Source organism: Pseudomonas neustonica (assembly GCF_003797945.1).
In the GTDB taxonomy this organism is placed as follows: Bacteria; Pseudomonadota; Gammaproteobacteria; order Pseudomonadales; family Pseudomonadaceae; genus Halopseudomonas; species Halopseudomonas neustonica.
The window spans coordinates 1-56,950 of record NZ_RKKU01000016.1 but is presented as its reverse complement, the minus strand read 5'-3'; the positions used below and the strand labels follow the sequence as shown (position 1 = coordinate 56,950).

The 56,950-nt window shown below is 56.7% G+C and carries 53 protein-coding genes, 2 tRNA genes and 3 rRNA genes; 29 read left to right on the top strand and 29 right to left on the bottom strand.

Annotation, left to right across the window (positions count from 1 at the left end):
• Positions 1-101: 101 nt before the first annotated feature.
• From EF096_RS12895 to EF096_RS12880, 4 genes are all read right to left on the bottom strand, one after another.
• Positions 102-818 (bottom strand): SPOR domain-containing protein, encoded by a 717-nt coding sequence (locus EF096_RS12895; RefSeq protein WP_123890104.1) that lies wholly within the window; start codon positions 816-818, stop codon positions 102-104.
• Positions 818-1,567 (bottom strand): type III pantothenate kinase, encoded by a 750-nt coding sequence (locus tag EF096_RS12890; protein WP_123890101.1) that lies wholly within the window; start codon positions 1,565-1,567, stop codon positions 818-820. The genes EF096_RS12895 and EF096_RS12890 overlap by 1 nt, the downstream gene beginning before the upstream one ends.
• A complete protein-coding gene (gene birA / locus EF096_RS12885; RefSeq protein ID WP_123890169.1) occupies positions 1,551-2,525 on the bottom strand; it encodes a bifunctional biotin--[acetyl-CoA-carboxylase] ligase/biotin operon repressor BirA in 975 nt (324 codons plus the stop codon). The genes EF096_RS12890 and birA overlap by 17 nt, the downstream gene beginning before the upstream one ends.
• A 67-nt stretch (positions 2,526-2,592) precedes the next feature.
• Complete coding sequence (locus EF096_RS12880) at positions 2,593-2,826, bottom strand: DUF1127 domain-containing protein (RefSeq protein WP_123890099.1); 234 nt, start codon at positions 2,824-2,826, stop codon at positions 2,593-2,595.
• Positions 2,827-2,921: 95 nt separating this feature from the next.
• On the opposite strand from EF096_RS12880, the gene EF096_RS12875 reads away from it, so the two are divergent.
• Positions 2,922-3,776, top strand: a complete 855-nt coding sequence (locus EF096_RS12875) for a LysR family transcriptional regulator (protein WP_123890097.1) — start codon at positions 2,922-2,924, stop codon at positions 3,774-3,776.
• On the opposite strand, the gene EF096_RS12870 is transcribed toward EF096_RS12875, so the two are convergent.
• The 5 genes from EF096_RS12870 to cysP are packed head-to-tail and all read right to left on the bottom strand — an operon-like array spanning position 3,766 to position 8,298.
• Complete coding sequence (locus EF096_RS12870; protein ID WP_123890095.1) at positions 3,766-4,383, bottom strand: class I SAM-dependent methyltransferase; 618 nt, start codon at positions 4,381-4,383, stop codon at positions 3,766-3,768. The two genes, EF096_RS12875 and EF096_RS12870, sit on opposite strands and share 11 nt — an antisense overlap.
• 34 nt (positions 4,384-4,417) lie before the next feature.
• Positions 4,418-5,518 carry a sulfate/molybdate ABC transporter ATP-binding protein gene (locus tag EF096_RS12865; RefSeq protein WP_123890093.1) on the bottom strand — a complete coding sequence of 367 codons (1,101 nt, stop codon included), beginning with the start codon at positions 5,516-5,518 and terminating at the stop codon, positions 4,418-4,420.
• Positions 5,518-6,384, bottom strand: a complete 867-nt coding sequence (gene cysW / locus EF096_RS12860; protein WP_123890091.1) for a sulfate ABC transporter permease subunit CysW — start codon at positions 6,382-6,384, stop codon at positions 5,518-5,520. Before cysW ends, EF096_RS12865 begins: the two co-directional genes overlap by 1 nt.
• 6 nt (positions 6,385-6,390) lie before the next feature.
• The gene (cysT, locus tag EF096_RS12855; RefSeq protein ID WP_123890089.1) at positions 6,391-7,257 is read right to left on the bottom strand and encodes a sulfate/thiosulfate ABC transporter permease CysT; all 867 of its coding nucleotides are present in this window, start codon (positions 7,255-7,257) and stop codon (positions 6,391-6,393) included.
• 12 nt (positions 7,258-7,269) lie between these two features.
• The gene (cysP, locus tag EF096_RS12850) at positions 7,270-8,298 is read right to left on the bottom strand and encodes a thiosulfate ABC transporter substrate-binding protein CysP (protein ID WP_123890087.1); all 1,029 of its coding nucleotides are present in this window, start codon (positions 8,296-8,298) and stop codon (positions 7,270-7,272) included.
• 268 nt (positions 8,299-8,566) lie between these two features.
• Here cysP and EF096_RS20310 point away from each other — a divergent pair, with 268 nt between their 5' ends.
• A complete protein-coding gene (locus EF096_RS20310; protein ID WP_158611279.1) occupies positions 8,567-8,719 on the top strand; it encodes a hypothetical protein in 153 nt (50 codons plus the stop codon).
• Between the two features lie 197 nt (positions 8,720-8,916).
• Here the strand turns inward: EF096_RS20310 and rrf are convergent.
• The 10 genes from rrf to urtA form a co-directional block, all read right to left on the bottom strand.
• Positions 8,917-9,032, bottom strand: a 5S ribosomal RNA gene (gene rrf, locus EF096_RS12845).
• Positions 9,033-9,168: 136 nt separating this feature from the next.
• Positions 9,169-12,058: ribosomal RNA gene (locus EF096_RS12840) — 23S ribosomal RNA — on the bottom strand.
• A gap of 298 nt (positions 12,059-12,356) precedes the next feature.
• A tRNA-Ala gene (locus EF096_RS12835) sits at positions 12,357-12,432 on the bottom strand.
• Positions 12,433-12,457: 25 nt separating this feature from the next.
• Positions 12,458-12,534, bottom strand: a tRNA-Ile gene (locus tag EF096_RS12830).
• A 67-nt stretch (positions 12,535-12,601) separates the two neighbouring features.
• Positions 12,602-14,138, bottom strand: a 16S ribosomal RNA gene (locus EF096_RS12825).
• The 16S, 23S and 5S rRNA genes sit together here with 2 tRNA genes alongside, the layout of an rRNA operon.
• Positions 14,139-14,751: 613 nt before the next feature.
• Entirely contained in the window at positions 14,752-15,441 is a 690-nt protein-coding gene (gene urtE / locus EF096_RS12820; protein WP_123890085.1) for an urea ABC transporter ATP-binding subunit UrtE, read from the bottom strand.
• 18 nt (positions 15,442-15,459) lie between these two features.
• On the bottom strand, positions 15,460-16,200 hold the full coding sequence (gene urtD / locus EF096_RS12815; RefSeq protein ID WP_123890083.1) for an urea ABC transporter ATP-binding protein UrtD: 741 nt from the start codon (positions 16,198-16,200) through the stop codon (positions 15,460-15,462).
• Positions 16,197-17,339: an urea ABC transporter permease subunit UrtC gene (urtC, locus tag EF096_RS12810; protein WP_123890081.1), complete on the bottom strand. Its 1,143-nt coding sequence runs from the start codon at positions 17,337-17,339 to the stop codon at positions 16,197-16,199. Before urtC ends, urtD begins: the two co-directional genes overlap by 4 nt.
• A 27-nt stretch (positions 17,340-17,366) precedes the next feature.
• Entirely contained in the window at positions 17,367-18,290 is a 924-nt protein-coding gene (urtB, locus tag EF096_RS12805; RefSeq protein ID WP_123890079.1) for an urea ABC transporter permease subunit UrtB, read from the bottom strand.
• A gap of 72 nt (positions 18,291-18,362) precedes the next feature.
• The gene (gene urtA / locus EF096_RS12800; protein ID WP_123890077.1) at positions 18,363-19,592 is read right to left on the bottom strand and encodes an urea ABC transporter substrate-binding protein; all 1,230 of its coding nucleotides are present in this window, start codon (positions 19,590-19,592) and stop codon (positions 18,363-18,365) included.
• Positions 19,593-20,041: 449 nt separating this feature from the next.
• Here urtA and fmdA point away from each other — a divergent pair, with 449 nt between their 5' ends.
• The 5 genes from fmdA to EF096_RS12775 all read left to right on the top strand — a co-directional run bounded on the left by fmdA (position 20,042) and on the right by EF096_RS12775 (position 25,568).
• Positions 20,042-21,271 (top strand): formamidase, encoded by a 1,230-nt coding sequence (gene fmdA, locus EF096_RS12795; protein ID WP_123890075.1) that lies wholly within the window; start codon positions 20,042-20,044, stop codon positions 21,269-21,271.
• Between the two features lie 71 nt (positions 21,272-21,342).
• Positions 21,343-21,666 carry an FmdB family zinc ribbon protein gene (locus EF096_RS12790; protein ID WP_123890073.1) on the top strand — a complete coding sequence of 108 codons (324 nt, stop codon included), beginning with the start codon at positions 21,343-21,345 and terminating at the stop codon, positions 21,664-21,666.
• Between the two features lie 131 nt (positions 21,667-21,797).
• Complete coding sequence (locus tag EF096_RS12785) at positions 21,798-23,399, top strand: sigma-54-dependent Fis family transcriptional regulator (protein WP_123890071.1); 1,602 nt, start codon at positions 21,798-21,800, stop codon at positions 23,397-23,399.
• Positions 23,400-23,430: 31 nt separating this feature from the next.
• Positions 23,431-24,477, top strand: coding sequence for an aliphatic amidase (locus EF096_RS12780; protein ID WP_123890070.1), 1,047 nt, complete (start codon positions 23,431-23,433; stop codon positions 24,475-24,477).
• 53 nt (positions 24,478-24,530) lie between these two features.
• Positions 24,531-25,568: an AAA family ATPase gene (locus EF096_RS12775; protein ID WP_123890068.1), complete on the top strand. Its 1,038-nt coding sequence runs from the start codon at positions 24,531-24,533 to the stop codon at positions 25,566-25,568.
• Positions 25,569-25,630: 62 nt separating this feature from the next.
• Here EF096_RS12775 and EF096_RS12770 read toward each other — a convergent pair whose 3' ends face one another.
• The 3 genes from EF096_RS12770 to rpmE all read right to left on the bottom strand — a co-directional run bounded on the left by EF096_RS12770 (position 25,631) and on the right by rpmE (position 28,094).
• Positions 25,631-26,893: a malic enzyme-like NAD(P)-binding protein gene (locus EF096_RS12770; RefSeq protein ID WP_123890066.1), complete on the bottom strand. Its 1,263-nt coding sequence runs from the start codon at positions 26,891-26,893 to the stop codon at positions 25,631-25,633.
• A gap of 165 nt (positions 26,894-27,058) precedes the next feature.
• Entirely contained in the window at positions 27,059-27,856 is a 798-nt protein-coding gene (locus EF096_RS12765; RefSeq protein ID WP_123890064.1) for a thermonuclease family protein, read from the bottom strand.
• 25 nt (positions 27,857-27,881) lie between these two features.
• Positions 27,882-28,094: a 50S ribosomal protein L31 gene (gene rpmE, locus EF096_RS12760; protein WP_092287436.1), complete on the bottom strand. Its 213-nt coding sequence runs from the start codon at positions 28,092-28,094 to the stop codon at positions 27,882-27,884.
• 215 nt (positions 28,095-28,309) lie between these two features.
• Between rpmE and EF096_RS12755 the strand changes: the two genes are divergently transcribed.
• The 10 genes from EF096_RS12755 to EF096_RS12710 all read left to right on the top strand — a co-directional run bounded on the left by EF096_RS12755 (position 28,310) and on the right by EF096_RS12710 (position 40,689).
• Positions 28,310-30,526, top strand: a complete 2,217-nt coding sequence (locus EF096_RS12755) for a primosomal protein N' (RefSeq protein WP_123890062.1) — start codon at positions 28,310-28,312, stop codon at positions 30,524-30,526.
• A gap of 77 nt (positions 30,527-30,603) precedes the next feature.
• Positions 30,604-32,349 carry an arginine--tRNA ligase gene (gene argS / locus EF096_RS12750; RefSeq protein WP_123890060.1) on the top strand — a complete coding sequence of 582 codons (1,746 nt, stop codon included), beginning with the start codon at positions 30,604-30,606 and terminating at the stop codon, positions 32,347-32,349.
• Between the two features lie 5 nt (positions 32,350-32,354).
• Positions 32,355-32,942 carry an SPOR domain-containing protein gene (locus tag EF096_RS12745; RefSeq protein ID WP_123890058.1) on the top strand — a complete coding sequence of 196 codons (588 nt, stop codon included), beginning with the start codon at positions 32,355-32,357 and terminating at the stop codon, positions 32,940-32,942.
• Positions 32,943-33,094: 152 nt separating this feature from the next.
• A complete protein-coding gene (gene hslV / locus EF096_RS12740; protein WP_123890056.1) occupies positions 33,095-33,625 on the top strand; it encodes an ATP-dependent protease subunit HslV in 531 nt (176 codons plus the stop codon).
• Positions 33,626-33,644: 19 nt separating this feature from the next.
• The gene (hslU, locus tag EF096_RS12735; protein WP_123890054.1) at positions 33,645-34,985 is read left to right on the top strand and encodes an HslU--HslV peptidase ATPase subunit; all 1,341 of its coding nucleotides are present in this window, start codon (positions 33,645-33,647) and stop codon (positions 34,983-34,985) included.
• A gap of 103 nt (positions 34,986-35,088) precedes the next feature.
• A complete protein-coding gene (locus EF096_RS12730) occupies positions 35,089-35,469 on the top strand; it encodes a gamma-butyrobetaine hydroxylase-like domain-containing protein (protein WP_123890052.1) in 381 nt (126 codons plus the stop codon).
• A 291-nt stretch (positions 35,470-35,760) separates the two neighbouring features.
• Complete coding sequence (gene phaC / locus EF096_RS12725; protein ID WP_123890050.1) at positions 35,761-37,440, top strand: class II poly(R)-hydroxyalkanoic acid synthase; 1,680 nt, start codon at positions 35,761-35,763, stop codon at positions 37,438-37,440.
• Between the two features lie 24 nt (positions 37,441-37,464).
• Entirely contained in the window at positions 37,465-38,322 is an 858-nt protein-coding gene (gene phaZ, locus EF096_RS12720) for a poly(3-hydroxyalkanoate) depolymerase (protein ID WP_123890048.1), read from the top strand.
• A gap of 151 nt (positions 38,323-38,473) precedes the next feature.
• Positions 38,474-40,066 carry a PHA/PHB synthase family protein gene (locus EF096_RS12715; protein ID WP_158611278.1) on the top strand — a complete coding sequence of 531 codons (1,593 nt, stop codon included), beginning with the start codon at positions 38,474-38,476 and terminating at the stop codon, positions 40,064-40,066.
• Between the two features lie 8 nt (positions 40,067-40,074).
• Positions 40,075-40,689 (top strand): TetR/AcrR family transcriptional regulator, encoded by a 615-nt coding sequence (locus EF096_RS12710; RefSeq protein ID WP_123890044.1) that lies wholly within the window; start codon positions 40,075-40,077, stop codon positions 40,687-40,689.
• 548 nt (positions 40,690-41,237) lie between these two features.
• Here the strand turns inward: EF096_RS12710 and EF096_RS12705 are convergent.
• The 3 genes from EF096_RS12705 to EF096_RS12695 form a co-directional block, all read right to left on the bottom strand.
• Positions 41,238-42,020, bottom strand: coding sequence for a phasin family protein (locus EF096_RS12705; protein ID WP_123890042.1), 783 nt, complete (start codon positions 42,018-42,020; stop codon positions 41,238-41,240).
• A gap of 21 nt (positions 42,021-42,041) precedes the next feature.
• On the bottom strand, positions 42,042-42,455 hold the full coding sequence (locus EF096_RS12700; protein ID WP_123890040.1) for a phasin family protein: 414 nt from the start codon (positions 42,453-42,455) through the stop codon (positions 42,042-42,044).
• 114 nt (positions 42,456-42,569) lie between these two features.
• Positions 42,570-42,845, bottom strand: coding sequence for a polyhydroxyalkanoic acid system family protein (locus EF096_RS12695; RefSeq protein ID WP_123890038.1), 276 nt, complete (start codon positions 42,843-42,845; stop codon positions 42,570-42,572).
• A gap of 248 nt (positions 42,846-43,093) precedes the next feature.
• On the opposite strand from EF096_RS12695, the gene ubiE reads away from it, so the two are divergent.
• The 9 genes from ubiE (at position 43,094) to EF096_RS12650 (ending at position 49,019) form a co-directional block, all read left to right on the top strand.
• Positions 43,094-43,855, top strand: a complete 762-nt coding sequence (gene ubiE / locus EF096_RS12690) for a bifunctional demethylmenaquinone methyltransferase/2-methoxy-6-polyprenyl-1,4-benzoquinol methylase UbiE (RefSeq protein ID WP_123890036.1) — start codon at positions 43,094-43,096, stop codon at positions 43,853-43,855.
• Entirely contained in the window at positions 43,855-44,478 is a 624-nt protein-coding gene (locus EF096_RS12685) for a ubiquinone biosynthesis accessory factor UbiJ (protein ID WP_123890034.1), read from the top strand. The genes ubiE and EF096_RS12685 overlap by 1 nt, the downstream gene beginning before the upstream one ends.
• Positions 44,475-46,073, top strand: coding sequence for a ubiquinone biosynthesis regulatory protein kinase UbiB (gene ubiB / locus EF096_RS12680; RefSeq protein ID WP_123890032.1), 1,599 nt, complete (start codon positions 44,475-44,477; stop codon positions 46,071-46,073). The genes EF096_RS12685 and ubiB overlap by 4 nt, the downstream gene beginning before the upstream one ends.
• A gap of 64 nt (positions 46,074-46,137) precedes the next feature.
• Positions 46,138-46,551 (top strand): phosphoribosyl-AMP cyclohydrolase, encoded by a 414-nt coding sequence (gene hisI / locus EF096_RS12675; protein ID WP_123890030.1) that lies wholly within the window; start codon positions 46,138-46,140, stop codon positions 46,549-46,551.
• Between the two features lie 6 nt (positions 46,552-46,557).
• Positions 46,558-46,887, top strand: a complete 330-nt coding sequence (locus tag EF096_RS12670) for a phosphoribosyl-ATP diphosphatase (RefSeq protein WP_123890029.1) — start codon at positions 46,558-46,560, stop codon at positions 46,885-46,887.
• Between the two features lie 25 nt (positions 46,888-46,912).
• A complete protein-coding gene (gene tatA / locus EF096_RS12665) occupies positions 46,913-47,143 on the top strand; it encodes a twin-arginine translocase TatA/TatE family subunit (RefSeq protein ID WP_123890027.1) in 231 nt (76 codons plus the stop codon).
• A 19-nt stretch (positions 47,144-47,162) separates the two neighbouring features.
• Positions 47,163-47,543 (top strand): Sec-independent protein translocase protein TatB, encoded by a 381-nt coding sequence (gene tatB / locus EF096_RS12660; protein ID WP_123890025.1) that lies wholly within the window; start codon positions 47,163-47,165, stop codon positions 47,541-47,543.
• Positions 47,509-48,315, top strand: coding sequence for a twin-arginine translocase subunit TatC (gene tatC / locus EF096_RS12655; RefSeq protein WP_235869733.1), 807 nt, complete (start codon positions 47,509-47,511; stop codon positions 48,313-48,315). Before tatB ends, tatC begins: the two co-directional genes overlap by 35 nt.
• Positions 48,312-49,019 carry a 16S rRNA (uracil(1498)-N(3))-methyltransferase gene (locus EF096_RS12650; RefSeq protein WP_123890023.1) on the top strand — a complete coding sequence of 236 codons (708 nt, stop codon included), beginning with the start codon at positions 48,312-48,314 and terminating at the stop codon, positions 49,017-49,019. The genes tatC and EF096_RS12650 overlap by 4 nt, the downstream gene beginning before the upstream one ends.
• Before the next feature lie 40 nt (positions 49,020-49,059).
• On the opposite strand, the gene EF096_RS12645 is transcribed toward EF096_RS12650, so the two are convergent.
• Positions 49,060-50,844: an ABC transporter transmembrane domain-containing protein gene (locus EF096_RS12645; RefSeq protein ID WP_123890021.1), complete on the bottom strand. Its 1,785-nt coding sequence runs from the start codon at positions 50,842-50,844 to the stop codon at positions 49,060-49,062.
• A 651-nt stretch (positions 50,845-51,495) separates the two neighbouring features.
• On the opposite strand from EF096_RS12645, the gene EF096_RS12640 reads away from it, so the two are divergent.
• Both EF096_RS12640 and EF096_RS12635 read left to right on the top strand, forming a co-directional pair.
• Positions 51,496-52,050, top strand: a complete 555-nt coding sequence (locus tag EF096_RS12640; RefSeq protein WP_123890020.1) for a hypothetical protein — start codon at positions 51,496-51,498, stop codon at positions 52,048-52,050.
• 72 nt (positions 52,051-52,122) lie between these two features.
• A complete protein-coding gene (locus EF096_RS12635) occupies positions 52,123-52,770 on the top strand; it encodes a DUF2569 family protein (protein ID WP_158611277.1) in 648 nt (215 codons plus the stop codon).
• Between the two features lie 263 nt (positions 52,771-53,033).
• Here EF096_RS12635 and EF096_RS12630 read toward each other — a convergent pair whose 3' ends face one another.
• From EF096_RS12630 to EF096_RS12620, 3 genes are read right to left on the bottom strand one after another with little or no spacing between them, the layout of a single operon-like run.
• Entirely contained in the window at positions 53,034-53,327 is a 294-nt protein-coding gene (locus EF096_RS12630; RefSeq protein ID WP_123890016.1) for a hypothetical protein, read from the bottom strand.
• A 15-nt stretch (positions 53,328-53,342) separates the two neighbouring features.
• Positions 53,343-54,434, bottom strand: coding sequence for a DMT family transporter (locus EF096_RS12625; RefSeq protein WP_123890014.1), 1,092 nt, complete (start codon positions 54,432-54,434; stop codon positions 53,343-53,345).
• Positions 54,431-55,801: a flavin-containing monooxygenase gene (locus EF096_RS12620; protein WP_123890012.1), complete on the bottom strand. Its 1,371-nt coding sequence runs from the start codon at positions 55,799-55,801 to the stop codon at positions 54,431-54,433. The genes EF096_RS12625 and EF096_RS12620 overlap by 4 nt, the downstream gene beginning before the upstream one ends.
• 407 nt (positions 55,802-56,208) lie before the next feature.
• Between EF096_RS12620 and EF096_RS12615 the strand changes: the two genes are divergently transcribed.
• Complete coding sequence (locus EF096_RS12615; RefSeq protein WP_123890010.1) at positions 56,209-56,415, top strand: cysteine-rich CWC family protein; 207 nt, start codon at positions 56,209-56,211, stop codon at positions 56,413-56,415.
• Positions 56,416-56,950: the final 535 nt, after the last annotated feature.

Here is a 56,950-nt window from a genome sequence, read left to right as displayed (position 1 = left end):
ACCCTGTCAACACTTTTATTAGCAAAAACACCCACTTGAGGGGAGCCCAAGGCAGATAAAAGCGCTCGCGAACACTATCATCCGCTTGAGCGGGCGCCATTCTAGGGTATGTCGCTACCTTTAGCAACGCCATCACATGCCTGATACTGATGCTGCATGGAAGGAAAGTCGGCGCGCAAACGGGTTAACATCGCCTGATCGAGCAGACGCCTCGACCGCGGAGGCACCTGCAAAAGATACTGCTCACGGGTCTTTTCAACCGCCTTAATTTCAACCTGATAGCCCTCGGTCGCTAGCTGAGCCTGGCGCGCCGCAGCATAGTCCTGCTGACTGAATACCCCAAGCGACAGGTTACCCGCCAAATCCCCACGAGTGATAAGAAAGCTATCGACCCCCCTTTCCTGCAGAGCTGACAGCCTGGCCAACGCACCCTTACTACCGCCGCTCACAGCCATCACCAACCAGTAGTCGGTGGTGGTTACCTCCTCACGCGCAACCAGCTCGGCAGCAACATCAAGGGCAAGCAGGCGCTGCCTGAGCTGGTCAGCCTCAGCCCTATTGGCGAAGGTGCCGAGCATAACGCACAGCGCCGGCGTCGACTCGACCGGAGTGACAAACTCTGTTGCCGGCTGCAAACCTGAACGCGCCTCATCGCGCTGAATAAGCGGTGCAGCATCCGACACCGTGGAATCTGTAACCCTAAACGGCTGCTCCAACACTGGCCCCGCCGTCGCCGGCACTTGCCAGCCACCAACCTGCCACTGCCATAGCGCGTAAAGCACGTTCAACAACAGCAGGAAGAGGAACAGCGAGCGCATTAATCAATCTCCACAGGACACGCCAGCGCCAGGCCGTCGAACACCAGATCATTCAGCGTATGACAGGTCTCCGGCAGCGCGTCCGCCATACGCTCGGCATCCCCCCCGGTGAGAATCACAACCATCTCGTCGCCCAGGATCTGCCGGGCCACCTTCAACTGCTCGCGAACAAAGCCGACCAGCATAAGATCGCATCCAAACTCTACCGCCTCAGCGGTACTCGTGCCCGGATCAGGTTGCAACAGGTCCCCGCGCAATGATTCATCATATCGAATAAGTCGAGTATGTCGCTGCAGGCTGGTTCTGAGGAGCTTGCTACCCGGCGCTATGTATCCCCCCAGATGCTGGCCGGAGGCATCAACGAAGTCGACCGTTACCGCGGTACCCAGATCGATGACCACGCAGGCCCGTCGACAGTGATTATAACCAGCCACCAACGCGAGCCAGCGATCCATACCCAACTTGCCGTGATCTACATAGCCATTGCGCACACCGGATAGCTCAGCACGACTCTTTGCCAGTACCGGATGCAGCTTGAGCCAACTGGTTAGCTGATCCATAACGACCTGGGTTTCGGCAGGCGACCTGACACTAACCAGGCGACAACCCATAATCTCTCGCTCCTGACCACCCAGCAAGCACTGAAGCTCAACCAGATCTGGCGCCATATCGCGATCACGGACTCGCCCCTGCCGATCTAGAAGCCGCCATTTGATCAGCGTATTACCGCAATCAAGCTCCAGTAGCATGATCCAACCTCAAGCTGACTTCACCACCGCTGACGTCCATCTCACCATCCTCAGTGAGCAGGCGAAGCGCGCCCCGTTGATTCACTCCCAGGTTGCGCCCGGCCATTACATTGCTGCCGGAAATCACCTTAACATCAGCACCCAGCCACGCATCATAGCCTTGCCACTGCTGCTGAAATGCAGCAAAGCCGGAACGGGAAAATAAGGCCAAAGCATCAGCCAAACCGCTAGCGAAAGTGGCGACGATCCGGTTGCGATCGAGTTCGCCCCTCTGCCCCGAACGGCGCAACGAGGTCCAGCTTTGATCTATGCTGTCATCAGACTCCATCAGGACATTCACTCCCACCCCGATAATCACCACCGTATCAGCGGTCAGGTCGCCCGAGATTTCCAGCAATACTCCAGCCAGCTTAGCGCCATCAAGCAGTACGTCATTTGGCCACTTCAAGCGACAACCCTGGTAGCCGCATGCCTCCAGAGTTTGCACCAGGGTCAAACCGACTACCAGACTCAAGCCCTCCAAGCCCTGAGCCCCGCCGCTGACCGGCTCAACAAAAGACACATATAGATTTTGCCCGAATGGACTAACCCAGGACCGCCCACGCCGTCCGCGACCGGCTGCTTGCTGCTCGGCGACCACTACCAGAGGCCTCACACCCGTCGCGGCAATCAAGCGCTGCGCCTCGGCATTGGTTGAGTCTATCTGCTGGTAAAGATGCCAATCCCAGCGATCGCGGCATTGCGCAGACAGCTGCTGCTGAATGGCGTCGCCGTCAAGAAGCACCGCACCAACCGGAATACGATAGCCCTTGCCACGGACACGATGAATCGGAAAGCCTTGCAGCTCTAACGGCTGCAGCGCCTTCCATATGGCCGCACGACTGACACCAAGATGCGCCCCAAGCTTTTCGCCCGAGTGAAATTGGCCATCAGCCAGCAGAGCTAGAATCTCGTGCAACATGAGTCAGCGGCATCCAGATGAATAAGCCGCACATCATACCGGTGCGGCGGCGATGCCGCTATCCTCAGGCCTTATCGTCCCAAAATGGCCGCGCAGCCTCGTTCATAGCCTCCGCCCGCGAAACACCAATATCCTTCATTTGCGCATCAGACATGGTCAGCAGCAGGCGGCGCTCATAGCTTACCTGTTGCCAGCGTCGAAGCTTGAGCCACGCCTTAAAGGCAAGGGCCTGCAAACGATTACGCACAATCTTTAGCGGTAGCGCTCTAACACGGATAGATATCGAGCTGGCTTTCATAGCAACTTCCTCCATGACGGTAGAGGAAGTTTGGAACTTGAATTAATATCAATCCAACGAATGTTTCTTATGAAAAACATCTCAGGAATTGATCAATGGCCGAATATCCCACGATTGACAGTGAACTCCTGCGCACCTTCGTCGCCATAGCTGACCAGGGCGGCTTCACCCGTGCCGCCGAGGCACTGAATCGCACCCAGTCGGCGGTCAGCATGCAGATGAAAAGACTGGAGGAAGACGTCGTAAAGCGCAGCCTGTTTCAACGTGTCGGCCGTCAACTGGAGTTAACCCCCGAGGGCCAGGTATTACTCAGCTACGCACGTCGAATTCTCAAACTGCAAGGCGAAATCATTAGTACGCTGCGCGAACCGCATATGGTCGGTTCTATCAAGGTTGGCACACCAGACGATTATGTAATGCGCTTTTTACCCAGTATTCTCGCCCGCTTCGCGCAAAGCTATCCGATGATACAGGTTGAGCTGCACTGCGAGCCCTCTTACCAGTTGCTTCAGCGCAAAGATCTCGACCTGACCATCGTCACCCGTAAACCGGGGACTGAGATAGGACAGCTGCTACGTCAGGAGAAATTGGTTTGGGCACAAGCCAAGGGGTTTGCTCTACACGAACAGCCAAGCCTACCTTTGGCCATGTTCAACAGTGACTGCTTTTGCAGGGAGTGGGCATGCAACGCATTGGAGACCATGGGACGCGATTACCGACTGGCTTACACCAGCCCAAGCCTATCCGCGATTATGGCTGTAGTGGGCGCAGGACTGGCAGTGACCGCGCAACTGGAGAGCCTGATTCCAGCAGGAATGGAGATTATCGGCAGCGAGCTGGGCCTACCGCTAATGCCCTCAGCCAGCATTGTGCTGCTGCGTAACAATCTGGCACAGACGCCCATAACCGAGTGTCTTGCCGAGTATATTGCAGACGGGTTTAGTCTTTGACCGCGACGCCCTGATACAAGTACGTCATTGGGCGCGGCCCGGGGATGTATTCAGCACTCAGCTCCGGCAACACAAAGCCCGCCTGGGTCAAAAGCTCTGGAATATTCCGGTTAAGATGACAACCACCAGCGATTGGCTTCCACCAGGGAGTTAATCGGTGCTGCCAGCGCTGCACCGCTGAGTCAGCAGCCAAACCATGCTCACAAAACAGCAATTCAGCACCTGGCTTTAGCACACGCCGCATTTCCGTCAGAGCAGCTATCGGCTCGACAATACTGCACAGGGTGAACGTCATGACAATGCAATCAAAGGAATCGTCCGCCGCATCGATACCATCCGCGCCCACCGCAACCATGTCGACTGGAATACTGATCTGCGCTGCGCGCTTGCGCGCCAGGTGCTGCATTTGCGCCGCAGGATCAACTCCCACAATGCGCCGGACCTTGCTCGCATCGTAATAGCGCAGGTTGAGGCCGGTGCCGATCCCCACCTCAAGAACCTCACCTTGGGCACGGGGCACCAACTCAGCCCTGCGCGCCATGACATCACCCATCCCGCAGGCAACATCTATCAACCGCGGTAGTACAAAGCGCTCATAAGGATTCATCAAGCCTCCACCGTGAAGCCAGACCCGCCCCGACTCAGTCGTTAACCCAACTCAGGGTGCGCGGCCGTGCCTGCTGAACATCGAACAAATGCCCAACATCAGGTACAGCATAGCAACGATCTCCGCGTTGCGGCTGCCAGCGATTGAATTCGACGTGGCTAATACCCACTTCCCATGGCTCTTGCGCCACCCAACCACAGGGCGCCAACTCAAGCCGAACCTCTGCACCAATCAAACTGATGGATTCAATACGCAACGGCAGGTTCGCATGTGGCGCAGGGCAGTCCTGCAGCCGCACTTCATGGGGCCGCAAGTAGAGCTGCGCCTCACCAGAGCACTCAAGCATCCCTGGCAGCTGAACCCAGGCATCACCCTGAGTCATGCGCTGCTGCGCCAGCTGACCATCCAGCACATTGACGTGGCCGAGAAAATCGAACACAAAACGGCTTTCCGGTTGCGCATAAAGTGCCTGCGGGCCACCCACCTGCTCGACCTTGCCGGCACTCATTACCACGACGCTGTCGGACAACTCCAGCGCCTCTTCCTGATCATGGGTCACAAAAACGCTGGTGAAATGCAACTCATCATGCAAGGCGCGTAGCCAGCGTCGAAGATCCTTGCGGACCTTGGCATCAAGCGCCCCGAACGGCTCATCAAGCAAAAGTATCTCCGGCTTCATCGCCAGGGCACGAGCCAGGGCGATGCGCTGCTTCTGTCCACCTGACAACTGCGCCGGATAGCGTGAGGCCAAATGAGCCAACTGCACCATATCCAGCAACTCGCCAACCTGCTTGCGAATTTCCGCCGCGCCAGGCCGCTGCGCCTTGGGCATGACCTCCAAACCAAACGCAATGTTCTGCGCCACCGTCATATGCCGAAACAACGCGTAGTGCTGAAACACAAACCCGACACGGCGATCACGCACGTGCAAATCGGTTACATCTTCACCATGAAAGAGGATCCGGCCCTGCTCAGCAGACTCAAGACCGGCGATAATCCGTAGCAGCGTCGTTTTACCCGACCCCGAAGGGCCAAGTAAGCCGGTCAGTTGGCCGTCAGGGATATCCAGCGAGATATCCTTTAACGCCTGAAATTGACCGAAGTACTTATTGATACCTTCTAACCTGATACTCATCAAAGACTGTCCGTTTGATCTGATACCGGCGCGCGTTGACGCTCCTGTCGCCACTCGACAAAACTCTTGACCAGCAGCGTAAGCAAGGCAATACCTGCGAGCAGGGAGGCACTGGTAAAGGCGCCCGCCACGTTGTAATCCTGATAAAGCAGCTCGACGTGAAGCGGCAAGGTATTGGTCTCCCCGCGAATATTACCGGATACCACAGACACAGCCCCGAACTCGCCAACTGCGCGCGCGTTGGTAAGCACAACGCCATAGAGCAAAGCCCACTGAATATTCGGCAATGTCACCTTACGGAAAAGCTGCCAGCCCGAGGCACCCAGCACGACACCCGCTTCTTCCTCCTCCCTACCCTGCTGCTGCATAAGAGGGATGAGCTCCCTTGCGACAAAGGGACAGGTGACGAAGACGGTGACCATGACAATGCCAGGCCAGGCAAACATCAACTGGATATCCTGGTCCAGTAGCCAACCACCAAGCCAACCATTGCTGCCGTACAGCAACAGGTAAAGCAAACCGGCAACGACGGGAGAAACGGCAAAGGGGATGTCGATCAGGGTGATCAATACCTTCCTGCCCGGAAACTCGAATCGGGTAACCAACCAGGCTAGAAATACACCGAATACGAGGTTGATGGGCACCGTCATGGCGGCGACAAAGAGCGTAAGAGCAATCGCCTCTAGCGTGTAGGTGTCAGTCAAATTAGCCCAGAGGCTATCCGCGCCGTCGGCGAACGCCTGGCTAAAAATCAATATCAGCGGGATAACCAGTAACAAGAGGGTCAACGTAAGCGCAGAGCCAATAAGGCTCCACTTTACCCAGGGTTGATCACCGATACGAAGGCTTGATTTGACACGACTCATAACGTCTTACCGTCCCTGCAGGCGGCGCAGGTAACGCGCCTGCCACAAATTGATTACCAGCAGCAGTAATAGCGACGCCATAAGCACGACCGATGCGATAGCACTGGCCGCCGCATAGTCATATTCCTGCAGGCGGACGAATATCATCAGACTGGTGATCTCACTCACGTAGGGCATATTGCCGGCGATAAAGATCACCGCGCCAAACTCACCCAGACTGCGAGTAAACGAGAGCGCTACGCCAGTCATCAAAGCCGGCCACAGAGAGGGAAACAGAATACGCCTGAACACCGTCCAGTCACTTGCCCCCATGCTAACGGCCGCCTCCTCATCCTCTGTCGGGAGGTCTTCCAGCACCGGCTGCACCGTCCGGACCACAAAGGGCAAACTGGTAAAAGACATTGCAATCACGATGCCCAAAGGCGTAAAGGCCACCTTGATACCCAGCTCTGTCAGAAACTGGCCATACCAGCCTCCTTCCGAAAACAGCGCGGCGAGCGTGATGCCGGCAACGGCAGTAGGCAGGGCAAAGGGAAGGTCCATAAGTGCATCGACCAAGCGCTTACCCCAGAAGTCGTAGCGCACCAGAACCCACGCCATGAGCAGACCAACAATGCCGTTGAAGACAGAGGCAATGGCTGCAGCCCAAAGCGTAACCTTATAAGAGGCGACAACTCGCTCGTCAGTAATAACCGCCCAATACTCGGCCCAGCTCATGCCTGAGGTCTGCATGATCAAACCCGTCAATGGCAGCAGCAATACCAACCCGATGAACAGCAGTGATATACCCAAACTCAAAGCAAAGCCCGGCAAGACGCGCTTGCCGGGCTTATTTCTATCTGCCGATGTAGAACCGGCTAAAGATGTACTCATGAACTGATTCGACTACCTGCGTTGAAGTTGGTCCAGTTTACCACCACTGGCGAAATGCACCTTCATCGCATTCTCCCAACTACCGGCAATCTCTTCGATCGGCAGCAGCTGAAGGTCAGGAAAACGATCGGCAAACTCCTGCTTCACCGTTTCGTTATGAACGCGGTAGTTGAACCCGGCAATCAAACGCTGAGCGTCTTCGCTGTAAAGATGCTCAAGGTAGGCTTTTGACACAGCCTCGGTATCATTGCGCTCAACGTTACGGTCGATCCAGGTAACCGGAAACTCAGCCAAAAAGCTTACCTTGGGTACCACAACTTCAAATCCCGCATCCGGGTTCTGCGCGACGATATTGTTAACTTCAGACTCAAAGGTCAGCAACACGTCGCCAATACCACGCTCAATAAATGTGGTGGTTGCACCACGTCCACCGGTATCGAATACGGCAACATTACCCAGGAACGACTTCAGATAGGCGTCTTCCTTGGCCTCATCACCTGGGTAAGCCTTTTGCGCGTAACCCAAGGCGGCAAGATAACTATAGCGGCCATTACCTGACGTCTTGGGATTAGGCATTACCGAGCTGACATCGTCACGCGCCAGGTCATCCCAGTTCTGAATGTTCTTGGGGTTACCCTTGCGAACCAGAAAAGCCATCGTGGAGTAGTACGGCGAGCTTGCGTTGGGCAGACGATCACGCCAATCCGCCGGAATCAGATCGCCCCGTTGATGGAGGATATCTACGTCAGTTACCTGGTTATAGGTGACAACATCGGCACGCAGACCCTGCAGAATCGCTTGTGCCTGACGCGATGAGCCAGCGTGGGATTGTTTTATCTCCACGGTGTTTCCGGTCTCTCCCTGCCAATATTCCACAAACTGTTCGTTATAGGCAGAGAACAACTCACGGGCGATATCGTAGGACGAGTTAAGAATTTCCTGATCAGCAGCCTGAACCGGAGTGATGATCAAACCTGTACCTACGGCCACTACGCTAGCCAGGCTTTTTAGCCGACCAACCACTGTTAATTTATCGAACATACCCAAACTCCTAGGCCTATCCAGAAACAGGCTGACATTGAGAAATAATGGAGTCAGCCTACAGAAAGGCTTTAGATAGAACAATAAGCTCTTTAGACGGTTTTATTTAGCACATAAAGCGCTAAGGAATAAGCAGCTATGCAAGCTGCAAGCTGCAAGCTGCAAGCTGCAAGCTGCAAGCTGCAAGCTGCAAGCTGCAAGCTGCAAGCTGCAAGCGTTAACAGGATGGGGGTCGGGTTTAGCCAGTCAAGTTTTATTTGAACTGTGGGTGGGCTTTGGGCTTTGGGCTTTGGGCTTGGGCTTGGGCTTGGGCTTGGGCTTGGGCTTGGGCTTGGGCTTGGGCTTGGGCTTGGGCTTGGGCTTGGGCTTGGGCTTGGGCTTGGGCTTGGGCTTGGGCTTGGGCTTGGGCTTGGGCTTCTAGCTTCTAGCTTGCGGCTTGCGGCTTGCGGCTTGCCGCTTTCCCACGCACAAAGTAAAACCCCCGACCTGTTTCCAGATCGGGGGTTTCGGTGTTAGCGCTTGACGATGATCTGGCCGGCACTCCGGTACTCTCATCATCACTTTTTTAAGCCAAAAAAAATGCCCTGATCATTTTTGATCAGGGCATTCGGTATAAGCGCTTGACGATGACCTACTCTCACATGGGGAGACCCCACACTACCATCGGCGATGCATCGTTTCACTACTGAGTTCGGGATGGGATCAGGTGGTTCCAATGCTCTATTGTCGTCAAGCAATTCGTTACTGCCCGGCGAACCGAACAGCTTAAAAGCTTGAATACGTGATAGAAGAACGGTAAATCGTAATCTCGACAAGTTCTAGAACTGTCATTCTGTGTGTCCTGATAACACCAGATTGCTTGGGTGTTATATGGTCAAGCCACACGGGCAATTAGTATTGGTTAGCTCAACGCCTCACAGCGCTTACACACCCAACCTATCAACGTCGTAGTCTTCGACGGCCCTTTAGGGGAGTCAAGCTCCCAGTGAGATCTCATCTTGAGGCAAGTTTCCCGCTTAGATGCTTTCAGCGGTTATCTTTTCCGAACGTAGCTACCCGGCAATGCATCTGGCGATACAACCGGAACACCAGGGGTTCGTCCATCCCGGTCCTCTCGTACTAAGGACAGCCCCTCTCAAATCTCAAACGTCCACGGCAGATAGGGACCGAACTGTCTCACGACGTTCTAAACCCAGCTCGCGTACCACTTTAAATGGCGAACAGCCATACCCTTGGGACCGGCTTCAGCCCCAGGATGTGATGAGCCGACATCGAGGTGCCAAACACCGCCGTCGATATGAACTCTTGGGCGGTATCAGCCTGTTATCCCCGGAGTACCTTTTATCCGTTGAGCGATGGCCCTTCCATACAGAACCACCGGATCACTAAGACCTACTTTCGTACCTGCTCGACGTGTTGGTCTCGCAGTCAAGCGCACTTTTGCCTTTATACTCTACGCACGATTTCCGACCGTGCTGAGTGCACCTTCGTACTCCTCCGTTACTCTTTGGGAGGAGACCGCCCCAGTCAAACTACCCACCATACACTGTCCTCGATCCAGATAATGGACCAGAGTTAGAACCTCAAAGTTGTCAGGGTGGTATTTCAAGGTTGGCTCCACGCAGACTAGCGTCCACGCTTCAAAGCCTCCCACCTATCCTACACAAACAAATTCAAAGTCCAGTGCAAAGCTATAGTAAAGGTTCACGGGGTCTTTCCGTCTAGCCGCGGATACACTGCATCTTCACAGCGATTTCAATTTCACTGAGTCTCGGGTGGAGACAGCGCCGCCATCATTACGCCATTCGTGCAGGTCGGAACTTACCCGACAAGGAATTTCGCTACCTTAGGACCGTTATAGTTACGGCCGCCGTTTACCGGGGCTTCGATCAAGAGCTTCGCCGAAGCTAACCCCATCAATTAACCTTCCGGCACCGGGCAGGCGTCACACCCTATACGTCCACTTTCGTGTTTGCAGAGTGCTATGTTTTTAATAAACAGTTGCAGCGGCCTGGTATCTTCGACCGGTCTCAGCTTACGGAGTAAATCCTTCACCAAAACCGGCGCACCTTCTCCCGAAGTTACGGTGCCATTTTGCCTAGTTCCTTCACCCGAGTTCTCTCAAGCGCCTTGGTATTCTCTACCTGACCACCTGTGTCGGTTTGGGGTACGATTTCTAGTTACCTGAAGCTTAGAAGCTTTTCCTGGAAGCATGGCATCAACCACTTCTCTTTCTAAAAGAAAGATCGTCATCAGTTCTCGGTCTTAAGCGCCCGGATTTACCTAAGCACTCAACCTACCACCTTAAACACGGACAACCAACGCCGTGCTGGCCTAGCCTTCTCCGTCCCTCCATCGCAGTAACTAGAAGTACGGGAATATTAACCCGTTTCCCATCGACTACGCCTTTCGGCCTCGCCTTAGGGGTCGACTCACCCTGCGTCGATTAACGTTGCGCAGGAACCCTTGGTCTTCCGGCGTGGGAGTTTTTCACTCCCATTGTCGTTACTCATGTCAGCATTCGCACTTCTGATACCTCCAGCCAACTTCTCAATTGACCTTCACAGGCTTACAGAACGCTCCTCTACCGCTCATCATAAGATGAACCCGTAGCTTCGGTGTATGGTTTGAGCCCCGTTACATCTTCCGCGCAGGCCGACTCGACTAGTGAGCTATTACGCTTTCTTTAAAGGATGGCTGCTTCTAAGCCAACCTCCTAGCTGTCTAAGCCTTCCCACATCGTTTCCCACTTAACCATAACTTTGGGACCTTAGCTGACGGTCTGGGTTGTTTCCCTTTTCACGACGGACGTTAGCACCCGCCGTGTGTCTCCCGTGCTGACACTCGCTGGTATTCGGAGTTTGCATCGGTTTGGTAAGTCGGGATGACCCCCTAGCCGAAACAGTGCTCTACCCCCAGCGGTGATACACGAGGCGCTACCTAAATAGCTTTCGAGGAGAACCAGCTATCTCCGAGCTTGATTAGCCTTTCACTCCTATCCACAAGTCATCCGCTAACTTTTCAACGGTAGTCGGTTCGGTCCTCCAGTGCCTGTTACGGCACCTTCAACCTGCCCATGGATAGATCGCCCGGTTTCGGGTCTATACCCAGCGACTAAACGCCCTATTAAGACTCGGTTTCCCTACGCCTCCCCTAGACGGTTAAGCTCGCCACTGAATATAAGTCGCTGACCCATTATACAAAAGGTACGCAGTCACAGAACAAGTCTGCTCCCACTGCTTGTACGCACACGGTTTCAGGTTCTATTTCACTCCCCTCACAGGGGTTCTTTTCGCCTTTCCCTCACGGTACTGGTTCACTATCGGTCAGTCAGGAGTATTTAGCCTTGGAGGATGGTCCCCCCATGTTCAGTCAACGTTTCACGTGCGCCGACCTACTCGATTTCACAACTAAGAGCCTTTCGTGTACGGGGCTATCACCCACTATGGCGGCACTTCCCAGAGCCTTCCACTAAACTCAAAATTGCTTAAGGGCTACTCCCCGTTCGCTCGCCGCTACTTGGGGAATCTCGGTTGATTTCTTTTCCTCAGGGTACTTAGATGTTTCAGTTCCCCTGGTTCGCCTCACACACCTATGTATTCAGTGTGTGATACCTAGCTTATGCTAAGTGGGTTTCCCCATTCAGAGATCTCCGGATCAAAGGTTATTTGCCACCTCCCCGAAGCTTTTCGCAGGCTATCACGTCTTTCATCGCCTCTGACTGCCAAGGCATCCACCGTGTGCGCTTATTCACTTGACCATATAACCCCAAACAATCTTAAGCACCGCTAATAAATTAGCCGGCCTAGATTATTAAGTGATATTAGGTTTACTACAGAATTAACGACAATTCCGGAACTTGCACTTGAGATTACAAGTTTACCTTAGCCATACAACATGCAGTGATACATGCTATATGTCTGTACTTCTATCACATATCCAAATTTTTAAAGAGCGTCTGGTTCAGAGACCAGACATCAATGATCCAGCAAGCTGATCATTCATGTATGAACTCTGAGTTCCAATCTATGGCGAAATACTTGTCTGCTGCGTCGTCCTGGTGGAGCCAAGCGGGATCGAACCGCTGACCTCCTGCGTGCAAGGCAGGCGCTCTCCCAGCTGAGCTATGGCCCCGTTCAGACCTTCACACCTCGACAATTGGTGGGTCTGGGCAGATTCGAACTGCCGACCTCACCCTTATCAGGGGTGCGCTCTAACCAACTGAGCTACAGACCCAATCGCCTTTCTTTATGAATCAAGTAATTCGTGTGAGTGCTTGAAGAGCGTCGTGTGATCTATCGATTAAGGAGGTGATCCAGCCGCAGGTTCCCCTACGGCTACCTTGTTACGACTTCACCCCAGTCATGAATCACACCGTGGTAACCGTCCTCCCGAAGGTTAGACTAGCTACTTCTGGTGCAACCCACTCCCATGGTGTGACGGGCGGTGTGTACAAGGCCCGGGAACGTATTCACCGTGGCGTTCTGATCCACGATTACTAGCGATTCCGACTTCATGGAGTCGAGTTGCAGACTCCAATCCGGACTACGAGAGACTTTGTGGGATTAGCTCCACCTCGCGGCTTGGCAACCCTCTGTATCCCCCATTGTAGCACGTGTGTAGCCCTGGCCGTAAGGGCCATGATGACTTGACGTCATCCCCACCTTCCTCCGGTTTGTCACCGGCAGTCTCCTTAGAGTGCCCACCATTATGTGCTGGTAACTAAGGACAAGGGTTGCGCTCGTTACGGGACTTAACCCAACATCTCACGACACGAGCTGACGACAGCCATGCAGCACCTGTGTCTGAGTTCCCGAAGGCACCAATCCATCTCTGGAAAGTTCTCAGCATGTCAAGGCCAGGTAAGGTTCTTCGCGTTGCTTCGAATTAAACCACATGCTCCACCGCTTGTGCGGGCCCCCGTCAATTCATTTGAGTTTTAATCTTGCGACCGTACTCCCCAGGCGGTCAACTTAGTGCGTTAGCTGCGCCACTAAGAACTCAAGGTTCCCAACGGCTAGTTGACATCGTTTACGGCGTGGACTACCAGGGTATCTAATCCTGTTTGCTCCCCACGCTTTCGCACCTCAGTGTCAGTATCAGTCCAGGTAGTCGCCTTCGCCACTGGTGTTCCTTCCTATATCTACGCATTTCACCGCTACACAGGAAATTCCACTACCCTCTACCGTACTCTAGCGAAGCAGTTATGGATGCAGTTCCCAGGTTGAGCCCGGGGATTTCACACCCATCTTACTTTGCCACCTACGCGCGCTTTACGCCCAGTAATTCCGATTAACGCTTGCACCCTCTGTATTACCGCGGCTGCTGGCACAGAGTTAGCCGGTGCTTATTCTGTCGGTAACGTCAAAGTTACAGCGTATTAGGCTATAACCCTTCCTCCCAACTTAAAGTGCTTTACAATCCTAAGACCTTCTTCACACACGCGGCATGGCTGGATCAGGGTTTCCCCCATTGTCCAATATTCCCCACTGCTGCCTCCCGTAGGAGTCTGGACCGTGTCTCAGTTCCAGTGTGACTGATCATCCTCTCAGACCAGTTACGGATCGTTGCCTTGGTGAGCCATTACCTCACCAACAAGCTAATCCGACCTAGGCTCATCTGATAGCGCAAGGCCCGAAGGTCCCCTGCTTTCTCCCGTAGGACGTATGCGGTATTAGCGTCCGTTTCCGAACGTTATCCCCCACTACCAGGCAGATTCCTAGGCATTACTCACCCGTCCGCCGCTCTCAAAGGAAGCAAGCTTCCTTCTACCGCTCGACTTGCATGTGTTAGGCCTGCCGCCAGCGTTCAATCTGAGCCATGATCAAACTCTTCAGTTAAATACTGATTGGGTTTTGTGAAAACCCTAAACTTGGCTCAGCTTTACAAAAAACTCTAGAATTCACAGAGTAACTTGCTTGGCTGATAATCTTTCGGATCATCACATCCATTCAGCAAGCACCCACACGAATTACTTGATTCAAATTGTTAAAGAGCGATTCGGTCAGCGTCTCCGCCTAACCAAGGCCGCGTATTCTACGCTAACCTTCTGTTCCGTCAAGCTTTTTTTTGAAGTTTTTAACCGCTTCAAAAACCGCTTGAGTGACTCGTTCCGGCTTTGCCGTTGCGTGTCAGGGAGGCGCATTCTACAGGAGCCAAACCCCTTGTCAACACCTTCCGTCAAACTTGATGAGAGCTTCTCATCGTTCCGATTCAGACCTTAACTTCAGCCCCGAACCAGAGCGGCGCATTCTACGCCATCTCGCCAGCCTGTCAACCCTTATTTTCAAGCTAACTTATTGATTAATAAGCGCTTTACTTAGAGCCTCCTGCTCAGCGAGAGGGCGAATTATAGAGATCTCAGCACGGCCGTCAAGCACTTATTTACCGCAATCCAATAAAAAAGCCCGACCCCCTAACAGGGGCCGGGCCTAAGGCCTTATATGGCGGCGCCTATACCGACAAATAGCTACTTATATGTGCCTTGTCGATTTGCTCACCAACCGCTTCGTGGACTATCTGCCCCTTGTCTATCACCAGCATTCGGTCCGCGACATTAAGCGCGAAACTCAAGACCTGCTCCGAGACCACGATACTGATCTTACGCATCTGCTTGATCTCATTCAGCGTGGTAGCCAGCTGCTTGATGATTGAAGGCTGAATCCCCTCTGTTGGTTCATCCAGCAACAGGACTTTAGGATCGGCGGCCAACGCACGGCCGATCGCCAACTGCTGTTGCTGACCACCCGACAGGTTGCCCGCCTTGCGATGACGCATTTCCAGCAATACCGGAAACAACTCATAGATATCATCCGGCACCTTGCGACGCCCAGTGACTTCCAGGCCGGCCATGATGTTCTCCTCTACCGTCAGGGTCGGAAATACCATCCGCCCCTGGGGCACGTACGCAATGCCGCTGGCGACGCGTTGATAGGATTGCAGCTTGGACAACCCTTTACCGTTGAACGTGATCTCGCCACCACTACAGGGAATCATGCCAATCAACGATTTGAACAAGGTGGTCTTGCCCATACCATTGCGCCCCATGATGGCGACAGTTTCGTTTTCGCCGACTTCCAGGTTGATGCCGTGGATCACTTCGCTCATGCCATAACTGACCCGCAAATCGCTTACCGTCAACATGCTCAGACTCCTTATCGGTCAGTGGCCGAGATAAACCTCAATGACCTTTTCGTTTTTCTGCACTTCGTCCATCTTGCCCTCTGCAAGCAATTTGCCCTGGTGCAGCACGGTGACGCGATGGGCAATGTCTTTCACAAAGTCCATGTCATGCTCGATCACGATAACGGAGCGTCCCTTGCTGATACGCCCCAGCAACTCCGCTGTAGCTTCACGCTCGGAGACACTCATACCGGCGACCGGCTCATCCAGCATTAATAGCTCAGGGTCCTGTATCAGCAACATGCCGATTTCCAGCCATTGCTTCTGACCATGACTTAGCAGGCCGGCACTGGTATCCAGTCGGTCGCTAAGGAATATGTCCTCCGCTACTTCCAGCACCCGCGCCATCACCTTGTCGGTCACCTTGAAGAACAGGCTGCCGAATACCGTGCGCCCTTTCGGGTAGGACAGCTCCAGGTTTTCCCGAACGCTCAGATTTTCGTAGATAGAGGGAGTCTGAAACTTGCGACCGACCCCCGCTTTGACAATGTCGTGTTCAACCAGCTTGGTCAGCTCGGTATCTTTGAACACGATCGAGCCAGACGATGCCTTGGTTTTGCCGCAGATCAAATCCAGCAGCGTCGTCTTGCCAGCACCGTTGGGGCCAATCACAACGCGCACTTCATTACGCTCGACGTACAGATTCAAACCGTCGACTGCTTTAAAGCCATCAAAAGAGACCGTCAGATCTTCAATCGCCAACAATATGGGAGAACTCATGATTGCGCCTCCTGAGCAGCAGACTCGTCGCTACCTTCCTTGCTTTTCGATTTACGCGAGAACAACGCGAGTACGCGCGGCTGAACATAGTCTTCGTAAATACCCGCCAGCCCCCTGGGGAACAGCAGCACGACAGCAATAAAGAGCGCGCCCATAAACACAATCCAGAGCTGCGGGAACGTTTCGGACAACATAGTCTTGGCGAGATTGACCAGCAGCGCGCCATATACCGCACCGATCAATGACAGACGCCCACCGACCGCACAGAAGATCACCATCTCGATCGACACCACGGTGCCAACAAAGGAAGGCGACATGAAGCCCACCTGCAGTGCGAACATCGCACCGCCGAGTGCCGAGAAAACACCGGCCAAGGCGAACACAAAGATCTTGATATTGGCGACGTCGTAGCCGGAGAAGCGCACGCGGTCTTCCTGATCGCGCATGGCGATCAGCAGCTTGCCGTAGCGACTGCTCAGCACAAACTGGCCAACCAGCACACAGACAATCAACAGCACGCAGCAGAGAAAATAGAGCAGGTACTTGGCACTATCGGGCCGAATATCCCAGCCCAACATCGTGCGCAGGTCGGTGATGCCGTTGATACCGCCGGTATAACCTTGCTGACCGATAATCAGAATGGTCGCAATGGAAGCAATGGCCTGGGTGATAATCGCGAAGTACACACCCCCTACCCGCCGCTTGAACATCGCCGCACCAATAAGGAAGGCAAACAACGCCGGCACAGTCAGGATAAGCAGGACTGTCAGCGTCAAACTGTGGAAGGGCATCCACATCGCCGGCAGCTCGGTAATCTGGTTCCAGTCCATAAAGTCTGGAATACCCGGCGTACTTTGAATCGACGTGTTCTCCGGGCTGGACGCTTCCAGCTTGAGAAACATCGCCATGCAGTAACCGCCAATTCCAAAAAATACGCCCTGGCCCAGACTGAGAATACCGCCGTAACCCCAGCACAACACCAGCCCAACCGCGACGAACGCGTAGGTTAGGTACTTGCCAACCAGATTAAGCCGGAACACATCCAGCGTCAGTGGCAAAACCACCAGAAGCAGGACGGTCAGCGCCAGCAACTGCCAAAGCCGTTGCCGTCCCCCAAATGCTGCTATCCATTTTTCCATTTCAATAACCTCCAGCCCGGGCGTCGCTTAGCGACGCACCTTGCTTGCAAATAGCCCCTGGGGACGGAACATCAGAATGCCTACCACGGTCAGCAAGGTAATTACCTTGGCCATGGAGCCGCTCAGGAAGAATTCAAGAATCGACTGCGACTGAGCAATGCCGAAGGCTGAGACCACGGTGCCGAGCAGACTGGCTGCGCCACCGAAGACCACGACCAGGAAGGTGTCGACAATATAGAGCGATCCGGTTGTAGGGCCTGTCGAGGCAATGGTGGTAAAAGCAGCCCCGGCAACGCCCGCAATGCCGCAACCCAATGCGAAGGTAAAACGGTCAACCCGCTGGGTATTGATACCCGCGGCGTTTGCCATTGCCCGGTTTTGCGTGGTGGCGCGCACCTTGATGCCCCACCGCGAGCGATACAGCAGTATCACTACCAGCAGCGTCATCAACGAAGTGATGCCCATCACGAACAGGCCGTTCAATGGAATATCGATAATATCGGTCGGCGCCCACGAACCCATCAGCCAGTCAGGCATAACCACGCTGACTTCACGCGGACCGAAAGTAGAGCGGTAAATCTGTTGCAGGATAAGCCCCAAGCCCCATGTGGCCAGCAACGTATCCAGCGGGCGGCTATATAGGCGCCTGATCAATAGCATTTCGACCAGATAGCCCAATATAAAAGTACCGGCAAAGGCGAGCACCACCGCCAGGGGAAAGTAAAATTCCTGCATCCAGGGCCAGGTTTCCGTGGCCAGTTCAGACACTATCCAGGTGATGTACGCGCCCAAAGTGAGAAACTCACCATGAGCCATGTTGATGACGCCCATCTGCCCGAAAATGATCGCCAGCCCAAGGGCCATTAGCAGAAAGACGCAGAACAGGCTTAAACCACTAAAGCCCTGCATGACGAAGATGGCCGTCAGCTCCTGCGATGTATAACCGCCCATAATTGCTCTCCTAGACTCGGAAGGATGCGGCCGCGAGGGCCGCACCAGGTTGCTTCACGTCACCAGGACGTCTTATTGATAACCTTCCGGGAAGGGGTTTGGCTCGATCAGGTCAGATTCGTAGACCACTTCGGCTTGACCATCTGCGTTCCAGCGACCAACACGCAGCTTGCTCCACAGGTGATGGTTGTCGTGAACTTTCACGTAACCCTCAGGTGCGGTAGTCAGCTCGATACCAGGAGAGGCGGCGGCCACAGCGTCCACATCAAAGCTACCGGCTTTCTCAACCGCTGCTTTCCACAACCACGGGCCAAGATAGGCAGCCTGGGTCACATCACCCATGACACTGTCTTCACCCCAACGCTCTTTGAATGCTGCAACAAAGGCAGCGTTGTTTTCGTTGTCCAGCGACTCGAAGTACTTCATCGCCGAGTAGAAACCTTCCATGTTCTCGCCACCGATGCCGAGCACTTCGTCTTCGGTAACCGAGATGGTCATGATGGTTTGACGATCAGAGGTGATGCCGGCCGCTTTCAGCTGCTTCCACCAGGCGACGTTGGAGCCACCAACGATGCTGGAGTAAACGACATCAGGCTTTTTCAGGCGGATCTTGTTAATCAGCGAGCCGAAGTTGGTGTTACCCAGTGGGTAGTACTCTTCGCCTACCACAGTGCCGCCCAATACATCTTCGATGTGCTTGCGCGCGATCTTGTTGGAGGTACGTGGCCAGATGTAGTCGGAGCCAACCAGATAGAAAGTTTTGGCGTCTTTCTCTTCAGCGATCCAGTCGAGACCGGCAATAATCTGCTGGGTCGCTTCCTGGCCGGTGTAGATTACGTTCTTGGACTGCTCCAGACCTTCATAGAAAGTCGGGTAGTACAGCATGCCATTTTCGTTTTCGAAGACTGGCAATACCGCTTTGCGTGAAGCCGAGGTCCAGCAACCGAATACAGCGGCCACATTATCCTGCACCAGCAACTTGCGCGCTTTCTCAGCAAAGGTAGGCCAGTCACTGGCGCCATCTTCCTGAATGATCTCAATCTGACGGCCGAGCACACCGCCCGCTGCGTTGATCTGCTCAATAGCCAGCATCTCTGCTTCTACCGAGCCGGTTTCACTAATCGCCATGGTGCCGGTGATCGAATGGAGAATACCGACCTTGACGGTGTCATCGGTAACGGCCAGTCCAGTGGTGTTGACCTCAGTGGCACCGACCATACCGGAAAAGCCCAACCCGGTACTCAGAGCCAGCCCTAGAAGACGACGCTTCCAGGCCGGTTTGCTGCGTGTTGAATCGTGCATAGGGTAAATCTCCTTAGTGTGGGTAACACCGGAAAGCGGGCCTCACTCCCTACCCGCTCGCCTGTCACCCTCACACCAGAGCAACCACTGTGCCAGCCACTCAAAGACGACCTTGAATTTAATTGGCCAAAAAAGGAAAAACCATTCAAATCAAACGTATACCCCCTGAAAAAAGAATCACGCCGCAAGCGCTTCCCGCGCATTGTCAAATGCGCACCCAGCAAAATGACAATGCGCCTCTAACAATGTCATGACAATGTCAGCAACGGCGCCATGACATTGTTAATCCTGACGCTATCAGCTTTGCCATATACAACTTAAATCCTCATTAACGTATTGATTTTTATCGCATTTCAAAATGTAAACAAAGCTGGCACGCCTCATGCTCTAGGTTCAGCACGGGCCATTACCAGGCCTGACAAACCACCCGAAGCAGAGGATTGCCTGTCATGGCTGAAACACTGATCAAAATCGACCTGAGCAAAAGCCCCAAGGAACACGACAACATTCATAACCGTTGGCATCCCGACGTGCCCATGGTTGCCACTGTTAAGCCCGGCGCCGACTTCATCATCGAGTGCATGGACTGGACCGGTGGCCAAATCGGTAACAATGACAGCGCTGAAGACGTGCGCGACGTTGACCTTACCAAGGTGCATTACCTGAGCGGTCCGGTTGCCGTTGAAGGCGCAGAGCCTGGCGACCTGATGGTGGTCGACATTCTCGACATCGGCGCCTTTGCCGACCAAATGTGGGGCTTCAACGGCGTCTTCGCCAAAGAGAACGGTGGCGGCTTTCTTACCGAGCACTATCCTGAAGCCCGCAAGACCATCTGGGACTTCAACGGCATCTATACCAAGTCCCGCCATATCCCCGGCGTTGAGTTTATCGGCCTGATGCACCCCGGCCTGATCGGCTGCCTGCCCTCGCAAGAGCTGCTGGATGAGTGGAACACCCGCGAGCAAGCACTGATCGACACCGATCCGGACCGGGTACCAGGCCTGGCCAATCCGCCTTACGCACCAACGGCCCACGTTGGCCGCGCCACCGGAGACAAAGCCGCCAAAGTAGCCAATGAAGGTGCCCGCACAGTGCCGCCACGCGAGCATGGTGGTAACTGCGACATCAAGGATCTGACCAAGGGTTCACGCGTGTTCTTTCCGGTGTATGTCAAAGGCGGCGGCCTGTCGATGGGCGACTTGCACTTTTCCCAGGGCGACGGCGAAATCACCTTCTGCGGTGCGATCGAAATGGCCGGCTGGATTCACATCCGCGTCAACCTGATCAAGGACGGCGTGAAGAAGTACGGTGTGAAGAACCCGATCTTCCAGCCCAGCGACATGGCGCCCAGCTATAAGAAGCACCTCATTTTTGAAGGTATTTCGGTCGACGAGAACGGCAAGCAGCATTATCTCGACGCGCACGTCGCCTATCGTCAAGCGTGCCTGAATGCCATTGAATACCTGAAGAAGTTTGGTTACAGCGGTGCACAGGCCTACTCGCTGCTGGGCACTGCACCAGTACAGGGCCACATCAGCGGCATCGTCGACGTGCCTAACGTGTGCGCCACGGTGTGGATCCCGACCGAAATCTTTGATTTCGACATCATGCCAAATGCCGATGGCCCAACCATCGCGGTAACTAGCGACGAAGTACCCACAGCACTCTGGAAGGGCTGACCGCAGGCGCGCGGCCTGCACCACCCTGGCGCAGGCCGCCTTACTTCATTCGCACTAAACGGGAGCGATCCATGCCGCTATACGATTTTGAATGCGCCGCCTGCGGCCCCTTCGAAGCCTTGCTGCCCAGCAGTGAGCGCAACCTGCCGCGTGCCTGTCCAGCCTGCAGCCAGCCTATGCAGCGGCTGATTTCGGCGCCACGTCTGCAGAGCATGAACAGCCATCAGCGCAAGGCGCATGAGACCAACGAGCGCAGCGCCCACGAGCCCAGGGTCAGCCAAGGGCACAGTTGTTGCAGTTCAGGTAGCTGTCAGCACAAGCCGCGTGCCGATGGGCAGCCCCCTGCCCTGAAGCAGCAAAGCGGTCCGCGACGACCCTGGATGATCAGCCACTAGGCTGAATCGATGGCAGGCAGTGCCTGCTTGTTGATATTCCTACCGAACATCGGTGACAGGTCGCGCGGACATCCATTCGCCGCGAGGACCTATTCATCTTGAATTTAAAGCCTGAACGGATAGCCCAACAGATGATGAAGCGCGAACTGGTCGTCATTCTGGAAATGGCCAAGCTACTGGAGAAACCGCTGGATGCGCCGCGCACAATTCAAGGCATCCTGCGCCTGCTGTCGCAACTGTATGGGCTGAACTGCGGCCGCGTAAGCCTCCCCGAAGCCAATTCCGACAACCTGCACGTGAAGTACTCCTACGGTCTGGCGGTCGATGATCTCAAGGCGGGGCGCTTTAATCTGCATGTCGACCAGGGCGTCACCGGGTATGTCATGCGTACCGGCTCAATCGGCCTGGTGCCGGATGTCGACAACGAACCCCTGTTCGTGCGGCGCATTACCGAGCTGGCCCACCACGGCGGAGGACGCATGGCCTTTATTTCGGTACCGATTCTGGAATCGGGCAAACCCATAGGCGTGCTCTCGGTTCAGCGCGAAGGCATGCACGAGCGGCCGTTTGATGGTGATATCAGCCTGCTGCGTGTCGCTGCCGCCATGGTTGGCCAAGTGCTGCGTATTCATCAGTTTGTGGTCGAGCAGACCGAGCACCTGGTCAAGGAAAATCAGAACCTGCGACACAGCATCGCGATCGAGGGCATGCTCAAGCAAAGTCTGGCACATGGCATTCTGGGCAGCAGCCCGGCGCTGATGGACGCCGTGCGCTCAACCATCCAGGTCGCCCACAGCGACGCGCCAGTAATGCTGCTGGGCGAGTCCGGCACCGGTAAAGAAAAATTCGCGCGGATGATTCACCAGCAAAGCGACCGCCGCGAGAAGCCGTTTATCTGCATCAACTGCGCCGCGATCCCGGCAGATCTGCTCGAATCCGAGTTGTTTGGGCACACCAAAGGTGCCTTTACCGGCGCCTCGCAGAACAAACAGGGCAAGATTGTGCAAGCCGATGGCGGCACCCTGTTCCTGGATGAAATCGGCGATATGCCCCTGTCCCTGCAGGCCAAACTGCTGCGTGTACTGCAGGAGAAAAAGGTCGACCCGATCGGCAGTAATGAAGCTGTTTCGGTGGATTTCCGCGTCATCACCGCCACCCACGTCAACCTGCAGGCGTCGGTCAACCAAGGCGCTTTTCGGCTGGACCTGTTCTACCGCCTGCACGTCGTGCCAGTTCACCTGCCGCCACTACGCGAACGCCAGGACGATATTCGGCAGCTGGCTCTGCATTTTCTCAACGAACTGAACCACCACTATGAGCGTAACTGGAGCCTCAGTACCGATGCCTTCCCGGTGCTCGAAAACTTTGATTGGCCGGGCAATATTCGGCAATTACAGAACGTGCTGGAGCGAGCTGCGCTAACCAGTGAGCAAGAATTACTGACCGCTGAGACGCTGCGCCGTGCGCTGTCATCAGAGAGTTCAATCAACGTCCCGGTGGGCAATCGCGCCAGCAACCCACCTGCCGCAGCTCAGTCCGCCACAGCCCCTGCGGTTGCAGAAACGCGTCAGTACGGCCGCTCCTACAACTGGGTGCAGCAGGGCGAAGCCGAGCAGATACGCGCCATGCTGTCGCAAACCAACAACAATCAGTCCGAAGCCGCGCGACGACTCAACATCAGCCTCAGGCAATTGCGCTACCGGGTCGACAAGCTCGGCATTGGGCGCGCCTGAAACACTAACCAACCCGAACGGAGCAGTTACCATGCGTCACGGAGATATCTCAAGCAGTCCCGATACCGTTGGTGTCGCGGTCGTCAACTACAAGATGCCGCGCCTGCACAGCAGAGAAGAAGTACTCGACAACGCACGCAAGATTGCCGACATGGTAGTCGGCATGAAGAAAGGCCTGCCCGGCATGGACCTGGTGGTATTTCCCGAATACAGCACCATGGGCATCATGTACGACAACGACGAGATGATGGCCACCGCCGCCACCATTCCCGGCGATGAAACCCGCATCTTCAGCGAAGCCTGCAAACAGGCAAAGACCTGGGGCATCTTCTCGCTGACCGGCGAGCAGCACGAAGAGCATCCGAATAAAGCGCCCTACAACACGCTGATTCTGATCAACGATCAGGGTGAGATAGTGCAAAAGTACCGCAAGTGCATTCCCTGGTGCCCCATCGAAGGCTGGTATCCCGGTGACCGCACCTACGTCAGCGACGGCCCCAAGGGCATGAAAATCAGCCTTATCATCTGTGACGACGGCAACTACCCGGAAATCTGGCGTGACTGCGCCATGAAGGGTGCCGAGCTGATCGTGCGCTGCCAGGGCTATATGTATCCGGCCAAAGAGCAGCAGGTGATGATGTCCAAGTCCATGGCCTGGGCCAACAACTGCTACGTAGCGGTAGCCAACGCCACCGGCTTCGACGGCGTCTATTCCTATTTCGGCCACTCCGCCATCATCGGCTTTGACGGCCGCACCCTGGGAGAATGCGGCGAAGAGGACATGGGCATCCAGTATGCGCAACTGTCGGTCTCGCAGATTCGCGATGCACGCGCCAACGACCAATCGCAGAATCACCTGTTCAAACTACTGCATCGTGGCTACACCGGCATGTACAACTCCGGCGATGGCGACCGTGGCGTCGCTGATTGCCCGTTCGACTTCTATCGCACCTGGGTGCTGGACGCAGAAAAGGCACGCGACGACGTCGAGGCCATGACCCGCAAGACCATTGGTGTGGCCGACTGCCCGGTGGGCGAGCTACCGCACCCAGGCAAGGATCGTGAAGCCGGTGCCTGAAATGGACAGCGGCGCCCGCGCCGCTGTTCCTGCCTTCGCTGACGGATGCAAGCATGCCCTTTATCAACGACGTACTGGACGCCAATCAGCAGCACGACACTGAACGCAAACCAGCCACTCAATCACGTTTCCTCTTCGATCCGGACCAGGTGATGGCGCGACTAAGCAGCCGCATCATTGGCCAGAGCGAGGCACTGGACGAAATCAGCAACAGCCTGAAAGTAGTCAAGGCAGAGCTGGGCGACCCACATCGCCCGCTAGCTACCTTTTTGCTGCTCGGCCCGACCGGCGTGGGTAAAACCGAAACGGTGCGCCTGCTGGCAGAAGCCCTGCACGGCAGCAGTGACGCCTTCTGCCGCATTGATATGAACACCTTGGCACAGGAGCACTACGCCGCGTCCCTGACCGGCGCGCCACCCGGGTATGTCGGCAGCAAGGAAGGCACCACGCTATTTGATCGCCAAGCCATCGAAGGCGACTACGGACGACCCGGTATTGTGCTGTTTGACGAGCTGGAGAAAGCCAACGATCAGGTCATTCGTGCGCTGATGAACGTGCTCGACAACGGCCAACTGCGCCTCAGCGCCGGCAACACCACCCTGAATTTTCGCAACAGCCTGATCTTCATGACCTCCAACCTGGGCGCTGGCCAGCAGTCGTCCGGCGCGCGCTGGTTACCGGCACACTGGCGCGCAATACAACAAAAGCGCAGGCAGGAGGCCGCCCTCAGCGCCCGGCTGGATCCCGAGTTCATCAACCGCATAGATCACCGCATTCACTATCAAAGCCTACCCGGCGACCAACTGGAGCAGCTGGTCGATCTAGCGCTGGAAAAACTCAATCAGCGTCTCGGGCGACATAAGGTGCAGCTGGTATTGGATCAGGCCGCACGCCAATGGCTGGCGCGACAAGGACACGATCCACGCTATGGCGCACGCGCCATGGCCCGCGCCTTCCGACGCCACCTGGAGCCCGCAGTTGCGCACTATCTACTAAACCCGGACGAGTGCCCGACAGGCAGCCAGCTACGCGCCAGCCTGGGCAAAGGCAATACAACATTACGCATCAGCCCTATAGCCCCTGACCACTAAGGCACAACAAATAGCAGACACAAAAAACCCCGCCGTAGCGGGGTTTTTTCACATCAACCGACTCAGATGCAGTCTTCGACTGACTTGAGCGGGTAATGCGCCGGGTAAGGCAGAGTCGCCACACCGGAGTCGATAGCCGCCTGAGCAACCGCAGCAGGCACCTTCTCGATCAAACGAACGTCCATCGGCTTGGGAATGATGTACTCACGACCAAATGACAGCTCGATTCCGCCGTAGGCTTCAGAGACGTATTCAGGTACTGGCTCTTTGGCCAGTTCACGGATAGCGTGAACGGCGGCAATCTTCATTTCTTCGTTGATACGGGTCGCACGAACGTCGAGCGCACCACGGAAGATGAAGGGGAAGCCCAGTACGTTGTTGACCTGGTTCGGGTAATCGGAACGGCCAGTCGCCATGATCACGTCAGGACGTGCGGCATGCGCCAGCTCAGGATCAATTTCCGGATCAGGGTTGGAGCAAGCAAACACGATGGGGTTTTCCGCCATCAGTTTCAGCTCGGCCGGTTGCAGCAGGTTCGGACCAGACAGGCCAACGAACACATCAGCACCTTTCATGGCATCAGCCAGGGTACGTTTTTCAGTCTCGGTCGCGAAGATGGCCTTGTACTCGTTCAGGTCATCACGGCCGGAGTGAATCACACCCTTACGGTCGAGCATGTAGATGTTTTCGGTCTTGGCGCCCATGCTGACCAGCAGCTTCATACAGGCAATAGCAGCAGCACCAGCACCCAGACAAACGATCTTGGCGTCTTCGATGGTCTTGTCAGCCAGCTCCAGCGCGTTGATCATCGCGGCAGCGGTAACGATCGCGGTGCCGTGCTGGTCATCATGGAATACCGGGATGTCGCACTGTTCGATCAGCGCGCGCTCGATTTCAAAGCACTCGGGCGCCTTGATATCTTCGAGGTTGATGCCACCGAAAGTGCATGAAATGCGCTTAACAGTATCAATGAAAGCCTGTGGGCTCTCGGCTTCAACTTCGATGTCGAATACGTCGATACCAGCAAAGCGCTTGAACAGCACGCCCTTGCCTTCCATTACCGGCTTGCTGGCCAGCGGGCCAAGATTACCCAGACCCAGAATGGCGGTACCGTCGGAGATAACGGCAACCAGGTTGCCCTTACCGGTGTATTTATAGGCGTTTTCCAGATCCTTGGCGATTTCACGCACCGGTTCTGCTACACCCGGGCTGTAGGCCAGTGCCAGATCACGCGCAGTGGCGGTCGGCTTGGTCAGTTCTACGCTCAGTTTGCCTGGACGCGGATGTGCGTGGTAGGCGAGTGCATCAGTTCTCAAATCAGACATGGTCAATAGTTTCCGGTCAGGTTGCTCATGCGGACGACGGAGAATACAGAAAAGGTGTATGGCTCACAAGGTTATTCACCGCATCAATGTCAAGGACATTATCTTACAACTTTGAGTCATATTGATGGCAGGCTGGCTGCTTTGCGCGACTAACTATGATAGCGCTTATAATCGCCGAATCTGCAGCGGGTGGCGCACATTGAGCATGAAACGCCGGAATCCGGGGCGCATACCACCCCAGTTTTGTCGATCAATGATCCAGCCGCGCAACTCCAGCTCGGCACCAATCCAGCTACGATCAGGCAAGGATCCAAAAGCCTCGCTATCAGCCGCGACAAAGCGCAGCGTCAAAGGCCCCTCGAGATCAACCCACAGCGTATTGCCCGCCCGATTGACTGCGCTAACCTTGCCGCGTACCAGATGAAAGCCACCGCTGCGCAGGTCACTCGTCGCAACGACTGGCTGCTCCTGCCATAACCCCAGGTGGGCATTTCGGGCAACCTGTTCCGCTGCGGCATGACACGCAACCATTGCCACGTTGGGCGGGATAGCAACGGCATAACCCATGCCCCTGGCCAGCAGTTGTGCTTCCAAATTGCGCCCCTGCTCATCAAACAGGTAACCCAGAGTACGGCCATAGCGATCGGTTGCCTCGCTGCCGGTAACCAAATAAAGCGTCGCATCCTCGGCCAACGCCTGCAGCGCGCGCCGGGCTGCCTGCGCATAGGGCTCGGATGGCTTGCCATTACGTCCCAGCTCGGGGGAATTGATACCAATCAAACGCACGCGGCGGCCATCACGCAGGCGAAGGGTATCGCCATCGGTAACCCGCTGAGTCTTCACCGCTTCGGCGCCTGCCGGCATGACACAGGGATCGTCGTGCGACTGCGCGAAGACCGGCAGAGCCAACAGACAGGCAACAAAAAAGGCGCCCCAATGGGACGCCTTTTTTCGATTGGACAATGCCACCAGGGCCTGTCTGATCGTCTTACTTGCTGCTGACTGCGCCGAAACGCTGCTTGAAGCGCTCGATACGTCCGCCAGTGTCCAGAACCTTCTGCTTACCGGTGTAGAAGGGGTGACACTCGGAGCATACGTCCAGGTGGATAGGGGCACACAGGCTGGAACGGGTAGTGATCACGTTACCGCAGCTGCAGGTGGCCTTGATTTCTTCGTACTTGGGATGCAAATCAGCTTTCATGGTCTTTCCTCGGTTGGTTTGTGCCGCCACCGGATCAACCTGATCAGGCACCGCACTCACTAAACTATCTACCAGTCCCGTGGCTGAATGCAAGGCTTGCATACAGAGTGACCGGAAATTAGGCCGGCGATGATAACAGAATCCTTCCTTTACGCAAGCCCGGCGTTTTTCGATGGCGGTGGTAACATGGGCCTCTGCTAAACGGAGTCTGCTACGTGCCACCACTGATCCTGCAAGTTGCCCTGCCCTCGCCTCTGCGGCGCCTGTTCGACTATCAGGCACCTGAGGGTGTAGCGCATGAGCAGCTGCGGGTTGGTCAGCGGGTGCGAGTGCCCTTTGGTCGACGATCAATGATCGGCGTGATTGCCGGATTGAGCGAGCACACAGAGGTGCCAAGCGGCAAACTCAAGCCGGCCGAAGCGCTGATCGACACCGCGCCGCTATTGCCGGCGAGCATGTGGAAGCTGTGCCTGTGGACAGCACGCTACTATCAGCATGGCTTGGGCGATACGCTGAATGTGGCGCTGCCGGTGCTCTTACGCCAGGGCGAGCCCGCACTGGCGCGTCAGGATCGACTATGGCAACTGCTGCCGGGCGCCTATCCGGAGCACCCGGCCATCCAGCGCGCGCCCAAGCAGAAGCAGGCCGTGCAGGTATTGGCCCAACATCCGCATGGCCTATCGCACGCCCTGATTTCGCAGTGGGGGCTTAACCGCGTCGCGCTGGAGGCACTGGAAGAAAAGGGCCTGGTGCAGCGGATAGAGCAGTCACCGCACCACGTCGCCGAACCGCTTCCTTTATTACGGCAGGCTCCGCTAACGGCCAATGACGAGCAGCAAGCCGCGCTGGATGCGATTCTTGGTAAAACCGGTTTTAACGCCTGGTTGCTGGAAGGCGTGACCGGCAGCGGCAAGACCGAAGTATATCTGCAGGCTATTGAGCAGTGCCTGCGCAGCGGCCATCAGGCCCTGGTACTGATTCCCGAGATCGGCCTGACGCCACAAACCCTTGAGCGCTTCCAACAGCGTTTCAGTGCCCCGGTAGTGATTTTGCACTCGGGCCTCAACGACCGTGAACGACTCGACGCCTGGATCGCTGCCCGCGAAGGCGAGGCCGGTATAGTCATTGGGACCCGCTCGGCCATTTTCACTCCGCTCGCGCGCCCTGGGCTGATCATCGTCGATGAAGAGCACGATCTGTCGTATAAGCAGCAGGAAGGGCTGCGCTACAACGCGCGTGATCTGGCGGTGTACCGCGCTCACCTGGAAGATGTTGCCATTATTCTGGGCTCGGCCACGCCCTCGCTGGAAAGCCTGCATAACGTCGAGCAGGGCCGCTATCAGCTATTGCGCCTGAGCCAACGCGCCGGCAACGCCAAGCCGCCGAGTTTTCAGTGCTTGGATATACGCAGTCGCCCACTGGAAGGTGGCTTATCTCGACCCCTTACCCTGCTGATTGGCGATCACCTGAATAAGGGTAATCAGGTCCTGGTTTTCATCAACCGGCGCGGCTTTGCCCCCACCCTGATGTGCCATGACTGCGGCTGGATCGCCGAGTGCAAGCGCTGCGATGCACGAATGACGGTGCACCAATCACCGGCACACCTGCATTGTCATCATTGCAACAGCCAGCGGCCGCTAGATAAGCACTGCCCCAAATGCCAGGGCACCGACCTACGCCCGCTCGGCGCCGGTACCGAGCGAACCGAAGAGTACCTGAATGAGCGTTTCCCGGATTTTCCAGTGTTGCGTATCGACCGCGAGAGCATGAGCCGCAAGAAGGCCATGCAGCAGATGATGGAGACCATCCAGAGTGCGCAACCATGCATCCTGGTCGGCACCCAAATGCTTGCCAAAGGACATCATTTTCCAGACGTCACCCTGGTTGCCATTCTGGATGCCGACGGCGGCCTGTTCTCAGCTGACTTCCGCGGCCCGGAGCGCATGGCGCAGATGATCACTCAGGTCGCCGGTCGCGCCGGTCGCGCCGAGAAACCAGGCCAAGTCATTATTCAAACCCATATGGCCGAGCATCCACTGCTGATCGAGCTGACCGAGCAGGGCTATGCCGCCATTGCCAAGCGCGAACTGGCCGAGCGCGCCGTCTCACAGCTACCCCCCTACCGTTTCATGGCGCTGCTGCGCGCTGAGGCCAACAACGCCTACGCCGCCAACCAGTTTCTGGAAGAGGCCCTGCAGCAAGCAGAGCAACTGGTAGCTCAACATCAACTCGATGAGATCGACCTGCTGGGCCCGGTGCCCTCGCCCATGGAAAGACGTGCCGGCCGCTACCGCGCGCAACTGCTGTTGCAGGCAGCCCAGCGCTCCACCTTGCACCAGGTAGTGCATCTGCTACTGCCTATCCTGGAGCAGCACCCGGAGTCACGTCGGGTGCGCTGGTCGATTGATATAGATCCGTTGGACATGTTCTGAGCTGAACATTTGGCAATGTGCCCGTTAGCACGGATAATGTCGGGTTTTCACTAGGCACCTGCCGGATACTCCATTAAATGAAGAACCTGATCAGCCAGCTTCTGGCCACCGCCGTCGAATCACTCAAGAACGAAGGCGTACTGCCAGCCGACATCAATCCCAATATTCAGGTGGAGACCGCCCGCGACAAGACGCATGGCGACTTCGCCAGCAATCTGGCAATGATGCTGGCCAAACCAGCCAAAATGAAGCCGCGCGACCTGGCAGATAAAATCGTTGCGGCACTGCCCGCGCACCAGGCTGTCTCCAGCGTAAACATCGCTGGCCCCGGCTTCATCAACTTTTTCCAGGACAGCGGCTGGCTTGCCGCACAACTGCAAGCCGCACTGGACGACGACCGACTGAGCGCGCGCGCCGCCGGCGACACGCAAACCGTGGTGGTGGATTACTCCGCGCCCAACCTGGCCAAGGAAATGCACGTTGGTCACCTGCGCTCATCCATCATCGGTGATGCCGTTGCCCATGTACTGGAGTATCTCGGCCACACCGTGATCCGCCAGAACCACGTTGGCGACTGGGGTACCCAGTTCGGTATGTTGCTGGCCTTTATGGAAGAGAACCCGGTTGAAGCCGAGGCCGAGCTGGGCGATCTTGAGAACTTCTATCGCCAGGCGAAGAAACGCTTTGATGAAAGCGCCGAGTTCGCCAACCGCGCGCGTGAGCGCGTCGTGCAACTGCAGGCTGGCGACCCCGAGTGTCTGGCTCTGTGGAACCGCTTCAACCAGATTTCCCTCGGCCACTGCCAGGCTGTCTACGACCGCCTGGGTGTGAGCCTCACTCCCGCCGACGTGCGCGGCGAAAGCGCCTATAACGACCAACTCGCCGGTATCGTCAGCGACCTGCGTGCAGCAGGCCTGATAACCGAAAGCGAAGGCGCGCAGTGCGTATTCCTCGATGAGTTCAAAAACAGTGAAGACAAGCCCCTGCCCGTGATAGTGCAGAAGGCAGGTGGCGGTTACCTGTACGCCACCACTGATCTAGCGGCCATGCGTTATCGCTACTCGCAGCTACACGCCGACCGCGTGCTCTACTTTGTCGACCAGCGTCAGGCACTGCACTTTCAGCAGGTGTTTGCCGTCGCCCGCAAGGCAGGCTTCGTGCCCGCCGACATGCAACTTGAGCACATGGGCTTTGGCACCATGAATGGCGCCGATGGCCGCCCGTTCAAAACCCGCGACGGCGGCACTATCAAACTGATCGACCTGCTTGATGAGGCCGAGCAACGCGCCCACACACTGGTCGCCGAAAAGAATCCCGAGTTACCTGCCAGTGAACTGCGCGAGATTGCTGCCGCCGTTGGTATCGGCGCGGTGAAATATGCCGACCTGTCCAAGCATCGCAGCAGCGATTACAGCTTCAATTTTGATCAGATGCTCAGCTTTGAAGGCAACACCGCGCCCTACCTGATGTATGCCTATACCCGTGTCGCCAGCGTGTTCCGTAAACTGGAGCGGCCCATGAGCCAGCTGGACGACCTGGCACCGCTGGTACTGGAAGCGCCGAACGAGGTTGAGCTGGGCGCGCATCTGGCGCAATTCGGCAACACCCTCAACTATGTTGCCCGCGAGGGTACTCCCCACGTACTCTGCCATTACCTGTACGAGCTGGCCGGCCGCTTCTCCAGCTTTTACGAGCAGTGCCCGATTCTGGCAGCCGACAACCAGGCCCAGCGTGACAGCCGCCTGCGCCTCGCCGCATTGACCGGGCGTACGCTGCAGCAAGGCCTCACCCTACTTGGTATCAACACATTGGAGCGCATGTAAGACGCATGGCTAAAGGACGCAAAGCAGCCCCCCGTCGCGGCGCCAGCCGCGCGCAATCCGCCAGCAAGCGCAAAGGCATTCCCGGCTGGCTATGGCTGGTCAGCGGACTGGTGATCGGCTTGTTCGTGGCTTTCCTGTTCCAGCTGGAACCAGGTCACGACAACGTCAAACGCAGCCCTGCGCCACCCAAGCCAAGCAACAATGCGGCGGTCAGGCCTGAGCAGCCAGAAAAGCCGCGTTATGACTTCTATACCCTGCTGCCCGAGTCAGAGGTAATAGTCCCGGAGAATACCGGCAAGGTAGAAACACCGCCTGAACCGGAAAAAACGCCGGAAGCTAGCGCCGAGAGTACCGTGCGTTACTACCTGCAGGCTGGCTCCTTCAAGCAAAAGGCCGACGCTGATCGCGTGCGCGCACAGATCTTGTTGCTCGGCCTGGACGTACACCTGGAGAGCGCCAAACTCAACGACGGCCAGACCTGGCATCGCGTACAGGTAGGACCATTCAACAACAAGGACAGCCTCGACCAGGCGCAGAGCACCCTCAGCGGTAACGGCTTCCAGAACCTGCTGCCACAACAACGCTCGCGCTAATCACTACCAATCTCAGCCCGGATGATTTAACGCGTTCGGGCTGAGTAGACACCTCGCACCACCGCCTTGCCTTGAAATCCCCTCGCTAGCCCCCAGATAGTTTTCAGGCAGCTTGTTGCCTCCTATTTTCCACAGCCAACCAGGAGTTGCGCGTGACTACAATCGTATCCGTCCGTCGACACGGCAAGGTCGTGATCGGTGGCGACGGCCAGGTCTCCCTCGGCAATACCGTCATGAAGGGCAATGCTCGCAAGGTACGTCGCCTTTATAAAGACCAGGTTATCGCTGGTTTCGCCGGCGGCACCGCCGACGCTTTCACACTGTTCGAGCGCTTTGAAGCGCAGCTGGAAAAACACCAGGGTAATCTGGTCCGTGCCGCTGTTGAGTTGGCCAAGGACTGGCGCACCGATCGTGCGCTGCGCAAACTTGAAGCCCTGTTGGCTGTGGCCAACAAAGATGCATCCCTGATCATTACCGGTAACGGGGACGTGATCGAACCCGAGCACGGGTTGATTGCCATTGGTTCTGGCGGACCTTTCGCTCAAGCCTCGGCTACGGCACTGCTGCGCCATACCGAGATGTCCGCTCGCGACATCGTCGAATCCAGCTTGGGTATCGCCGGTGAGATATGCATCTATACCAACCACAACCAGACAATCGAGGAGCTGGACGCCAATACCTGAGGCGCCCGGAAGCACAAGCATGTCCATGACCCCACGCGAGATTGTCCATGAACTGGACCGCCATATCATTGGCCAGCAGGACGCCAAGCGCGCCGTTGCCATAGCCCTGCGCAATCGCTGGCGCCGCCAGCAGCTGCCCGATGAGCTGCGCGCCGAAGTCACGCCTAAAAACATCTTGATGATAGGCCCGACCGGTGTCGGTAAAACCGAAATTGCCCGCCGCCTGGCCAAGCTGGCCCAAGCACCTTTCATCAAAGTCGAAGCGACCAAGTTCACCGAAGTGGGCTATGTTGGCCGCGATGTTGAATCCATCATCCGCGACCTGATCGACGCTGCACTCAAGCTGCTGCGCGAGCAGGAAATGGTCAAAGTGCGCTTCCGCGCTGAAGACGCCGCAGAAGAGCGCATTCTTGATGCCCTGCTGCCACCGGCTCGTCAAGCCACCGGCGATCAGCCCGAGCGCGCAGAAAACAGCACGCGCCAGCTGTTCCGCAAACGTCTGCGCGAAGGTGAGCTGGACGACAAGGACATCGAGATCGAGGTTTCCGAAGCGCCGATGGGCGTAGAAATCATGACGCCGCCCGGTATGGAAGAGATGACCAGCCAGCTGCAGAACATGTTCTCGAACCTGGGTAAGGATAAGAAGAAATCCCGCACCCTCAAGGTGAAGGAAGCGCTCAAGCTGGTACGCGACGAAGAAGCCGCCAAGATGGTCAACGAAGACGAGCTCAAGGGCCGCGCCATTGAAGCCGTCGAGCAAAACGGGATTGTCTTTATCGACGAGATCGACAAGGTCAGCAAGCGCGGTGATAGCGGCGGCGGTGCCGATGTATCACGCGAAGGCGTGCAGCGCGACCTGCTGCCGCTGATTGAAGGCTGCACGGTGAACACCAAGTTCGGCATGGTCAAAACCGACCATATCCTTTTCATCGCATCGGGTGCTTTCCACCTGACCAAGCCGTCAGATCTGATTCCCGAGCTGCAAGGTCGTTTGCCGATCCGCGTCGAGCTGCAATCACTGACGCCCGGTGACTTCGAGCGCATTCTGACCGAACCGGATGCCTCTCTAACCGAGCAGTACCGTGCCTTGATGAAGACCGAGGAGCTGAACATCGAGTTCAGTAAAGACGCCATCTCCCGCTTGGCTGAGATTGCCTGGCAGGTCAATGAGAAAACCGAGAATATCGGTGCTCGTCGCCTGCATACGGTACTCGAACGCCTGCTGGAAGAAGTCTCCTTCAGCGCTGGCGATCTCGCGTCCAAGCATACCGAAGAGCCCCTGATGATTGATGCGGCTTATGTCGACAAGCACCTGGGTGAGCTGGCGGTTAACGAAGATCTGTCACGCTATATTCTGTAAACCCAGCGGCAAGCTGCAAGCGGCAAGCCCCAAGCAACCAGGTCGCACTGGTCAGCTTGTAGCTTGTAGCTTGTAGCTTGTAGCTTGTAGCTCAGGAGTTTCGATGACTGCCCCCATACCCACCACCATCAAACTGCAAAAAACCTCGCGCAGCCTGCGGTTGGGTTACGCCGATGGCCGCGAGTTTGTCTTGCCGGCGGAATACCTGCGGGTGCTGTCGCCTTCTGCGGAAGTGCGTGGGCACGGCAAGCCCATTCTGCAAACCGGCAAGCAGGAAGTTGGCCTGACCGGCGTCGAGACCGCGGGGCGTTATGCGCTGAAATTGGTCTTTGACGATGGCCATGACAGCGGCCTTTATACCTGGGCCTACCTCTACCAGCTCGCCACCGAGCAGGAGACCCGTTGGCAGCACTATCTGGATCAACTGCACACTGCCGGTGCCTCGCGTGACCCGCACACCTCAGCTATACGACTCTTACCCTAAGCTCTATATCACTGCTTTTTCCCTCGCAATGCTCTAGCACAGGGCATCCACGCAACGCCCTACTCTCGCCTCCGCCAACATCCTAATTGTTGGCATATCACATGCTTGTAAAGCTTCCCGGGATATCGTCAAACGACCAAAAAAAACGTGCGATGGTTTTTAAATAGTTTTCTTAACAGCCTCTGACCCTCGTGCTAAGTTGTCTCAAGGGTGCGACACCAGAAGCCAGATATGACTACTTGCTGATGATCCACCGCACTGGCTTCCCTGCCTCAGATTGGAGCTTTGAAAATGGGTAATAAAATAAATGACGATTTGAGTCAAAAAACGAGTGAAAGCATCCTCGGCCCCAACCCGGTTATCGGTGTTCCTACTCGCGACTTGATCAGTACCGCACGCATGGTCATGCGCCAGACCGTCAAACAGCCGGTACACAGCCTTAAGCATATCGGTCGCCTGGGTCTTGCGGTAAAGGATGTGATGATCGGCCGCTCGGAGATTGCGCCCGCGCCGGAAGATCGGCGCTTTGCTGATCCGACCTGGAATCAGAACCCGGTTTACCGGCGCTACATGCAAACCTATCTGGCCTGGCGCAAAGAGCTCAACACCTGGATAAGTACTGCCGATCTGGCTGAGCAGGATGTTAGCCGTGCGCAATTTGTCATTGCCCTGATGACAGAGGCCATGTCGCCAACCAATACCGCACTCAACCCGGCGGCACTAAAACGCTTTTTCGAGACCGGCGGCAAAAGCCTGCTAGACGGTCTGACCCATCTGGCGCAGGACATTGCCCATAACGGCGGCATGCCCAGCCAGGTCAACATGAATGCCTTTGAGGTCGGCGGGAACCTCGCCATCACCAAGGGCTCGGTGGTCTTCCGCAATGAAGTGCTGGAGCTGATCCAGTACAAACCACTGACCGAAGAAGTCTACGAGCGTCCGGTGCTGGTCGTGCCGCCGCAGATCAACAAGTTCTATGTCTTTGACTTGTCGCCGGAAAAAAGTCTGGCGCGCTACCTGTCGGTCAGCCATATGCAGACCTTTGTGGTCAGCTGGCGTAACCCGACCAAGGCACACCGAGAATGGGGCCTGAGCACCTATATCGAAGCACTCAAGGAAGCCATCGACGTCATTCTCAAGATCACCGGCAGTAAAGACGTCAGTATGCTCGGCGCCTGTTCCGGCGGTATCACCACTGTCTCTCTATTGGGCCACTATGCCGCGCTGAAAGAGAAGAAAGTGCACTCCTTCACCCTGCTGGTCAGCGTGCTGGATACGCAAATCAAGACCCAGGTCGCGCTCTTTGCCGACGAACGCTCTATTGAGGCGGCACGGCGTATGTCCTACCAGCATGGCGTGCTGGAGGGTCGTGACATGGCCAAGATATTTGCCTGGATGCGCCCCAACGATCTGGTCTGGAACTACTGGGTCAATAACTACCTGCTGGGGAACGAACCGCCGGTATTCGATATCCTGTTCTGGAACAACGACACCACGCGCCTGCCCGCCGCACTGCATGGCGAGTTCCTGGAAATGTTCAAGTCCAACCCGCTGACCCGCCCCGGCGCACTGGAAGTCTGCGGCACACCGATTGACCTCAAACAGGTCAAGAGCGACTACTACGTGATCGCCGGTCTGAACGATCACATCACGCCATGGGAAGCCTGCTTCAAGTCAGCGCAACTATTGGGAGGTAAATGTGAGTTTGTATTGTCATCCAGCGGTCATATTCAGAGTATTCTGAATCCGCCCGGTAACCCCAAGGCTCGCTTCTTTACCAATAGCGAAATGAGCGACGATTCGAAAAAGTGGCTGGAAACGGCGACCAAGCAATCCGACTCCTGGTGGCAGCATTGGCGTGACTGGCTGCATGCGCGCGGTGGCAAGCGCAAAGCAGCACCGGCAATCCTGGGCAATGACGAGTACCCGGCGCTGGAACCAGCTCCCGGCACCTACGTTCACGAACGCTAATACGCGTCTTTACGGGAAGCGCCCATGCCGCAGAACTATATTTTTCGCACCATTGAGCTGGACGGTCAGTACCTGCGTACTGCCGTTCGGCCTGGTAACAGCAGCTTGCCTCCGCTGCTGATATTCAACGGTATCGGCGCCAACCTGGAACTGGTGTTTCCCTTCGTTGCAGCTCTGGACCCGGAGCTGGAAGTCATTGCCTTTGACGTGCCCGGCGTGGGCGGATCATCTACGCCGGCTACGCCCTTTCGTTTTCCTGGACTGGCCAAGCTGGCCGCGCGCATGCTGGACTACCTCGACTACTCGCAGGTCAACGTCATTGGTGTCTCCTGGGGTGGCGCACTGGCTCAGCAGTTTGCCTACAGCTACCCCGAGCGCTGCAAGAAGCTGATCCTGGCAGCCACCTCTGCGGGCGCTGTCATGGTGCCGGGCAGGCCTAAAGTGCTGTTGAAGATGGCCAGCCCGCGTCGCTACATCCAGCCATCGCACGGGGTGAAAATCGCGCCGGACATCTACGGTGGCGCCTTCCGCCGCGACCCGCATCTGGCGGAGAATCATGCCAACAAGGTGCGTTCATCCGGCAAGCTGGGGTACTACTGGCAGCTGTTTGCCGGTCTCGGCTGGACCAGCATTCACTGGCTGCACAAAATTCGCCAGCCAACGCTGATTCTGGCGGGCGATGATGATCCGCTGATCCCGCTGGTCAATATGCGCCTGCTAGCGTGGCGCATCCCCAATTCCGAACTACACATCATTGATGACGGGCACCTGTTTCTGATTACCCGTGCGCAGAGCGTTGCACCGCTGATTATGACCTTCCTCTCGGAAGAGAAGCAGCCTGCGGTGATTCGCCAAACACCCAGTGCCTTGGTGAAGGGCTGAAATAGGCGCTAGCTCACAAAGGCGAACCGCTGCCTGTCGCTGGGGCTGGTACCTGCCAGCCTTTGCGGTAGACTGCAGACTAACGAGTCACCATCTGGACCGGAACCCCTGGATGCGCGCAAGACCCCAAGGACAATCACTCGCAGGATCCATGAACGCGGATCTGTCCCGGAGTCTTCTCGCCCTATTGCGCACCACCCTCGCGCAACCGCGCCATCACCAGCAATATCTGTGTCGTGTTACCCGCTTGAGCCTCCTGGCACTGCAGGGACGACTCGATAGCGATGCGCTAGCCCACGATAAACGCTTTCAGCATGCAGGCTGGCAACGCCCGCTGCAGCGCCGCTTGCTGCAACTTTGGCAGGCATGGCAGACCCCCTTGCAGGAATGGCTCAATGGCCTTGATGTCGATGAGTCCGAGCGCGCCAACCTGCGCTGGTTACTGGCCCAGCTGAGCGCGGCGAGCGCGCCATCCAACAGCCCGTTCAACCCCGACATTCTCGACGCCACCCGACACAGCGGCGGCGGCAATTTATATCGCGGGGTGGCGCACCTGCTGACCGACCGGCTTACCGCGCGCCCACTGGCCATGCCTGAACCTGACAGCACCTATCGCATAGGTCACGAACTGGCGCCAAGCTGCGGGACCATTATCCAGCGCCAACCCAGCTACGAGCTGATTCATTACGCGCCGCTGACCGCAGAGCAGCACAGCCGCCCTTTGCTGATTATTCCACCGCCGATCAATCGCTATTACCTGCTCGACCTGACCCCTGAAACCAGCCTGGTACAACACGCCCTGAGTCAGGGTATATCGGTCTACCTGATCAGCTGGCGCAACCCCAATCCCAGCCACTGCAACTGGGGGCTCGGGCACTATGTAAAAGCGAGCCGCGCCGCGCTTGGCAGCGTATTGGCAACCAGCGCCAGCAGCCAGGCCAGCCTGATGGGCGTCTGCTCCGGCGGCCTGATTGCCAGTCTCCTCGCCAGTTGGCTGCAAACCCACGGTGAAGCTGGCTGCCTTAGCGCACTCAGCCTATTGGTTACACCGCTCGACACTCGCTTGCAGACGGATATTCACCGCCTGACCGGCAGCGCCACGCAGCAACAGCTCAGACGTCAGGTGTGGCGTCAGGGCTACCTAGATGAGCGCAGTATGGGTAGCCTGTTTACCTGGATGAAACCCGAGCAGTTGCTCTGGGCGCCGGCCATTGAACGCTACGCGCTAGGCCGCGAGCTGACCACCAGCCCGGTCAGCACCTGGAGCCACGACAACACCCGCCTGCCCGCTCAGTTGGTCGAAGACCTGCTCGACCTGCTGCAACGCGACCCGCTCAGCCATCCCGGTAGCCTGCAGATAAACGGCAAGATGATTGATTGTCAGAGCTTGGCGCTACCAAGCTGGCATCTGGCTGCCGAGCACGATCACATAGTGCCCTGGCACAACGCCTTTCCCGCGCAACGGCTCGGTGGCGACCGCATCTTCACCCTCTGTCGCGGTGGTCATATACAAGGGCTGCTGTGCCCACCCGGACAGCCGCGCGCGGGCTATTACAGCGGGCCAGTAACAAACGATGCCCAGCCGCAGGGCTGGCAGAGCAACGCGACCGACACAGAGGGCAGTTGGTGGCCAGCCTGGACCGACTGGCTGAAATCCCACAGCGGTGCGCTGCAGCCGGCCATCACCCCGATTCTGGACGCAGACCTGGGCCCTGCGCCCGGACGCTACGTTCACCAGCTCTGAGGAATACCATGAAAACCCGTGACCGTATCCTGCTCTGCGCTTTGGAGCTATTCAACGAACAGGGCGAGCCGAACGTCACCACGCTGGATATGGCTAACGAGCTGGATATCAGCCCCGGCAATCTCTACTACCACTTCAAGGGCAAAGAGGCGTTGCTGGAGGTCCTGATCGACGACTTTCTGCTCAGCACCCGCAGCCTGCTAAGCCCCGCAGACGATCCGGATGAGGTCTCACCGGAAGACCTCTGGCTACTCCTGCACTTGCTGTTTGAGGCCATTGCCACCTACCGCTTCCTGTTTCAAGACCTCTCCAACCTGATGAGCCGCTACCCCTTCATTCGCCATGCAATGCAGGCCTGGCTGCATCAGCTGCGGCAATGCCTCGCGCATATCCTGCTGATGATGCGCGCCGCCGAGCACCTTCACTGCAACGATGAAGGGATGCAGCGCTTGCTGGATGCCGTCTGCCAGACCTGTCTGTTCTGGCTGGACTATCAGCGCATTGTTGCGGTTGAGCAGCCTGATCCGGCGGCCGGGGTGCAGCAGGTGTTGGGGTTGTTGTTGCCTTATCTGGATGAGGAAACCGAGGAGTGGATGCAGGCGTTGATTGATCGATATAGTTGAGGCGTGGCTTGGCCATTACTCAGCACGAGCTTTTTGATTACGCTCACCTAATCGCTCTTTCTTGCGGACGCTTTTCGCCTCTAGGCGAGTTAGAGGGGAATGCTTGCCCATTCCCCTCTAACAACTCCCCTGGGCACCCAGCTGTGCGGCCCTGCGGGTTCGCTACGTTGCTCGGTCTGCCGGGGATCCTCGCGAACTCGGCGCTACGCACCTCAGACACCGCGAGCATCTTCTTCCCGACAACCCCTGCGCTACTCGCCCGCTCAGATGGGAGGTTTAGCCCGTGCGGTTGCGTATTGTTGCGGTTAAAACCATACAACCGACACTGAACCCACACTGGGGCCGCGCCTCTGGGTGTTCAATGGCTCGCCTAGAAGCGAACACTCTCATGGACAGCTTCATCGCCGTCTACGAACCCACGCTTATACGAATATATGCCTACCAAGCATTGCTCAGAGGAAACGGCAGAAACCAACTAGAGCCCAATAAAAAACCCCGAACAGCAACACTGTTCGGGGTTCTATTTACTGCTATCGCAACCTATCGAATCAAGACTCGCTAGGCTTGGTCGCCGCCGGCGTTGGTGCCGGTGCGGCTGGCGCTGCCGGCTCTGCTGCTTTCACAGCAGTGGGCGTCGCCTTAGGCTTGGCGGGCGCCTTGGGCTTTGCTGCTGCCCGAGGTTTGGCCGGTGCCTTGCGTGCGGTAGCTGGCTTGGCTGCCGTGGTGCTGCTGGCGCTTGACGTTGCCTTGGCAGCGGGCTTTTTAGCCGCTGGCTTGGCTGCAGTCGTACGCTTGGCAGCAGGCTTGGCCGCTGGCTTACTGGCTGCTGTCGTCGCGGCGGCAGCGGGTTTAGTCGCTGCAGCGCGTGGCTTGGCCTTGGGCGCCGCTTTGGCAGCCGGCGCCTTGCCTGACGTCATTTGCTCAATCAGCTTGGTCAGTTCATCAACCTTGCTGTTAAGTGCTTTGACCTCAGACTGCGAGGGCACTCCGAGGCGGGCGACAGCGCTGTTGAGGCGCTTGTCGAAGGCTTCTTCCAGCTCACTCCACTTACCGGTTAAGCGACCCTTGGCTTTGTCAGCCTTGGATTTCGCCTCATCGAGTGGGCTCTTGCTGGCCTTGGCTTTGCCTTTCAGGGTATCGACCTGTTTGTCGATCTCTGCCTTGGCTTTCTTCTCGGCTACTTCGCCGTCCTTGATCAGATTTTCAAAGAGCTTAACGCCCTCTTTACCGACCTTGGCATAAGCACCCAAGCCAGCTAACCAGATCTGACGTGAGTAACTTTCGATATCGGCAACCCAACCAGGGTCCTTATCCTTCTTCTTACCCGCCATGGAGCAACTCCTTTTTGACCGTTACTTGCTTTGCAGTGACTTGAGTGCAGCACTCAGATCATCAAGCTTAGCAGACAGCTGGTCAATGTCCTTCTTACTCGGGATACCCATACGACCCAAAGTAGAAGCAACGCGCTCGTCGAACACTTCTTCTACCTTGCTGAAACGGCCGCCGGTTTTTTCCTGTACCTTTTCCTTGAAGGACTCGATACGGCTGTTAGCTGCGTCAACCTGGGTGGAGACAATTTCCTTACCCTGCTTCTCTAAAGCTTCGCCTTCAGTAACCAGCTTCTTGAAGTAGTCAGCGCCTTCCTTGCCAGCTTTGGCGTAAGCGCCAAGGCCTGCCAACCAGATCTGGTGAGCGTAGCTCTTCACGTCGTTGGCGAAGGTAGTGGCGTTGTCTTCGATTTTCTTAGCGGTAGTAGTCTTGGCCATGTTGGTAACTCCTGATCAATTGGTGATACTGCGATGGACCGATTACCGATCCTTGATCTGCAAGCTACGCTTCGGAATTAGAAAAGACATACTAAAAACCGGACAACGGCAAAATCAGGCCAAATATTTTTGCAGCGCCTTATCGATCTCGCCTTTCACCATGCCCGCCATCGGTGTGAGCATCAGGCCCAGTTTGACCACCACGCGCACATCCGAGTCCGACACATGGACCGTGCCGTCAGCGCCACTGCGCTTAAAGGTCAAGACGTCGCCCTGCCAGGCACATTTGGCATCCAGCTTTTGCGCCAGCTTGTCGGCCAGCAGCTGCGCCTGTTCCTTGGCTTTTTCCTTGCCCAGATTGTGCTCGCGGGTAATGTCTACGGTCGCCATCGGCTGCTCCATGGGTTTTTCAAATAAGTGATTGCCTAGCATGCCGCAAAGCCTGCGGAACGTCATCCCAACAATTGCGTCACATGCAGTAGCAGCGGCGGCAAGCCGCACCGCTAACAAGCCGTTGAAAAACGTAGGCGACGACTGCATGGATACAAGCGGTAGATTTTCAACAGCTTGCTAATTCACCGCCGGGCCGGAAAAAGTGGTTAGAATGGGGCCTGATTTTGCGAGGGCAGACTGATTTCATGAGCGATAAACAGAACTCCGATAACACCACCCACTTTGGCTTCCAAACCGTTGCCGAATCCGAGAAGGCGCAGCGCGTCGCCGAGGTATTTCATTCGGTAGCCGCCAAGTACGACATCATGAATGATCTGATGTCCGGCGGTATTCACCGGATCTGGAAACGCTTCACCATTGAGCTGTCCGGTGTGCGCCCCGGTAATCGCGTGCTGGATATCGCCGGCGGTACCGGTGATCTGACGCGCCGCTTTGCCAAGCGTGTTGGGCCTGAGGGTGAAGTTATCCTCGCTGACATCAACGCGTCCATGTTGAAAGTAGGCCGCGATCGCCTGCTGGATCTGGGTGTAGCCGGGAATGTGCGTTTTGTGCAGGCCGATGCCGAGGCGCTGCCCTTCCCCGATAATTACTTTGATTGCATTACCATCGCCTTTGGTCTGCGCAACGTAACCCACAAAGATGCAGCCATCGCATCCATGCTGCGGGTACTCAAGCCAGGCGGGCGCTTGCTGATCCTGGAGTTTTCCAAGCCCAAGAGTGAACTGCTCTCCAAAGCCTACGATCAGTACAGCTTCAAGCTGCTGCCGTTCATGGGCAAACTGGTGGCCAATGACGCCGAGAGCTATCGCTATTTGGCTGAGTCGATCCGCATGCATCCGGATCAGGAAACCCTCAAGGCGATGATGGTCGAAGCCGGTTTTGCCCGCGTGACCTATCACAACATGACCGGCGGCATCGTGGCACTGCATCGCGGGATCAAGCCCTGATGTTACCCGCCGCGTTGCTGACCGCCGCGCAGCGCAGCATTGAAGCCGCGCTGAAACGCGACACGCTGACAGCCACACGCCTCGGCGCGCTGAGTGGCAAAGTGATCCTGATCACCGCGCGCGAACCGGCTTGGCAACTCTATCTGTTACCCACAGCGGGTAGCATCCAGTTGCTGGCCGAGCATACCGGCGATGCGGATTGCCAACTCAGCGCACCGAGCGCGGCACTGGCCAAGCTACTGATCAGCAGCGACCGCAAAGCGCTGATGCAAGACCCCGAGCTGGCACTCACGGGTGACAGCCAGGTGCTGATTACGCTGCAAAATATCATCAGCGATCTCAAGCTGGACGGCGAAGCCGAGCTCCAGCGCTGGCTTGGCCCGGTGCCAGCGCATGCCATTGGTAGCTTGCTGCGCCGCAGTCACCAATGGGGCAAAGACAGCCGCGAAAGTTTGCGCCTGACGTTGGGCGAATACCTGACCGAAGAAAGCCGCCAGTTGGTGGGCAAGGCCGAGGCTCGTGCCAGCGCCGAGCTACTCCACGAGATGCGCCTACAGCTTGACCGGCTCGAAGCCCGCGTTGCCCTGCTAAACCCAACTGATCCGGATACACCAGACGCATGAGACTGACTGCCTTTACGCGCCTGCTGCGCATCCTGCACATCTTCGCCCGCTACCGGCTTGACCAGATCCTGCTGGAGTTGCCGCTGCCCTTGCTGGCCCGTTTGGGCCTCAAGCTCGGTCCCTGGCGTCTGCGCCCCGCACCCAAGCAACTCAGCCGCGGTGCCCGTCTACGAATGGCCTGCGAAGACCTGGGGCCGGTCTTCATCAAGTTTGGTCAGATCCTGTCCACTCGCCGCGATCTCATGCCCGATGACATCGCACTAGAGCTGGCCTTCCTGCAGGACAAAGTGCCGCCTTTCCCGGCTGACAAGGCCCGCGCGCGCATCGAAGAGCAGCTGGGGCAGAGCATCGAATCGGTGTTTGCCGAATTCAGCGATGAAGCCCTGGCCTCCGCGTCTGTCGCGCAAGTGCATGCGGCACGCCTGCATGACGGCACTGAGGTAGTGGTCAAAGTAGTGCGTCCGGCGATTGGCGAAGTGATCGATCAGGACATTCAATGGCTGTACCTAGCCGCCCGCGCGTTGGAGCGCGTCTCCGCCGAAGGCCGCCGTCTGCGCCCGGTGGAGGTAGTTGAAGACTACGAGCGCACCATTTTTGATGAACTCGATCTACACCGCGAAGCCGCCAACGCCTCGCAGCTGCGCCGCAATTTTGAAGGCTCCGAATCCCTGTATATCCCCAAGGTGTACTGGAACTGGTGCCGCCACAAAGTGCTGGTTATGGAGCGCATCAGCGGCATTCCGGTGACTGACCTGGCGGCACTCGCCGATCAGCGCACCGACATGAAAAAGCTGGCCGAGCGTGGCGTCGAGATTTTCTTCACCCAGGTATTTCGCGACAGCTTCTTCCACGCCGACATGCACCCCGGCAATATCTTTATTTCGCGCGCCCATCCGTGGGAACCACAGTACATCGCCATCGACTTCGGCATTGTCGGCAGCCTCACGCCGGAAGATCAGAGCTATCTGGCGCGCAACCTGATGGCGTTCTTTAATCGCGATTACCGCCGCGTGGCCCAGCTGCATATCGACTCCGGCTGGATTCCCGCCGACACCCGCGTCAACGAATTTGAAGCCGCCATTCGCAGCGTCTGTGAGCCCATCTTTGAGCGGCCACTGAGCGAGATTTCCTTTGGTCAATTGCTCCTGCGTCTGTTCCAGACCGCCCGTCGCTTCCAGATGGAAGTGCAGCCGCAGCTGGTGCTGTTGCAAAAAACCCTGTTGAACATCGAAGGCCTGGGCCGTCAGCTGTACCCCGACCTCGACCTATGGACCACGGCTCAGCCCTATCTTGAGCGCTGGATGCGCGAGCGCATGTTGCCGCAGCATCAGGCCAAGGTTTGGCAGCAGCATCTGGAGCGGGTGCCCGCGCTGATCGAGACCACCCACAAGGCGCTGCAAAACATTGCCGAACGGCCAGTCGAGCGCCCGCCGGAACCACAGCGTAATCGCTGGGCCCTGCGGGTAGCCGGTATTGCTCTGCTGGTACTGGGCAGTAGCACCCTCGGCGGCGATCCCAACTTGTGGCTCAATGCAGCGCCGGCACAATGGGTGTTAATCGTCGTCGGGGGCTGGCTGATTCTGCGCCGCGCGTAGTCAGCAACCACCAGAACTGGCACACTTGCCCACTTGGCAGATAGACACCGATAGACGACAGACCATGACTGATACCGCCTCAAACAGCGACTGGCTCGACAACATCAAATGGGATGCTGACGGGCTGGTACCCGCGATAGCCCAGGATGTGCACACCCAGCGTGTGCTCATGGTGGCCTGGATGAACCGCGAAGCCCTGCAGCTGACGGTGCAGGAAGGCCGCGGCATTTACTGGTCGCGGTCGCGCCAGCGCCTGTGGCGCAAGGGCGAAGAATCCGGCAATGTGCAGCAACTACACGAACTGCGACTGGACTGCGACGCCGATGTCATCATCCTGCAGGTAGAGCAGATCGGCGGCATTGCCTGTCATACTGGCCGTCAGAGCTGTTTCTACCGGGTACTCAAAGATGGCGAGTGGCACACCGTGGATGCGGTGATAAAAGATCCGGCCGACTTATACAAGAATCCGAAAGAGTAACCCAGCATGTCTGATACCCTAAGCCAACTGGCCGTAGTGCTGGAACAACGCAAACAGGCCGCCGCTGACAGCTCCTACGTCGCCAGCCTGCACGCCAAGGGCCTGAACAAGATTCTCGAAAAGGTGGGTGAGGAGTGCACTGAAACACTGCTCGCCGCCAAGGACTGTCAGCATAGCGACGACAAGTCCGATTTGATCTACGAAACCGCTGACCTGTGGTTCCATTCACTGGTCATGCTCAGTCACCTAGGCCTTGGCCCGGATGACATACTCAAGGAACTTGAACGCCGCTTTGATCTGTCCGGTCTGGAAGAGAAAGCGTCGCGCTCCCAATAAGCAGGGCTAAGCCCCGGAGGTTGTAATGGGTTTTGGTGGAATCAGTCTGTGGCAACTGTTGATCGTTCTGGCGATCGTCATTTTGCTGTTCGGTACCAAGCGTCTGAAAAACATCGGCGGTGACCTGGGCGACGCCATCAAGGGCTTTCGCAAGTCCATGAATGACGATGAGAAGCCCTCGGTCGAGAGCAAGCCAGGCGAAACCCTGGATGCCAAAGCCGAAGAGCACAAACAGGACACTCAGTCCAAGCCGTAACCTCAACAGGTCCTGACCCATGTTCGACATCGGCTTTCTGGAAATGCTGGTGGTGGCGGTACTCGCCCTGCTGGTACTCGGCCCGGAAAGGCTCCCCGGTGCTATTCGCACCGTGAGCCTGACCATCGGCCGAATCAAGCGCGGCTTCTCCGACGTGCGCAATCAGGTTGAGCGTGAGATTGGCGCCGATGAAATCCGTCAGCAGCTGAACAACGAGCGCATCATGGCCGAGCTGGAAAAAAGCGGCCTGAATGGCGGCAGCCCGGCCAAAAGTAACAGCAATGTGAAACCTGCCGGTCAACAAAGCGTCACGCAAACGCAGCAGACTACGCAAACGCCTGTCGACTCCGCCGCAGAAGAACCCGATGACCAGCAAGCACCCCGCCATGAGCAACCCTAACCTCCCCTCCGGCAAGACCGGTGCCGATATGCCGCTGGTCGCGCACCTGACCGAACTGCGTTCGCGCCTGCTGCGTATCGTCTGCATCTGGCTGGTGATCTTTGCCGCGCTGTTTTACTTTGCCAATGACATCTACAGCTTCGTCTCTGAGCCATTGCGCGCGCTGATGCCCGCTGGCACCAGCATGATTGCCACCGACGTAGCCTCACCCTTTCTGACGCCATTCAAGCTCACGCTGATCAGCGCCCTGTTCCTGGCCATGCCCTTTGTGCTGCATCAGATCTGGAGCTTCATCGCCCCCGGTCTGTACAAGCACGAGAAGCGCCTGGCAGTGCCGCTACTGGCGTCCAGCATTATCCTGTTCTACAGCGGTATGGCCTTCGCCTACTTTGTGGTCTTTCCGCTGGTCTTCGGCTTCTTCACCAGCGCCGCGCCCGAGGGTGTCGCGGTGATGACCGATATCAACAGCTACCTCGACTTTGTACTCACCCTGTTCATGGCCTTTGGTCTGTCCTTCGAAATACCCGTTGCGACCGTGCTGCTGGTACTGGCTGGCGTAGTGAATGTGCAATCACTGACCAAGGCACGCCCCTACGTCGTGGTCGGCTGCTTCGCCATCGGCATGGTGTTGACCCCGCCGGACGTTATCTCCCAGACCCTGCTCGCGTTGCCCATGTGGCTGCTGTATGAAGTAGGTATTGTGTTCAGCCGTTTTGTTCGTGCCCGTCCTCGCGGCGAACAGGAAGAAGAGCAAGACAAGCCCGCAGCATGAACCTGCTGCTGCTGGAAGACCGCGACTTTATCGATGAGCACCAGGTGCGCCTGAACGGTCGCCGCCTGGCGCACATGCAAGCCATCCAGCAGGTCGCCGTGGGCGATAGCTTGCGCGTTGGCCGCATCAACGGGTTGATGGGCCAGGGTGAAGTCACTGCCCTTGAGCAGGATCACGCCGAGCTGCGCATCCAACTCGACACACCGCCGCCAGCCAAACTGCCGCTCACCCTATTGCTGGCCATGCCACGGCCAAAAATGTTCCGCCGCATCCTGCAGCACTGCGCCACCCTGGGCGTACCCGAGATCATCCTGCTGAACAGCTACCGGGTGGAAAAGAGCTTCTGGCAAACGCCCTTTCTGCAGCCCGACGTGATCCGTGAAAACCTGCTGCTCGGCCTGGAACAGGCGCGCGATACCGTGCTGCCACGGGTGCGCATCGAGAAGCGCTTTAAACCCTTCGTCGAAGACAGCCTGCCCGGCCTGATCAACAATCAGCTCGCCCTGGTCGCCCATCCCGGCGACTACCCCGCCTGCCCGCGCGGCATCGAAGAACCGCTGACCCTGGCCATCGGCCCCGAAGGCGGCTGGATTCCCTACGAGGTAGAGAAACTGGTGGAAGCCGGCATGCAGCCGGTCCAGCTGGGCGAGCGGATTCTGCGGGTAGAAACTGCAGTGACCGCGCTTCTGGCGCGACTGTACTAACCGCCTCAACCCGCGTGCACGCTGTCACCCGGCCCAGTGCTTACGCCAGCGCGATCTCGTTCTGACTAAACTGCAAGTCGGCCAATCGCTTATATAAAGCACAGCTCTCAAGCAGTTCTGTATGAGTGCCCTGGGCGATGATTTCGCCCTGATCCAATACCAGAATCCGGTCGGCATTCAGCACTGTGGCCAACCGGTGGGCGATAACCAGCGTGGTTTTGCCTTTCATCAGCGGCTCAAGCGCTGCCTGGACCTTGTTCTCACTCTCGGCATCCAGCGCGCTGGTGGCTTCGTCCAGCAACAGAATCGGTGCGGCTTTCAGAATGGCCCGCGCGATGGCGACCCGCTGCCGTTGTCCGCCTGATAACCGCACACCATCTTCGCCCAGGCGCGTCTCATAGCCTTTATCCAACCGGGTGATGAACTCGTGGGCATTGGCTTGTTCGGCCGCCTGTTGAATGGCGTGCTGGCTCGCGCTGCGATTGGCGTAACCCAGGTTATCGTCGACACTTTGGTCGAACAGCACGGTTTCCTGCGGGACCAGCGCAAAGCCGTGGCGCAAATCGGCCAATGCGTATTGCCTGATGTCGTGCCCAGCCACATAGATCGCGCCTTGCTGTGGATCGTAAAAGCGCAGCAATAACTCGAACAAGGTCGACTTGCCCGCACCGGAAGGCCCCACCAATGCCAGCATTTCGCCCTGCTTTATGGAGAAAGACAGGTTCTTCAAAGCAGCGTGATCGGGGCGTGTGGGATAGCGAAACTCAACGTGCTCAAAACGAATCACCTCCTCGCCCGGATCAACAGCGCCAAGCTGCCCAGCCGGGAACGCCAGCGTACCGCTGACGATATCGCTGCGCGCACTGAGCAATTCCATAATGCGTTCAGCCGCACCCGCTGCACGCTGCAACTCGCCCATCACCTCAGAGATAGCGCCAACCGCGCCGGCAACAATAATGGAATAAAACAGAAAGCTGGCCAGATCACCGGCACTCATAGCGCCGGAAATGACGTCCTTGCCGCCAAACCACAGCATCACCCCAATGCCACTCATCGACAGCAGGATAACCACCAGCGTCAGCCAGGAGCGCTGCTGAATACGTTTTACGCTGACCTCAAAGGCGCGATCTACCGTATTGGAGAAGCGCTGAATATCATGCTGCTCATGGGTAAAGGCCTGCACCACCTTGATATGCCGCAACGCCTGGGACAGGTAGCGCCCCACACTGGCTATCTCGTCCTGACTGTCACGGGATAAACGCCGCACGCGACGCCCAAAATACACCACGGGCGCGATCACAAAAGGTACGCAGGCGAGCAAAATCAGCGTCAGCTTAAAGTGCATGACCAACAGAAACAGAATCCCGCCGACCAACATCAGGCTGCTGCGCAAGGCAATCGAAAAAGAAGAACCGATCACGCTCTGCAGCAAGGTGGTATCTGCAGTAATGCGCGATTGAATTTCACTCGGCGAGTTGTCTTCAAAAAACGACGGCGACAGGGTCAGAAGATGCGCAAACACCGCTTTGCGAATGTCCGCTACCACGCGCTCGCCAATCCAGGAAACCAGATAGAAGCGACAGAAACTACCAACGCCGAGCAGAAAGACCAGGCCGGTGAAGATCATCAGCGCCTGCGTCAGCCCCGCCTCGGAACCAGACGCCAGACCCTGATCAATTAGAAACTGCACGCCCTTGCCCAAACTCAGCATAGTGCCGGCGGTTACCACCAGGGCGATCAGCGCCAGCACCATCTGGCGACGATAAGGGCGAAAGAAAGGCAGCAGCGTGCTTATTCCACTGTTGGCATTTAACGGCGTATTCATAGGGGCTGGTCACCACGGGGGAATGAGTGCCGTTACTATACGCCACCTGAGATTCAGCCAAGGCGTTGCGACAGCGGAAACACCGGCGGCCTGCGCCACAACCTACCTCTATGGTGAGGATGGGGCCTTACCCGTGTCTTTTTCTGCTGGTCGCCAACAACACGGTAACCGACGGCGATACGCGCAGGATGCATACAAGCAATACAGCTTTCTGCAGTATCAAACTGTATTCGGGCTTCATCGAGATGGCGAACCACTCGGATGCTCCGCACTGATAAGCGACATTTAGGCACCCGAGATCAAGAGTAAGCAGCAGCCGACTCACCTGTAAAAGGATACGAGCGGCCGCCGAAAAACACTTTTAAAGAAAACCGGCCTGCACTATTCTTTGCTCAGGCAAGGGATCTGCCAGCTGCAACACCCACCGAGTACTACGCTGCCCTCCCCCCACAACATCCAGCCCATCCGCCCTCATCTGCGGCCGGCCAGATGCCGCCTGCAGGCACTGATAGCAAACATACATATGCCGTGGTGGCAGAAACCACCGAGGAGAACGCAACCAGGATTACAGCCTTAAAGCGGTATTTCGGCGGGCTATTGCCAGCCACTCTTAACCCATTAGTAAGCACAAACAAAAAGAAGAGACACACAATGAAAATGCTGGGAATGCTTGTTATCACATCAATCCTGATGACCTCAGGATGCGCCGCCTTTAAAGCCAACGACCTACCCACCCTCGATAGCGCAAGCTATAGCGTGGAAAACCAGGAGCGCATCAAGGTCTTCAGCACCTGGCGCGGCGTCGAACGAAATCCCTTGCACAAGGGCCAGTTTGACACGGCTATTCGCTCATCCGGCTGCTGCGATATTGTCGATACAGCAGAGCAGGCAGATGTGGTCATCGAAGGCGTAGCCGTGAATCACAGCACTCCCGGTGCCGGCATCCCGGCAATGATCACCGGCTTCACCTTTGGCGTCATTCCTTCGTGGGCAACATTGCGCGTTCACCTCAAGGCCACCGCCAAAGATGGCGAGCAGGAGTACACATATGATGTGTCCGACTCTGCGACCATGGTCATGTGGCTACCTATGCTGCTGGCCATGCCCTTCTCGGACAACCCGATGAAAGTCGAAAGAGACATCTACCAGAACACCTACCGTACTCTGGTGGCGCGCATGAAGAATGACGGCCTGCTGACTAACTGACGCACTTAGCCATCAACGGCCAGAGCAAGCCCGTTGATGGCGCCAACAGATGGTCACGAAAGGGAGATAACAATGAAAATAAGAATGTTCTTGGCTGCCACCACCATGACGCCGGCCCTAGCGATAGCTCAGCAACACGAACCCTTCAGAGGTGTTACGACCGGACTAATGCCATTCATTCTGGTTGCGCTGATCGTATACAGCACGAGGAAAATGGCGATAGGCGGGTGGCTCTTCTATTTCTATATCGGCCTGATACTCGGCCCCATTATCACCGCAATATTGATCTACCCGGTCATTGGAGAGTATTTCCAACCGTCGCTATGGTACGACTTGCAAACCTACTGGCTGGCATTCTTTAGTACTATGCCCGCGCTGTTCGCTTCGCTTGTGGTTTCCATCTTTGCCGTACGTCTGCTCTTTGCCAGTCAACGCAACAGACGCAACACCATGTTGCTCCGGTATGCGCTACTCGGTCAGGTTACGCTAGGCATTATAGGTGCGGTAATTGACCTTCTCTACTTCCCTGAAGACATCATATTGAGCGTGATTGCCCTGATACCGACAAGCATAACCTGCCTGTATTTCTTCTTATCACAGCGCGTGAAATACGTGTTGGAGAATTGGAACGGACACTGGAATTACAACGATTTCGTGAACCGCAATTCGACTTTAGCGAATACCGGCGCAAGCTGGACTGAGTCTAAGCCGGAAGGCTGAAGGGGTTGCTGATCTGCTCCCGTGAGCATTAATGCTGACATCCACTGGGACACTATTTTAATCAGAGAGCGGCAGGAAATGCCTGCCGCCAGGTTAGGCGGCAGACAGGCAACACTTAGATCTTGGTGACAAAGGTGCGAGCCTGGTACAGCGCCAGGCTACTGAGCACGATGATCACCGCGACGGCGAGAATATCCGCGCCGGGAAAACCCCAGAAATCAGACATGATATCTCCTCAATAAAAGGTATGGGCGCACCGGTTATTAAACCAGTGCGGTATCCAGCATGCGTTGTCGACCAAAGTCGTTCAGCCGAAACTTGAACAACACACGGCCAGCGCCAAAGTAGGCCTGGTCATCCAGGGTTTCTTCAACGCTCTCGATGATGCCGCTGGAGAACAGGTCGGTCAGGGTGACGCGCGTATTGCCGCGCCAGTAGGCGCCGCTAAGTCCGTACTCGGCCATCAGCGCGTCGGTCACTTGCCAGTCCCAGATGCCGTGATGCTGCTGATCGTGGATCAGCTGCAGAATACGGCCCTTCATGTGCAATCTATTCATGGTTTGCTCCAATGCTCACAGGTTGCCCGCATTCGCGGTGGCGTTGGCTTTTTCGCTGTCGGTCGATACGGCCCGTACCACTTCCAGCACGTCGTCACTCTCGGTAAACATCACAAAGCCACCGGACACAAACAGCACCAGGCCAGCGAGGAAGTTCCATTCCGGGAACTTGAGCGTAAAGGCGGCGAGAAAGATCACCGCAAAGAGACCGTACAAGGCCGCAATCGCCTGCCCACGCCCCACGCCAATCAGCGGGAACGATTTGTACCAGGAGACGTAGCAGAAGGCGAAGGTAACGCCCGCCAGACTCAGCCAGCCAATAGCTGCCCAGTTAAACGTGGCCACCACCAGCTCGACTACCGGTTGATCGGTAAAGAGCCAGATGGCTGGCAGGATCAGCAGCACCCAGTAGAGCACTTCGGCGGTAAAGCGCACCGTAATGCCCACATCCGGGTCAGCTACATCCAGCCCACGACCGGCAATGGCGCCTTCAACGCCCCAGCCAATCGCCGCCATGGCACCGCCAAGATAACCCAACCAGCCGGCGTCACCGGTACCGTTGAATTCAGCGATGATGCCGGGCGCATACACGGTTATGCCACCGGCCAGGATGATAAAGATGCCCACGGCTGCGCGCCGGGTAATCTTCTCCTGATACCAGAGCCGCGCCAGGGTAGCGCCAACAATGGGATACATCAGCGCCGAAATGGCCGCAAAGGCCCCGCCGATGTAACCAATCGCCAGATAGGAGCCAAAGATCGCCATCGGGCCGCCAAAAATGGCGCCGATGAAGAACCACTTGGAGATGTAGCGCATCTGCCTGAGCGTGCGCACGTACTCGCCCAACTTGCCTAACACGCCGTTCCAGACAAACAGAAAGAACAACACGCCGATGGCATTGAAGGTCGTGAGCACGGCGGCCGCCAGCAAGAACTCCGCGTTGGTATCGAAGGTCAGGTCAACATAGGGCGCTTCAAACCAGACCGCTGAACCCGGTATATACCAGGCGCCCCACAGGACCGCGCACCACAGGGCCCACATAAAGCCCCACCGAATGCTACTGGCGGTGAAACGTGACCGCGCCTGACTCAGGCTCGGCTGACTCATGCGGGTTCCTTGGCTGGCTTGGCCGTCTCTTTGGCCAGAAAGGCCTCCAGAGAATCGTCCATCGCATCCATCCAGGGCGTGTGGTGCACCGGCGCCAGGGTGCCGGTCAGGGTCGAGCGGTAGCTCTTGTTACGGTAGCCGAGGATGTCCGCTTCCTTGTGGTGCTCCCACTCCTTGAAGATGTCCGCTACGCCGGTCACATCAAAGGCCGGGTAATCGGTAGGCTCCAGCAGATCGATTATGTAAGCGGCCTGAAAGTCGATCGCCTCAAAGGGATCAGCCACCTGCTCTTCACGGGCGACCCATTGCTCGGTGTCGGCCTTCATCACATCGGCAGCGGGCAGCGTGATGCGGCCCAGCATGATGTCGCGGGCATACCATGCCTGCGCATCAAACATATTGAAGGTGTAGTACTGATCCTGCATACCCAGGAAGAACAGCTTGGGATTGGCCAGCGAAACAATGCCTTTGTACAAACCTTCTGGATAAAGACGGTTGTGCGTGGTCAGCGTCAGCTCGTTGGGCAGGAAGGGAAAGTGATGCTGATACCCGGTACAGAGGATGATCGCGTCAACGTCTTTGCTGGTGCCATCCTTGAAATGCGCGGTCTTGCCGGTCACACCGGTCAGCAGCGGAACCTCGGCAAAGGACTCCGGCCAATCAAAGCCCATCGCCTTGGAGCGATAGCTGAAGGTAACCGACTTGGCACCGTACTTGTGGCACTGGGTGCCGATGTCTTCTGCCGAGTAGCTGCTGCCGATCAGCAGCAGGTCCTTACCTTTGAACTCGCAGGCATCGCGGAAATCATGTGCGTGCAGCACACGGCCCGGGAACTGCTCCAGCCCTTCAAAGTAAGGCGCGTTGGGCGTCGAGAAATGACCGGTTGCGACGATCACATGATCGAACTCCTCGGTGCTCATCTCATCCTGCTTGAGATCACGCACGGTCACCGCAAACTTACCGGTGCTCTCGTCATGCGCTACCCAATACACCGCCGTATTGAAGCGGATGTACTGACGCATGTTGCTCTTGGCCACGCGGCCCATGATGTAATCGCGTAGCACCGCGCGCGGCGGGTAAGACGGGATTGGGCGGCCAAAATGCTCTTCAAAGCTGTAATCAGCAAACTCCAGGCATTCCTTGGGGCCGTTGGACCAGAGATAGCGATACATGCTGCCGTGCACCGGCTCACCGTAAGCATCCAGACCGGTGCGCCAGGTGTAGTTCCACATGCCGCCCCAATCACTCTGTTTTTCATAACAAACGATCTCGGGGATTTCAGCACCGTCGCGACGGGCTGCTTCAAAGGCACGTAGTTGGGCCAGGCCGCTAGGGCCGGCACCGAGAATGGCAACTCTAAAAGTCATAATGACTCCTATTTTCAGGCGATGTATCGTTCGCTGGGCCAGCGTTGACCAAACGAAGATGAAACGCGGAAAAGAGCGCGGCTCGACCGGCAGCGGTCAAACCCTCAAGCTCTATGGTGATGCGCACTAATGTCGGTATACCGAAGGCGCAGTGATGAAGGCTGCATCTGTGGGTGAAACAGAAGGCCAAAGGCGGGCAGGCCGCCGGTAAAACGCGAGATCTCGAGAAACGCCAGAAGAAGACGCTCGAACTGGTCAAGCTGGAGAAGACTGCTTGGTAACTCGTATGCCAGGGCGGGCACCTTACCACATATCAGGTAACAGAGTTTTCAGCGCCACCCGGCAAAATAGCCAGGATCAGCTTGCAGGCCGCTCAAAACCAAAGTCGCCACACGGAGTAAATAAAGATGCAGCCAAGCCAGACTGAGCTTTGCCCGCTCTGCGGCAACGCCAACCAGTGCAATCTCGCAGACGGCGCGGAGACCACCGCACCTTGCTGGTGTTTTAATGTAGCCGTCAGCAAAGAAGCCCTGGCACAAATCCCGGCCGAGCACATCAACAAAGCCTGCCTCTGCCCCCGCTGCGCTGCCGGCATAGCGAACAACGCCAAGTAACAAGACGCGGCAACTGACTCTATCGCGCTAAAGTGCACGCTCCATTGCACATACAGACCACTCCCCTGCCCGCCTAGACCCAATGATGGCAAAAAAGCACTAGAACTGGCCACAGGCCTGCACTATGCTCAGACCAGAGCAAAGGAACTGCCGGACCATCACCACACCTCCAGCACCACTCCCTTCTCAAAAAACTATGCCTTAGCGCCCTCCAACAGGACGCTACCCAAATGGGATGAGGTAGTAATGCCTGCGTGAAATATCGACGTCGCGCGAATACACAAGACACCAAAGCGGAGCCTGCAAACCAATGAATTTAAAAGCAAAAAACAGCACGCCTGAATACTCCGATGCGGAGTTATATCGAACGCGCGATTATGCATTAACACCGCGTGCGATCTAATCGCTGGGCGGTTGCAGGAGCTGAGTGCAACACGGTTATTGAATTGACGCAGGAGCATCATATTGCATAGCCAAGGCTTTCTGCATCACTTCGCTCATGACTTCGATAGGACATTTGAAATCGAAGCGCTTA

Excerpts from the sequence above, each read along its gene's own strand:
- EF096_RS12895 (WP_123890104.1), bottom strand. The coding sequence starts at position 818 with ATGCGCTCGCTGTTCCTCTTCCTGCTGTTGTTGAACGTGCTTTACGCG.
- EF096_RS12890 (WP_123890101.1), bottom strand. The coding sequence starts at position 1,567 with ATGCTACTGGAGCTTGATTGCGGTAATACGCTGATCAAATGGCGGCTT.
- EF096_RS12880 (WP_123890099.1), bottom strand. The coding sequence starts at position 2,826 with ATGAAAGCCAGCTCGATATCTATCCGTGTTAGAGCGCTACCGCTAAAG.
- EF096_RS12875 (WP_123890097.1), top strand. The coding sequence starts at position 2,922 with ATGGCCGAATATCCCACGATTGACAGTGAACTCCTGCGCACCTTCGTC.
- EF096_RS12870 (WP_123890095.1), bottom strand. The coding sequence starts at position 4,383 with ATGAATCCTTATGAGCGCTTTGTACTACCGCGGTTGATAGATGTTGCC.
- EF096_RS12865 (WP_123890093.1), bottom strand. The coding sequence starts at position 5,518 with ATGAGTATCAGGTTAGAAGGTATCAATAAGTACTTCGGTCAATTTCAG.
- cysW (WP_123890091.1), bottom strand. The coding sequence starts at position 6,384 with ATGAGTCGTGTCAAATCAAGCCTTCGTATCGGTGATCAACCCTGGGTA.
- cysT (WP_123890089.1), bottom strand. The coding sequence starts at position 7,257 with ATGAGTACATCTTTAGCCGGTTCTACATCGGCAGATAGAAATAAGCCC.
- cysP (WP_123890087.1), bottom strand. The coding sequence starts at position 8,298 with ATGTTCGATAAATTAACAGTGGTTGGTCGGCTAAAAAGCCTGGCTAGC.
- urtE (WP_123890085.1), bottom strand. The coding sequence starts at position 15,441 with ATGTTGACGGTAAGCGATTTGCGGGTCAGTTATGGCATGAGCGAAGTG.
- urtD (WP_123890083.1), bottom strand. The coding sequence starts at position 16,200 with ATGAGTTCTCCCATATTGTTGGCGATTGAAGATCTGACGGTCTCTTTT.
- urtC (WP_123890081.1), bottom strand. The coding sequence starts at position 17,339 with ATGGAAAAATGGATAGCAGCATTTGGGGGACGGCAACGGCTTTGGCAG.
- urtB (WP_123890079.1), bottom strand. The coding sequence starts at position 18,290 with ATGGGCGGTTATACATCGCAGGAGCTGACGGCCATCTTCGTCATGCAG.
- urtA (WP_123890077.1), bottom strand. The coding sequence starts at position 19,592 with ATGCACGATTCAACACGCAGCAAACCGGCCTGGAAGCGTCGTCTTCTA.
- fmdA (WP_123890075.1), top strand. The coding sequence starts at position 20,042 with ATGGCTGAAACACTGATCAAAATCGACCTGAGCAAAAGCCCCAAGGAA.
- EF096_RS12790 (WP_123890073.1), top strand. The coding sequence starts at position 21,343 with ATGCCGCTATACGATTTTGAATGCGCCGCCTGCGGCCCCTTCGAAGCC.
- EF096_RS12785 (WP_123890071.1), top strand. The coding sequence starts at position 21,798 with ATGATGAAGCGCGAACTGGTCGTCATTCTGGAAATGGCCAAGCTACTG.
- EF096_RS12780 (WP_123890070.1), top strand. The coding sequence starts at position 23,431 with ATGCGTCACGGAGATATCTCAAGCAGTCCCGATACCGTTGGTGTCGCG.
- EF096_RS12775 (WP_123890068.1), top strand. The coding sequence starts at position 24,531 with ATGCCCTTTATCAACGACGTACTGGACGCCAATCAGCAGCACGACACT.
- EF096_RS12770 (WP_123890066.1), bottom strand. The coding sequence starts at position 26,893 with ATGTCTGATTTGAGAACTGATGCACTCGCCTACCACGCACATCCGCGT.
- rpmE (WP_092287436.1), bottom strand. The coding sequence starts at position 28,094 with ATGAAAGCTGATTTGCATCCCAAGTACGAAGAAATCAAGGCCACCTGC.
- argS (WP_123890060.1), top strand. The coding sequence starts at position 30,604 with ATGAAGAACCTGATCAGCCAGCTTCTGGCCACCGCCGTCGAATCACTC.
- EF096_RS12745 (WP_123890058.1), top strand. The coding sequence starts at position 32,355 with ATGGCTAAAGGACGCAAAGCAGCCCCCCGTCGCGGCGCCAGCCGCGCG.
- hslU (WP_123890054.1), top strand. The coding sequence starts at position 33,645 with ATGTCCATGACCCCACGCGAGATTGTCCATGAACTGGACCGCCATATC.
- EF096_RS12730 (WP_123890052.1), top strand. The coding sequence starts at position 35,089 with ATGACTGCCCCCATACCCACCACCATCAAACTGCAAAAAACCTCGCGC.
- phaC (WP_123890050.1), top strand. The coding sequence starts at position 35,761 with ATGGGTAATAAAATAAATGACGATTTGAGTCAAAAAACGAGTGAAAGC.
- phaZ (WP_123890048.1), top strand. The coding sequence starts at position 37,465 with ATGCCGCAGAACTATATTTTTCGCACCATTGAGCTGGACGGTCAGTAC.
- EF096_RS12715 (WP_158611278.1), top strand. The coding sequence starts at position 38,474 with ATGAACGCGGATCTGTCCCGGAGTCTTCTCGCCCTATTGCGCACCACC.
- EF096_RS12710 (WP_123890044.1), top strand. The coding sequence starts at position 40,075 with ATGAAAACCCGTGACCGTATCCTGCTCTGCGCTTTGGAGCTATTCAAC.
- EF096_RS12705 (WP_123890042.1), bottom strand. The coding sequence starts at position 42,020 with ATGGCGGGTAAGAAGAAGGATAAGGACCCTGGTTGGGTTGCCGATATC.
- EF096_RS12700 (WP_123890040.1), bottom strand. The coding sequence starts at position 42,455 with ATGGCCAAGACTACTACCGCTAAGAAAATCGAAGACAACGCCACTACC.
- EF096_RS12695 (WP_123890038.1), bottom strand. The coding sequence starts at position 42,845 with ATGGCGACCGTAGACATTACCCGCGAGCACAATCTGGGCAAGGAAAAA.
- ubiE (WP_123890036.1), top strand. The coding sequence starts at position 43,094 with ATGAGCGATAAACAGAACTCCGATAACACCACCCACTTTGGCTTCCAA.
- EF096_RS12685 (WP_123890034.1), top strand. The coding sequence starts at position 43,855 with ATGTTACCCGCCGCGTTGCTGACCGCCGCGCAGCGCAGCATTGAAGCC.
- ubiB (WP_123890032.1), top strand. The coding sequence starts at position 44,475 with ATGAGACTGACTGCCTTTACGCGCCTGCTGCGCATCCTGCACATCTTC.
- hisI (WP_123890030.1), top strand. The coding sequence starts at position 46,138 with ATGACTGATACCGCCTCAAACAGCGACTGGCTCGACAACATCAAATGG.
- EF096_RS12670 (WP_123890029.1), top strand. The coding sequence starts at position 46,558 with ATGTCTGATACCCTAAGCCAACTGGCCGTAGTGCTGGAACAACGCAAA.
- tatA (WP_123890027.1), top strand. The coding sequence starts at position 46,913 with ATGGGTTTTGGTGGAATCAGTCTGTGGCAACTGTTGATCGTTCTGGCG.
- tatB (WP_123890025.1), top strand. The coding sequence starts at position 47,163 with ATGTTCGACATCGGCTTTCTGGAAATGCTGGTGGTGGCGGTACTCGCC.
- tatC (WP_235869733.1), top strand. The coding sequence starts at position 47,509 with ATGACCAGCAAGCACCCCGCCATGAGCAACCCTAACCTCCCCTCCGGC.
- EF096_RS12650 (WP_123890023.1), top strand. The coding sequence starts at position 48,312 with ATGAACCTGCTGCTGCTGGAAGACCGCGACTTTATCGATGAGCACCAG.
- EF096_RS12645 (WP_123890021.1), bottom strand. The coding sequence starts at position 50,844 with ATGAATACGCCGTTAAATGCCAACAGTGGAATAAGCACGCTGCTGCCT.
- EF096_RS12640 (WP_123890020.1), top strand. The coding sequence starts at position 51,496 with ATGAAAATGCTGGGAATGCTTGTTATCACATCAATCCTGATGACCTCA.
- EF096_RS12635 (WP_158611277.1), top strand. The coding sequence starts at position 52,123 with ATGAAAATAAGAATGTTCTTGGCTGCCACCACCATGACGCCGGCCCTA.
- EF096_RS12630 (WP_123890016.1), bottom strand. The coding sequence starts at position 53,327 with ATGAATAGATTGCACATGAAGGGCCGTATTCTGCAGCTGATCCACGAT.
- EF096_RS12625 (WP_123890014.1), bottom strand. The coding sequence starts at position 54,434 with ATGAGTCAGCCGAGCCTGAGTCAGGCGCGGTCACGTTTCACCGCCAGT.
- EF096_RS12620 (WP_123890012.1), bottom strand. The coding sequence starts at position 55,801 with ATGACTTTTAGAGTTGCCATTCTCGGTGCCGGCCCTAGCGGCCTGGCC.
- EF096_RS12615 (WP_123890010.1), top strand. The coding sequence starts at position 56,209 with ATGCAGCCAAGCCAGACTGAGCTTTGCCCGCTCTGCGGCAACGCCAAC.